The organism is Rhodoferax sp., from assembly GCF_018063565.1.
Classification (GTDB): domain Bacteria; phylum Pseudomonadota; class Gammaproteobacteria; order Burkholderiales; family Burkholderiaceae_C; genus Rhodoferax.
Genome location: NZ_JAGPBB010000004.1, coordinates 1 through 54,775 on the forward strand (window position 1 = coordinate 1; position 54,775 = coordinate 54,775).

General features: G+C 60.2%; 58 protein-coding genes (1 of these 58 cut by a window edge). 44 read left to right on the forward strand and 14 right to left on the reverse strand.

What is annotated here, in order from left to right:
• Window positions 1-1,044, reverse strand: a 1,044-nt coding sequence (locus KBF66_RS01715) for an Ig-like domain-containing protein (protein ID WP_296651183.1), incomplete at its 3' end; no start/stop codon positions are given.
• Between the two features lie 90 nt (window positions 1,045-1,134).
• Between KBF66_RS01715 and KBF66_RS01720 the strand changes: the two genes are divergently transcribed.
• Together KBF66_RS01720 and KBF66_RS01725 are read left to right on the forward strand one after the other, a co-directional pair.
• Entirely contained in the window at window positions 1,135-2,007 is an 873-nt protein-coding gene (locus tag KBF66_RS01720; protein WP_296651186.1) for a fumarylacetoacetate hydrolase, read from the forward strand.
• 73 nt (window positions 2,008-2,080) lie between these two features.
• Window positions 2,081-2,761, forward strand: coding sequence for an SDR family oxidoreductase (locus tag KBF66_RS01725; RefSeq protein WP_296651190.1), 681 nt, complete (start codon window positions 2,081-2,083; stop codon window positions 2,759-2,761).
• Between the two features lie 71 nt (window positions 2,762-2,832).
• Here the strand turns inward: KBF66_RS01725 and KBF66_RS01730 are convergent, their stop codons facing one another.
• Both KBF66_RS01730 and argH read right to left on the reverse strand, forming a co-directional pair.
• Window positions 2,833-3,354 (reverse strand): anti-sigma factor, encoded by a 522-nt coding sequence (locus KBF66_RS01730; RefSeq protein ID WP_296651194.1) that lies wholly within the window; start codon window positions 3,352-3,354, stop codon window positions 2,833-2,835.
• 62 nt (window positions 3,355-3,416) lie between these two features.
• Entirely contained in the window at window positions 3,417-4,868 is a 1,452-nt protein-coding gene (argH, locus tag KBF66_RS01735; RefSeq protein WP_296651196.1) for an argininosuccinate lyase, read from the reverse strand.
• A gap of 114 nt (window positions 4,869-4,982) precedes the next feature.
• Here argH and KBF66_RS01740 point away from each other — a divergent pair, with 114 nt between their 5' ends.
• Window positions 4,983-6,023 carry a sensor histidine kinase gene (locus tag KBF66_RS01740; protein ID WP_296651198.1) on the forward strand — a complete coding sequence of 347 codons (1,041 nt, stop codon included), beginning with the start codon at window positions 4,983-4,985 and terminating at the stop codon, window positions 6,021-6,023.
• A gap of 16 nt (window positions 6,024-6,039) precedes the next feature.
• Complete coding sequence (locus tag KBF66_RS01745) at window positions 6,040-6,795, forward strand: LytTR family DNA-binding domain-containing protein (protein ID WP_296651201.1); 756 nt, start codon at window positions 6,040-6,042, stop codon at window positions 6,793-6,795.
• A gap of 20 nt (window positions 6,796-6,815) precedes the next feature.
• Here the strand turns inward: KBF66_RS01745 and ppc are convergent, their stop codons facing one another.
• Complete coding sequence (ppc, locus tag KBF66_RS01750) at window positions 6,816-9,686, reverse strand: phosphoenolpyruvate carboxylase (protein ID WP_296651203.1); 2,871 nt, start codon at window positions 9,684-9,686, stop codon at window positions 6,816-6,818.
• A 112-nt stretch (window positions 9,687-9,798) separates the two neighbouring features.
• Here ppc and hemC point away from each other — a divergent pair, with 112 nt between their 5' ends.
• The 5 genes from hemC (at window position 9,799) to KBF66_RS01775 (ending at window position 15,040) form a co-directional block, all read left to right on the forward strand.
• Window positions 9,799-10,728 (forward strand): hydroxymethylbilane synthase, encoded by a 930-nt coding sequence (gene hemC, locus KBF66_RS01755; RefSeq protein WP_296651206.1) that lies wholly within the window; start codon window positions 9,799-9,801, stop codon window positions 10,726-10,728.
• A 12-nt stretch (window positions 10,729-10,740) separates the two neighbouring features.
• Complete coding sequence (locus KBF66_RS01760) at window positions 10,741-11,538, forward strand: uroporphyrinogen-III synthase (RefSeq protein ID WP_296651207.1); 798 nt, start codon at window positions 10,741-10,743, stop codon at window positions 11,536-11,538.
• Window positions 11,535-12,593, forward strand: coding sequence for a uroporphyrinogen-III C-methyltransferase (locus KBF66_RS01765; protein ID WP_296651211.1), 1,059 nt, complete (start codon window positions 11,535-11,537; stop codon window positions 12,591-12,593). The genes KBF66_RS01760 and KBF66_RS01765 overlap by 4 nt, the downstream gene beginning before the upstream one ends.
• A gap of 2 nt (window positions 12,594-12,595) precedes the next feature.
• Window positions 12,596-13,888 (forward strand): heme biosynthesis HemY N-terminal domain-containing protein, encoded by a 1,293-nt coding sequence (locus tag KBF66_RS01770; RefSeq protein ID WP_296651213.1) that lies wholly within the window; start codon window positions 12,596-12,598, stop codon window positions 13,886-13,888.
• An 84-nt stretch (window positions 13,889-13,972) separates the two neighbouring features.
• Window positions 13,973-15,040, forward strand: coding sequence for a diguanylate cyclase (locus KBF66_RS01775; protein ID WP_296651215.1), 1,068 nt, complete (start codon window positions 13,973-13,975; stop codon window positions 15,038-15,040).
• Between the two features lie 53 nt (window positions 15,041-15,093).
• On the opposite strand, the gene KBF66_RS01780 is transcribed toward KBF66_RS01775, so the two are convergent.
• Entirely contained in the window at window positions 15,094-18,006 is a 2,913-nt protein-coding gene (locus tag KBF66_RS01780; protein WP_296651220.1) for an Rne/Rng family ribonuclease, read from the reverse strand.
• Between the two features lie 534 nt (window positions 18,007-18,540).
• Between KBF66_RS01780 and KBF66_RS01785 the strand changes: the two genes are divergently transcribed.
• The 4 genes from KBF66_RS01785 to KBF66_RS01800 are packed head-to-tail and all read left to right on the forward strand — an operon-like array spanning window position 18,541 to window position 21,716.
• The gene (locus tag KBF66_RS01785; protein WP_296651224.1) at window positions 18,541-19,635 is read left to right on the forward strand and encodes an RluA family pseudouridine synthase; all 1,095 of its coding nucleotides are present in this window, start codon (window positions 18,541-18,543) and stop codon (window positions 19,633-19,635) included.
• On the forward strand, window positions 19,632-20,291 hold the full coding sequence (locus KBF66_RS01790) for an HAD-IA family hydrolase (protein ID WP_296651228.1): 660 nt from the start codon (window positions 19,632-19,634) through the stop codon (window positions 20,289-20,291). The genes KBF66_RS01785 and KBF66_RS01790 overlap by 4 nt, the downstream gene beginning before the upstream one ends.
• Entirely contained in the window at window positions 20,284-20,667 is a 384-nt protein-coding gene (locus tag KBF66_RS01795) for a Rieske 2Fe-2S domain-containing protein (protein ID WP_296651233.1), read from the forward strand. The genes KBF66_RS01790 and KBF66_RS01795 overlap by 8 nt, the downstream gene beginning before the upstream one ends.
• A complete protein-coding gene (locus KBF66_RS01800) occupies window positions 20,664-21,716 on the forward strand; it encodes a S49 family peptidase (protein WP_296651237.1) in 1,053 nt (350 codons plus the stop codon). Before KBF66_RS01795 ends, KBF66_RS01800 begins: the two co-directional genes overlap by 4 nt.
• A gap of 55 nt (window positions 21,717-21,771) precedes the next feature.
• On the opposite strand, the gene KBF66_RS01805 is transcribed toward KBF66_RS01800, so the two are convergent.
• Entirely contained in the window at window positions 21,772-22,551 is a 780-nt protein-coding gene (locus tag KBF66_RS01805; RefSeq protein ID WP_296651241.1) for an SAM-dependent methyltransferase, read from the reverse strand.
• A gap of 2 nt (window positions 22,552-22,553) precedes the next feature.
• The gene (locus tag KBF66_RS01810) at window positions 22,554-23,147 is read right to left on the reverse strand and encodes a Maf family nucleotide pyrophosphatase (RefSeq protein WP_296651244.1); all 594 of its coding nucleotides are present in this window, start codon (window positions 23,145-23,147) and stop codon (window positions 22,554-22,556) included.
• 26 nt (window positions 23,148-23,173) lie between these two features.
• Between KBF66_RS01810 and KBF66_RS01815 the strand changes: the two genes are divergently transcribed.
• The 24 genes from KBF66_RS01815 to nagZ all read left to right on the forward strand — a co-directional run bounded on the left by KBF66_RS01815 (window position 23,174) and on the right by nagZ (window position 43,369).
• The gene (locus KBF66_RS01815) at window positions 23,174-23,719 is read left to right on the forward strand and encodes a YceD family protein (RefSeq protein ID WP_296651247.1); all 546 of its coding nucleotides are present in this window, start codon (window positions 23,174-23,176) and stop codon (window positions 23,717-23,719) included.
• A 164-nt stretch (window positions 23,720-23,883) separates the two neighbouring features.
• Window positions 23,884-24,066: a 50S ribosomal protein L32 gene (gene rpmF / locus KBF66_RS01820; RefSeq protein WP_294768470.1), complete on the forward strand. Its 183-nt coding sequence runs from the start codon at window positions 23,884-23,886 to the stop codon at window positions 24,064-24,066.
• Between the two features lie 131 nt (window positions 24,067-24,197).
• On the forward strand, window positions 24,198-25,223 hold the full coding sequence (gene plsX / locus KBF66_RS01825; RefSeq protein WP_296651252.1) for a phosphate acyltransferase PlsX: 1,026 nt from the start codon (window positions 24,198-24,200) through the stop codon (window positions 25,221-25,223).
• 23 nt (window positions 25,224-25,246) lie between these two features.
• Window positions 25,247-26,224 (forward strand): beta-ketoacyl-ACP synthase III, encoded by a 978-nt coding sequence (locus tag KBF66_RS01830; protein ID WP_296651255.1) that lies wholly within the window; start codon window positions 25,247-25,249, stop codon window positions 26,222-26,224.
• A 56-nt stretch (window positions 26,225-26,280) separates the two neighbouring features.
• Entirely contained in the window at window positions 26,281-27,234 is a 954-nt protein-coding gene (fabD, locus tag KBF66_RS01835) for an ACP S-malonyltransferase (RefSeq protein ID WP_296651258.1), read from the forward strand.
• Between the two features lie 3 nt (window positions 27,235-27,237).
• Window positions 27,238-27,987, forward strand: a complete 750-nt coding sequence (gene fabG / locus KBF66_RS01840; RefSeq protein WP_296651261.1) for a 3-oxoacyl-ACP reductase FabG — start codon at window positions 27,238-27,240, stop codon at window positions 27,985-27,987.
• A 132-nt stretch (window positions 27,988-28,119) separates the two neighbouring features.
• The gene (gene acpP, locus KBF66_RS01845; protein WP_003058049.1) at window positions 28,120-28,359 is read left to right on the forward strand and encodes an acyl carrier protein; all 240 of its coding nucleotides are present in this window, start codon (window positions 28,120-28,122) and stop codon (window positions 28,357-28,359) included.
• A gap of 153 nt (window positions 28,360-28,512) precedes the next feature.
• The gene (gene fabF, locus KBF66_RS01850; RefSeq protein WP_296651265.1) at window positions 28,513-29,760 is read left to right on the forward strand and encodes a beta-ketoacyl-ACP synthase II; all 1,248 of its coding nucleotides are present in this window, start codon (window positions 28,513-28,515) and stop codon (window positions 29,758-29,760) included.
• Window positions 29,761-29,777: 17 nt separating this feature from the next.
• A complete protein-coding gene (locus KBF66_RS01855; protein ID WP_296651268.1) occupies window positions 29,778-30,263 on the forward strand; it encodes a hypothetical protein in 486 nt (161 codons plus the stop codon).
• The gene (gene rpoE / locus KBF66_RS01860; protein ID WP_296651271.1) at window positions 30,260-30,910 is read left to right on the forward strand and encodes an RNA polymerase sigma factor RpoE; all 651 of its coding nucleotides are present in this window, start codon (window positions 30,260-30,262) and stop codon (window positions 30,908-30,910) included. Before KBF66_RS01855 ends, rpoE begins: the two co-directional genes overlap by 4 nt.
• Window positions 30,911-30,948: 38 nt before the next feature.
• A complete protein-coding gene (locus KBF66_RS01865; RefSeq protein ID WP_296651274.1) occupies window positions 30,949-31,575 on the forward strand; it encodes a sigma-E factor negative regulatory protein in 627 nt (208 codons plus the stop codon).
• Window positions 31,575-32,594 (forward strand): MucB/RseB C-terminal domain-containing protein, encoded by a 1,020-nt coding sequence (locus tag KBF66_RS01870; RefSeq protein ID WP_296651277.1) that lies wholly within the window; start codon window positions 31,575-31,577, stop codon window positions 32,592-32,594. Before KBF66_RS01865 ends, KBF66_RS01870 begins: the two co-directional genes overlap by 1 nt.
• Window positions 32,595-32,634: 40 nt before the next feature.
• Window positions 32,635-34,095, forward strand: a complete 1,461-nt coding sequence (locus KBF66_RS01875; RefSeq protein WP_296651280.1) for a DegQ family serine endoprotease — start codon at window positions 32,635-32,637, stop codon at window positions 34,093-34,095.
• A 172-nt stretch (window positions 34,096-34,267) separates the two neighbouring features.
• A complete protein-coding gene (lepA, locus tag KBF66_RS01880) occupies window positions 34,268-36,079 on the forward strand; it encodes a translation elongation factor 4 (protein ID WP_296651283.1) in 1,812 nt (603 codons plus the stop codon).
• Window positions 36,079-37,044: a signal peptidase I gene (gene lepB / locus KBF66_RS01885; protein WP_296651285.1), complete on the forward strand. Its 966-nt coding sequence runs from the start codon at window positions 36,079-36,081 to the stop codon at window positions 37,042-37,044. The genes lepA and lepB overlap by 1 nt, the downstream gene beginning before the upstream one ends.
• 13 nt (window positions 37,045-37,057) lie before the next feature.
• Window positions 37,058-37,417 carry a DUF4845 domain-containing protein gene (locus KBF66_RS01890; protein WP_296651288.1) on the forward strand — a complete coding sequence of 120 codons (360 nt, stop codon included), beginning with the start codon at window positions 37,058-37,060 and terminating at the stop codon, window positions 37,415-37,417.
• 19 nt (window positions 37,418-37,436) lie between these two features.
• On the forward strand, window positions 37,437-38,114 hold the full coding sequence (rnc, locus tag KBF66_RS01895) for a ribonuclease III (protein WP_296651291.1): 678 nt from the start codon (window positions 37,437-37,439) through the stop codon (window positions 38,112-38,114).
• 100 nt (window positions 38,115-38,214) lie between these two features.
• Window positions 38,215-39,147: a GTPase Era gene (era, locus tag KBF66_RS01900; protein WP_296651478.1), complete on the forward strand. Its 933-nt coding sequence runs from the start codon at window positions 38,215-38,217 to the stop codon at window positions 39,145-39,147.
• A gap of 65 nt (window positions 39,148-39,212) precedes the next feature.
• Entirely contained in the window at window positions 39,213-39,911 is a 699-nt protein-coding gene (locus tag KBF66_RS01905; RefSeq protein ID WP_296651295.1) for a DUF3334 family protein, read from the forward strand.
• 13 nt (window positions 39,912-39,924) lie between these two features.
• Window positions 39,925-40,209: a DUF3297 family protein gene (locus KBF66_RS01910; protein ID WP_296651298.1), complete on the forward strand. Its 285-nt coding sequence runs from the start codon at window positions 39,925-39,927 to the stop codon at window positions 40,207-40,209.
• Window positions 40,210-40,212: 3 nt separating this feature from the next.
• Entirely contained in the window at window positions 40,213-40,962 is a 750-nt protein-coding gene (gene recO / locus KBF66_RS01915) for a DNA repair protein RecO (RefSeq protein WP_296651301.1), read from the forward strand.
• A gap of 64 nt (window positions 40,963-41,026) precedes the next feature.
• Window positions 41,027-41,812: a pyridoxine 5'-phosphate synthase gene (locus tag KBF66_RS01920; protein WP_296651303.1), complete on the forward strand. Its 786-nt coding sequence runs from the start codon at window positions 41,027-41,029 to the stop codon at window positions 41,810-41,812.
• A gap of 21 nt (window positions 41,813-41,833) precedes the next feature.
• The gene (gene acpS, locus KBF66_RS01925) at window positions 41,834-42,223 is read left to right on the forward strand and encodes a holo-ACP synthase (protein ID WP_296651305.1); all 390 of its coding nucleotides are present in this window, start codon (window positions 41,834-41,836) and stop codon (window positions 42,221-42,223) included.
• Between the two features lie 63 nt (window positions 42,224-42,286).
• Window positions 42,287-43,369, forward strand: a complete 1,083-nt coding sequence (gene nagZ / locus KBF66_RS01930) for a beta-N-acetylhexosaminidase (RefSeq protein WP_296651308.1) — start codon at window positions 42,287-42,289, stop codon at window positions 43,367-43,369.
• Between the two features lie 9 nt (window positions 43,370-43,378).
• On the opposite strand, the gene KBF66_RS01935 is transcribed toward nagZ, so the two are convergent.
• The 3 genes from KBF66_RS01935 to KBF66_RS01945 form a co-directional block, all read right to left on the reverse strand.
• Window positions 43,379-44,974: a methyl-accepting chemotaxis protein gene (locus KBF66_RS01935; protein WP_296651311.1), complete on the reverse strand. Its 1,596-nt coding sequence runs from the start codon at window positions 44,972-44,974 to the stop codon at window positions 43,379-43,381.
• Window positions 44,975-45,020: 46 nt separating this feature from the next.
• Entirely contained in the window at window positions 45,021-45,590 is a 570-nt protein-coding gene (locus KBF66_RS01940; protein ID WP_296651314.1) for a hypothetical protein, read from the reverse strand.
• Window positions 45,591-45,748: 158 nt separating this feature from the next.
• Window positions 45,749-45,976 (reverse strand): hypothetical protein, encoded by a 228-nt coding sequence (locus KBF66_RS01945; protein ID WP_296651317.1) that lies wholly within the window; start codon window positions 45,974-45,976, stop codon window positions 45,749-45,751.
• A gap of 67 nt (window positions 45,977-46,043) precedes the next feature.
• Here KBF66_RS01945 and KBF66_RS01950 point away from each other — a divergent pair, with 67 nt between their 5' ends.
• The 3 genes from KBF66_RS01950 (at window position 46,044) to KBF66_RS01960 (ending at window position 47,700) form a co-directional block, all read left to right on the forward strand.
• Window positions 46,044-46,409 (forward strand): translation initiation factor Sui1, encoded by a 366-nt coding sequence (locus tag KBF66_RS01950; protein WP_296651320.1) that lies wholly within the window; start codon window positions 46,044-46,046, stop codon window positions 46,407-46,409.
• On the forward strand, window positions 46,406-46,618 hold the full coding sequence (locus KBF66_RS01955; RefSeq protein ID WP_296651323.1) for a DUF3820 family protein: 213 nt from the start codon (window positions 46,406-46,408) through the stop codon (window positions 46,616-46,618). Before KBF66_RS01950 ends, KBF66_RS01955 begins: the two co-directional genes overlap by 4 nt.
• An 86-nt stretch (window positions 46,619-46,704) precedes the next feature.
• Window positions 46,705-47,700, forward strand: coding sequence for a quinone oxidoreductase (locus KBF66_RS01960; protein ID WP_296651326.1), 996 nt, complete (start codon window positions 46,705-46,707; stop codon window positions 47,698-47,700).
• A 461-nt stretch (window positions 47,701-48,161) separates the two neighbouring features.
• On the opposite strand, the gene KBF66_RS01965 is transcribed toward KBF66_RS01960, so the two are convergent.
• The 3 genes from KBF66_RS01965 to lysS form a co-directional block, all read right to left on the reverse strand.
• Window positions 48,162-48,509 carry a DUF2845 domain-containing protein gene (locus KBF66_RS01965; protein WP_296651329.1) on the reverse strand — a complete coding sequence of 116 codons (348 nt, stop codon included), beginning with the start codon at window positions 48,507-48,509 and terminating at the stop codon, window positions 48,162-48,164.
• Window positions 48,510-48,849: 340 nt separating this feature from the next.
• The gene (locus KBF66_RS01970; protein WP_296651332.1) at window positions 48,850-49,416 is read right to left on the reverse strand and encodes a YgjP-like metallopeptidase domain-containing protein; all 567 of its coding nucleotides are present in this window, start codon (window positions 49,414-49,416) and stop codon (window positions 48,850-48,852) included.
• Between the two features lie 36 nt (window positions 49,417-49,452).
• Complete coding sequence (lysS, locus tag KBF66_RS01975) at window positions 49,453-51,006, reverse strand: lysine--tRNA ligase (protein WP_296651336.1); 1,554 nt, start codon at window positions 51,004-51,006, stop codon at window positions 49,453-49,455.
• A 167-nt stretch (window positions 51,007-51,173) separates the two neighbouring features.
• On the opposite strand from lysS, the gene KBF66_RS01980 reads away from it, so the two are divergent.
• The 4 genes from KBF66_RS01980 to KBF66_RS01995 all read left to right on the forward strand — a co-directional run bounded on the left by KBF66_RS01980 (window position 51,174) and on the right by KBF66_RS01995 (window position 54,363).
• Window positions 51,174-51,740, forward strand: coding sequence for a YggT family protein (locus tag KBF66_RS01980; RefSeq protein WP_296651340.1), 567 nt, complete (start codon window positions 51,174-51,176; stop codon window positions 51,738-51,740).
• Between the two features lie 266 nt (window positions 51,741-52,006).
• On the forward strand, window positions 52,007-52,234 hold the full coding sequence (locus KBF66_RS01985) for a hypothetical protein (RefSeq protein ID WP_296651343.1): 228 nt from the start codon (window positions 52,007-52,009) through the stop codon (window positions 52,232-52,234).
• 153 nt (window positions 52,235-52,387) lie between these two features.
• A complete protein-coding gene (locus KBF66_RS01990) occupies window positions 52,388-53,065 on the forward strand; it encodes a response regulator transcription factor (RefSeq protein ID WP_296651345.1) in 678 nt (225 codons plus the stop codon).
• Complete coding sequence (locus tag KBF66_RS01995; protein WP_296651349.1) at window positions 53,053-54,363, forward strand: HAMP domain-containing sensor histidine kinase; 1,311 nt, start codon at window positions 53,053-53,055, stop codon at window positions 54,361-54,363. Before KBF66_RS01990 ends, KBF66_RS01995 begins: the two co-directional genes overlap by 13 nt.
• Before the next feature lie 28 nt (window positions 54,364-54,391).
• On the opposite strand, the gene accD is transcribed toward KBF66_RS01995, so the two are convergent.
• Window positions 54,392-54,775, reverse strand: the end of a protein-coding gene (gene accD, locus KBF66_RS02000; protein ID WP_296651352.1) for an acetyl-CoA carboxylase, carboxyltransferase subunit beta. Its footprint extends 489 nt past the window's final position; 384 of the gene's 873 nt are visible here — the last part of the coding sequence; its start codon lies off the right edge, out of view; it ends in the stop codon at window positions 54,392-54,394.

Consider the following 54,775-nt stretch of genomic DNA (forward strand, 5'->3'; position numbering starts at 1 on the left):
CGGCAAAGGGGCTTTGAAGTGAACGGCGTCAAAAACCGCCTGTGGATCGTTGTTGTCGTGGTCAAAAACGGGCTTGAAGCTGGTTTTGTCGGAGTTGAGGCGAATGCCTTCAAGTTGCTGGCGTGTCACGGGTGCGGAAAACTGCAGTCGCACCGGACGAATCGGCAAGCAGGCCGACTGGGCATTTTCGCGCTCGCAGGACATGCTGGCGGAAAACGGCTCGCGCACTTTGAACTCAAAGCGTTTGTCGATCTTGTTGCTGACTCCGCCCGGCAAAGTTGCCGTCGCTGGGGTGGCCACCCCCTTGCCGAAAACCAGCACCACCTTGGCACCGGCGCTAAAACGCCGATTGCAGGCCAGCGTCACCCAACGCTGGGGTTCACGGGTAGCGTCGTCCATTTCGCCAATCGATTGCAGCATACTGGTGCGTTCTTTGCCATCGATCAACCGCACGGGAACACGCTCACCAAGTCCGTCGATGGCGCACCAGGTGTGGGCCAGCAAACTGCTTTGGCTGGCTGCACCGCTGAGTTTCAGGGTGAAAAACTGTTCCTCGTCGATGGCGTCGTCGGTGCCCGGCCAAAGGGTTTGCACAAACGGCCCGCCACTATTGAATTTAAAGCTTGAAGGCCCCGTCAGTATTGATCCAGAGGCGGATTTGATGCCTGATTTGAGGCGCGCCGTACAACTTACGCCGGGGGGCAATTCGGACTCAAAATCAAACACCCACTGTTTGGCGTTCAGCCAGCGGCCGGTACCCTGGGTTGCCTTTGGGTCAGAGCATTGCAGGTCCAGCGGTGCCGCCGCCTGGGCGTTACCAAAGTCGATTGCCGCCTCGTCAAACCTGGCCACCACCTGGCTGATACGGGCCACCTCACCCTGGGGAGACAGGCTGCTGACCTGAAATGCCCAGCCCGATATCGCCCAGCCCAGGCAAATACTCCATCCCAGTACATCGCGCAGCGTCACATTGATCCCCTTGAGTTTGAGGCATGACTTTAGCGTGTCTGATGGCCAGTCGGTCGTAATGATGTCCGGTGCCACGCTGGATGTTGATCGCCAAACTTGTTGATGTGTCGATGTGGGCCGCCTGCTGATAGCATAGAAAGAAGATCTTCACCAACTCTCAAGCCCATGAAACTGTCTTTGTCCATACGCCACAGCTTGACCATTGCCACGCTGTTGGTTGCCAGCGCTCACGCCGCCTGCCTGAGCGACAGCCAGGTGGAGGCGCTTGCCGGTCATTACGCCGCCAGGACCCTGGCCGACGGTGTCGAGGCCCTGACCGAAGGTGATGGTGCATGCAGCCGATCCAAATTTCATGGCCATTTGACCCGGCAGTTTGGCAAGGTGATTGGCTACAAGGCGGGCTTGACCAACCCCATGGTGCAAAAACGGTTCAGCACCGACAAGCCGGTGTGGGGCCGGCTCTACGAGGGAATGCTGCTGCCTGGTGGTTCGGTTGTGGATGCCAGGTTTGGTGCCCGTCCGCTGTTGGAGGCCGATTTGTTGGTGCGCGTGAAAAGCGCTGAAATCCATCGGTCCAGCACGCCACTGCAGGTGCTGGCCGGGCTGGACCAGATTATTCCGTTCATCGAACTGCCTGATCTCGTGGTGCAGGACCCGACAAAACTGAATGGCCCGGCAATCAGTGCCATCAATGTTGGTGCGCGTTTGGGCGTGACCGGTGAGCCGATGGCAGTGCCGGAGTCAAGCGCAGAGCGCAGCGCGCTGGTCGACGCGCTTCGTGATATGGCGGTGGTGGTCAGCAGTGGTGATGGTGCAACCCTGGCGCAGGGTAAGGGTGCCGATCTGCTGGAGCATCCGCTCAACGCGGTGATCTGGCTGAGCGCTGCACTGGCAATGGAGGGCATCGCCATGCAGCCTGGTGACCTGATCAGTCTTGGATCTTTTTCCGCCTTGCTGCCGCCTCGCGCGGGTCAAACCGTGACGGTGCGCTACAGTGGTGTGGCTGCACTCAAGCCGGTAAGCGTCGGTTTCAGGTAGCCGGGGGCACGGCGGCAATCCCTGGCCTGGGGGTTAAGCAAGCTTGCCCTTTTCTGATTGGAGTTGAATCCACATGCAAAACACACTGCTTGGCAAGACTGTTCTCATCACCCAGTCGACCGAATTTATGGGGCCGGTACTCTGTGACGTGTTTGCCGAGCAGGGTGCCCGGGTGATTCAAAGCAATGCCCCTTTGACCGCACCGGATGCTGCTCGCGAGGTGATCGAGCGGGCTGGGCCGCTGGATGTGTTGGTCGCGAATTTGTCGATCGCGGCACCCGCCACGCCGGTGACCGAGGTCAATGATGCTGAATGGCGTGAGGTGTTCGCGGCCCTGGTTGACCCCTTGCCCCGGCTGGTCCGTGCGGTGGTTCCGGGCATGATCGGCCAGGGCTCAGGCAAGATTTTGCTGGTGGGCAGCGCCGCCGCACTGCGCGGGATGAAACGTGCTTCAAGTTACAGTGCCGCCCGCGGTGCGCAACTGGCCTACGTACAAGCGGTGGGTGTCGAATTGGCAGCACAAGGGATTCAAGTCAATGCCATAGCGCAAAATTTCGTCGACAACCCGACTTACTTTCCGCCCGAGGTGCAGGCCAATGTGCGATTCCAGGAGCGACTCAGGCGCGAAGTTCCGCTGGGTCGCTTGGTGGGTGCGCGTGAGGACGCACTTTTTGCTGCCTATCTTTGCAGCAGCGCGGCCGACTGTTTTGTCGGGCAGGTTTTTCCTGTGTGTGGTGGGTGGGTCACGCGCTGAACCGCACAAGGGCTTGAGCCATGACGGACTGCCGTTCGGTCAGGCCCGTTGATACAAGGCTTGTATCAGCGCTAAAGCGTCTTTTGAATCAAAGCACCGCTGAACAGGTAGGGCAGCCGGGGCAATTTGCCAGCCTCCACGCCACCTTTGTTTTCCACACTGATGGCCAGTTTTTTGGCTTGTGACAAAACTTTGTCCGAGGCGGGGATTTGGGCCGTGCGGATTTTGGTGGCCAAAACGCCGAGGGACAGCGGACGGTCCTGGTCGTCGAGCGCCCAGAGTTGCATGCTGTCTTCCTGGCCTTCCTTCACATCATTGAGGCGCTGGATCAGCAGGTAGCCGTCCTGCGGGTCAAAGGTGATGAGTTGAGCGGGCTGATGCTTCTCATCCAGCAGCACGGCAACATACTTGACCTGCGGCACCGCCTTGAGCTTTTTCTGCAGATGTTCCAGTTGCGCCTTGAATTGCTCCATCATGCTCATGCCGGTCGCTGCAGCAACGGACAGCAGGATCAGGCAGATGATGGTGGCGATGCGCCAGCGGGTGGCGTGACAGGGTGGGGTGGCGGATGAAGTTTGAACGGTTTCGGTCATGAGGAAAGACTCAAGTGGATGAATTGCGTTGGCTGGTGGTGTTGAACTTTGTCTGGCCGAGCTTAGACCAGCCGCGCCCGGTGCCGCTCAATCTGCAGCCGCACTTGCCTGGGCGCGGTGCCGCCCAGCACGTCACGGGCGTTGAGCGAGCCGCGCAGGCTCAAGACATCAAACACGTCTTTCTCAATGCTGGGGTGAAAACCCTTTAGCACCGCCAGCGGCAGTTCTGACAAATCCACCTGATGCGACACCGCGGCTTTGACAGCGTGCGCCACGGTTTCGTGGGCATCGCGAAACGGCAGGCCTTTTTTGACCAGATAGTCTGCCAGGTCAGTGGCGGTGGCGTAGCCGCGAAGGGCCGCGCGTTCCATCGCCTCGGCGTTGACGTTGATGCCGCCTTCTTTTTGGCCGGTGGCCGGGTTGAGCTGGCCGCCCATCATCTCAACAAAGATCCGCAGCGTGTCTTTGAGCGTATCGACAGTGTCAAACAGCGGCTCCTTGTCTTCCTGGTTGTCCTTGTTGTAGGCCAGTGGCTGGCCTTTCATCAGGGTGATGAGGCCCATCAGGTGGCCGACCACCCGGCCCGTCTTGCCGCGCGCCAGTTCGGGCACGTCGGGGTTTTTCTTCTGCGGCATGATGGAGCTGCCGGTGGTAAAGCGGTCGGCAATCTTGATAAAGCCGAAGTTCTGGCTCATCCAAAGCACCAGTTCCTCGCTGAGGCGGCTGATGTGCACCATGCACAGGCTGGCCGCCGCCGTGAACTCGATGGCGAAGTCGCGGTCGCTCACCGCATCCAGGCTGTTCTGGCAGACCTGTGGCTGGCCCAGCGCATTGACCATGCCCAAACTGCTGGCCACCTGTTCGCGCTGCAGCGGGTAGCTGGTGCCTGCCAGCGCCGCTGCGCCCAAGGGCAGCCGGTTGACGCGGGCCCGCACCTCGGACATGCGCTCGGCGTCACGGCTGAACATCTCGACATAGGCCAGCATGTGGTGGCCAAAGCTCACCGGTTGCGCCACCTGCAGGTGGGTGAAGCCGGGCAGGATGACCTCGACGTTCTGCTCGGCCACGTCGAGCAGGGATTTTTGTAGCTCGGTCAGTAGTTCGCTGATCAGGTCAATCTCTCCACGTAGCCACAGCCGCACATCGGTGGCCACCTGGTCGTTGCGACTGCGCCCGGTGTGCAGACGTTTGCCGGCGTCGCCCACCAGTTGGGTCAGGCGCGCCTCGATGTTGAGGTGCACATCTTCGAGGTCGAGTTGCCACTCAAACTGCCCCGACTCGATTTCTTCGATGATTCGCACCATGCCGCGGTCGATGTCAGCCTTGTCCTGGGCGCTGATGATGCCCTGCGCGGCCAGCATCTCGGCGTGGGCCAGGCTGCCGGCAATGTCGGCCTGCCACAGGCGCTTGTCAAAAAAAACGCTGGAGGTGTAGCGCTTGACCAGGTCGCTCATGGGTTCAGAAAACAAGGCCGACCAGGCCTGGGATTTTTTGTCGAATTGGTTTTGGTTCATGCTGTGCGGGTCGTGGTCTGGTGGCGGTGTGATCGGATCGGCGCTGGGCAACCGGCCCGGTAATCAACAATAATGTGCGTGATCGCCCTGTTGCACGCACAATCAAGTTGGTCGATGGAAGATACACAAATTTTATCGGTGTTCCAGGAGCCTGCCGCAGCGTCGTCAAAGCCGCCACCCGATGTGTTGGTGTTTGACGCCTGCCACGTGGGGGTGGTGCTGCGCGCGGTGCTTTTTGTCGAAACTGTGGTGGGGGTGCTGGCCATGTTCGGCAGCGACTCGCCGCTGCAATGGCTGACACAGATGTCACTGATCACCGGCGCCGCTTTCCCGGCAACGCTGGTGTGGCTGATTGCCGCGTGCAGCCTCAAGAAGCTGCTGGCACGGCTGAATCCGGGTGTGCAAAAGCTGGCAGGTGTGCTGCTGGGAGCTCTGGCCGGTGTGTATGGCTGTGGCATGCTGGTGCTGATGGGTTTGCTCGAAACACCACCCTGGTGGGCCAGTGCCTTTGCTGGTGCCCTGCTTTCGGCGATGTTGGTGGCTGCATTGGTGATGCGCGCCAAGGGTCGCACGCCGTCTGCCACCACCGCGCGGCTGGCCGAACTGCAAGCCCGCATTCGCCCGCATTTTCTGTTCAACACACTCAACAGCGCGATTGCCCTGGTGCAGGCAGAGCCACGCAAGGCCGAGCGCCTGCTGGAGGACTTGAGTGATTTGTTTCGCTATGCGCTGGCCGAGCAGGCTAGCAGCGTCAGCCTGGCCGATGAAATCACCTTGGCACAACGATACCTGGCGATTGAACAGGTGCGCTTTGGCGAGCGTCTGCTGCTCGAATGGTCGCTGGATGACAGCGCCAACGCGGCACGCTTGCCGCCACTGCTGCTGCAACCGCTAGTGGAAAACGCAGTCAAACATGGGGTTGAACCCAGCGGCGAGGCCACCCAGGTTCGTGTCAGCACACAGCGACGTGGCAGCACCGTGGTGATCAAGGTCAGCAACACCGTTGCCAAGCCCGCTGAGCAACCTGGCCCCGGACACGGGCTGGCGCTGGTCAACGTGCGTGAGCGTCTGAGCCTGCTGCACGACGTGCAGGGACGCTTTCAGTACGGCCTGAAAAACGGCGTCTTTCAGGTGCGCATCGAGGTGCCCCTGTGAACCATCAGGGTTTGTCATGACGCTGCGGGTCTTGCTGGTGGATGACGAGGCCCTGGCGCGCGCCCGTCTGAAACGGCTGTTGGCGGATTGCACGTCCCCCGGTGCCCGGGTGGTGGCTGAGGCGGCCGACGCAGCGCAAGCCTTGCAGTGTGTGCTGCAGCACGAAGTGGATGCCGTGCTGGCCGACATCCACATGCCCGGGGTGGATGGTCTGTCGCTGGCAGCAAGCCTGCGCCACTTGCCGCAGGCCCCGGTGCTGGTATTCGTCACCGCCTATGCCGAACACGCGCTGCAGGCGTTTGATCTGGACGCGGTGGACTATCTGACCAAGCCGGTACGTTTGGAACGTTTGCAAACAATGCTTCAAAAAATTCAGCGAACAATATCCATCAATAAAGGGCTGAACGACTATTCTGACGATGAAGTGCTGGTGATTCAGGAGCGTGCCCGGACCGAGCGGGTGCCGTTGGCCAGTGTGCTTTATCTCAAGGCCGAACTCAAGTACATCACCGTCCGAACGGCTGCCCACAGCTACCTGCTCGAGGGCGCATTGAGTGAACTGGAGGCACGCTATGCCAGTCGTTTTGTTCGCATCCACCGCAACGCGCTGGTTGCCAGGCGCGCCGTGCGCTCGCTGGAAAAGCATTTTGACGCACTCGAGGGTGACGGCTGGGCGGTGCGGCTGGATGGCATTGACGAGGCGTTGTGGGTGTCAAGGCGCCAATTGACCGCTGTGCGGGCGCTGCTGGCCGGCACCGCTCACCCCACCTGAAGACGCCTCTCGACCCCGCCTTAGCCGGTGTTGCGCAGTCCCGCTGCGATGCCATTGATCGAGATGTGAATGCCGCGCTTCACCTGTTCGTCGCCGTTGCCGGCGCGGTGGCGACGCACCAGTTCAACCTGGAGGTGGTGCAAGGGGTCGATATAAGGAAAGCGGTGGGCCATGGAGCGCTGCAACGAGGCGTTGTTGGCCAGACGTTTCTCCTGGCCGGTGATCAGCACCAAGGCCAGCGCGGTACGGTGCCACTCCTGCTCGATGGTGGTGAAGATTTTCTTGCGCAGGCGGGTGTCGGTCACCAGTTCGGCGTATCTGGAGGCCAGCGCGAGGTCACTCTTGGCCAGCACCATGTCGATGTTGGACAACAGGGTCTTGAAGAACGGCCACTGCTTTTCCATCTGTTGCAGCAAGGCCAGGCGCCCCGTGTTGGTGTCAGCGGGTGTCTCATCACCTTGTGGATTGAGAAACTGCTCCACCGCAGAGCCAAATCCCAGCCAGCCCGGTAGTGTCAGGCGACACTGACCCCAGCTGAAGCCCCACGGAATGGCGCGCAGGTCTTCAATCTTTTGCGTGGCCTTGCGCGAGGCCGGACGCGAGCCGATATTGAGTTCGGCAATTTCACGGATCGGTGTGGCCTGGAAAAAGTACTCGGTAAAGCCCGGCGTTTCGTAGACCAGCTTGCGGTAGGCGGCCATGCTGGCCTGCGACAGTTCGCCCGCTGCTTGCAGAAAGGCAGGTTTCGCCGGTTTGGTGCGCTGCAGCAAAGTGGCCTCCAGGGTGGCGGCGACCAGGGTTTCGAGGTTGCGTCGGCCAATCTCCGGATTGGCGTACTTGGAGCCAATGACTTCACCCTGTTCGGTCAGACGGATTTGCCCGCGCACGGTGCCGGGCGGCTGCGCCAGAATGGCCTGATAACTCGGACCACCGCCACGTCCGACGGTGCCTCCGCGTCCATGGAACATGCGCAACTGGATAAAGTGGCTGTTGCCAGGTGTCGGGTGCTGCCGGTTGATGTCGTCAAACAGTTGCGCCAGTGCGATTTCGGCGCGGTAAAGCTCCCAGTTGCTGGTGAAGATGCCACCGTCCTTGTTGCTGTCAGAGTAACCCAGCATGATGTCCTGTTCGCCGTATTGGCCGGCGTTGCCACGCTCAACCAGTGCCTTGATGCCAGGCAAGGCGTAGAACGCCTGCATGATCGGGGCCGCCTGGCGCAGGTCTTCGATGGTCTCAAACAGCGGCACCACAATCAGGTCCGCGCTGCTGTCGGGGGCGTCCAGGGTGCCGTGCATCAGTGCCACCTCCTTTTGCAGCAGCAGTACTTCGAGCAGATCGCTTACTGTCTCGGTGTGGCTGATGATGTAGTGGCGGATGGCTTGCGCGCCAAATTGCGCACGCATCGCCTTGGCCGCCTCAAACACACCGAGCTCACTCACGGTTTGTTCGCTGTACTGCGCCCCCATGACCCGCAGTGGCCGTGCGTCGTTGAGCAGTCCGAGCAGCAGGCTGACTTTGGCCGCCTCGTCGAGTGCGGCGTATGCCGGTGTGATGCGGGCGCAGGCCAGCAATTCGGCCAGCACCTGTTCGTGCTGGTCTGAACTCTGCCGCAGGTCGACCGTGGCCAGATGAAAGCCAAACACGTCGACCGCGCGCATCAAGGGTTGCAGGCGCTGCGCTGCCAGCGCATGGGCCCGATGCGCCAGCAATGCCGCTTCGATGACGCGCAGATCGGCCAGCAGGCTCGGCGCGTCCGGGTAGGGGTTTTGTGGCGGCACCGCATGGCGCGCGGCGTCACCACCGGTCAGCAGTTTGAGTGTGGCCGCCAGGCGCGCGTACATACCAATCAGTGCACGTCGGTACAACTCATCCTTGCGGTGGGCATTGCTGTCGGGCGAACGCTCAGCCAGGGCCAGCATGTCGGCCGGGAAGTCAACCAGCATACTGGAGAGCGACAGCTCACTGCCCAGGTAATGCACTTCGGTCAGATAGTGCCGCAGCACCACTTCAGCCTGACGGCGCAGGGCGTGGCTGAGTGTCTGCGCATTGACGAACGGGTTACCGTCGCGGTCGCCGCCGATCCACTGGCCCATGCGCAGAAAGCTCGGGATCGGGTGCTCACCGAGGGCGGCTTCCAGATTGGCGTACAGGCGCGGGATTTCGCGCAGAAACGTCGATTCGTAGTAACTCAGCGAGTTCTCCACTTCGTCGGCCACGGTCAGTTTGGTGAAACGCAGCAAGCGGGTTTGCCATAGCTGCAAGACCCGTGCCCGCAGCTGTTGTTCGTTGGCAGCGAGCTCCCGCGGCGCGAGGGCATCGGCACTCAGGCGGTAAGCCGCCGCTTGCGCCAGAACATCGTCGCGGGCGGTCAACAGATGGGCGATGTCGCGCTCGGCATCGAGGATACTTTTACGCTGTACTTCGGTCGGGTGCGCGGTGAGCACGGGTGAGACAAAGCTGTTGGCCAGCATCTTGCTGATGGCGTCGGGACCAAGTCCGGCGTCTGCCATGCGTTGCAGGCTGAGCTCGATACTGCCCTCGCGCAGGCTGCCAGCGCGGTCATATACGGCACGCCGACGGATGTGGTGCCGGTCTTCGGCCAGATTGGCCAGATGGCTGAAATAGGTGAAGGCGCGCACCACACTCACCGTCTGGTCGTTGCTCAGGGACTTGAGCAACTTCTTGAGCGCTCTGTCCGCCTCATGGTCGGCGTCCCGTCGAAACGCGACCGACAGTTGGCGCACCTGCTCGATCAGGGCATACGCGGCTTCCCCTTCCTGCTCGCGAATGACGTCGCCCAGGATCCGCCCCAGCAGACGGATGTCGTCAACCACCGGTTGCTCGCTGTTGTCGGGTCGGTGTTTGGACGGGGATCGAGGTGTTTTGGTCATGACTGAAGGGCGGAGGAAGGTCAATGGATGCGCTTGGTGCAAGCAAGAGTCATGCTAGCATTCCCGGCTGTTTCAGGATTACCAAAAGGTTACGGCGCAAGCGCCATTGTTTATGAGCAAATTGATCATTGCGACCCGTGAAAGCCGACTGGCCCTGTGGCAGGCCGAGCACATTCAGGCGCGCCTGCGCCAGTTGGGACATCAGGTCGAGATATTGGGCATGACCACACTGGGCGATCAGATTCTCGATCGTGCGCTGAGTCAGATTGGCGGCAAGGGCCTGTTTGTCAAAGAACTTGAAGTGGCACTGGAGCAGGGCCGTGCCGATCTGGCGGTGCATTCGCTCAAGGATGTCCCGATGGAGCTGCCCCACGGTTTTAGTCTGGCCGCTGTGATGGAACGAGAAGACCCCCGGGACGCATTTGTGTCAAACCGGTACCCCGAGCTGCACGCTTTGCCGACCGGTGCGGTGGTGGGTACCTCGAGTCTGCGGCGCATGGTGCTGTTGCGCGCGCTGCGCCCGGACCTGAAGATCGAGCCATTGCGGGGCAATTTGGACACCCGCCTGCGCAAGCTCGATGACGGCCAGTACGACGCCATTGTGCTGGCGGCGGCCGGGCTCAAGCGCCTGGGGCTGCTGTCACGCATCCGCGACATCTTTGAGCCCACCACCATGCTGCCAGCGGCCGGACAGGGCGCCTTGGGCATCGAGGTGCGCAGTGACCGCCCTGATATGGCGCTGGCCTTGGCCCCCTTGGTGCATCAACCCACCTGGCTGCGGATTGCGGCAGAGCGGGCGGTGAGCCGGGCCATGGGTGGCAGCTGCTCCATGCCGCTCGCGGCCTTTGCCACACTGGAGCCGGATGCACTGGTGCTGGAGGCGGCTTGGGGTGATGTGGACGGGCGGCTTGACCTGGTGCGGGTGCGGGCACAGGCTCCGGTCAGCGACCTGGCCGCGGCGGCGGCACTGGGATCCCAGGTGGCAGAACTATTGCAGGCCAAGGTGTTGGCGCAGGGTGGCAGTTTGCCGCATCTGGCCTGACGCCCAAGCGCCATGCGTCTGGTCGTCACCCGGGTTCAGCCGCAGGCACAGCAATGGGTGCAGGCTCTGTGCGACCATGGCCACGATGCCCTGGCCTTGCCACTGATCGAAACACGGGGGCTGCCCGATGCCAGTCGCTTGCGTCGTGCCTGGTCGCAGTTGGCGAGTTACCACGCGGTGATGTACGTCAGCGCCCATGCGGTACAGCATTTTTTTCAAGAAAAACCTGCTCTAGCGCCTATATCTAAAGGGTTTGAAGCAACTAAAACAAGAGCATGGGGTACTGGTCCGGGCACCCGCAATGCGTTGTTGGCACAGGGATTTCCGTTACAGCTGCTCGACACTCCGGCGCTTGAGGCCGGTCAGTTTGACTCAGAAACGCTGTGGCAACTGGTGAAAACACAAATACAAACCGGCACACGCGTGTTGATCGTGCGTGGCGACACGCCGGGCAGCGACGAGGCAGCACCGCAAGGTGTCGGGCGGGACTGGTTGGCGCAACGGCTGGCGGCGGCAGGTGCGCAGGTCGATTTTGTGGTGGCCTACCAGCGGGGCGCCCCAAAGTGGGATGCCCAACAGTTGGCGCTGGCCAGTGCCGCGGCTCAGGATGGTTCGGTTTGGGTGTTGAGCAGTGCCGAGGCGCTGACCAACCTGCGCGGCCTGTTGCCCGATCAGGGCTGGTCAACAGCCCGGGCCGTGGCGACCCATATGCGTATCGCGGACGCGGCACGCTTGCTGGGTTTTGGCCAGGTGGCGCTGGCCAGCCCGACCCTGCCCAGTGTGTTGGCCTCGCTAGAATCCCTGGCATGAGTGTGCCTTCTTCTGACATCAGCCAAGCAGACGCGGCGGCAGTCACCGCCCCGGCCATGACGGCACCTGTCACTGTCCGACCAGGTGGTCCGTTGACCTGGTGGATTGCTGCCTTGGCCCTGGCGGGCTTGCTGCTGGGTGTGATGTTGTGGCAAAAAGTCAGCAACATGCAGGAACAGCTGGCGCGGCAGAGTGCCGATGCGCAAGCCCAGTCGCTGGAGGCACGCGCGCTGGCCAAGCAGGCGGTGGCATTGGCGCAGGAGACGTCGGCGCGTGCGGCGGTGATGGATGCCCGGCTGAGCGAGGTGGCACTGCATCGCAGCCAGCTCGACGAGCTGATGCGCAGCCTGTCACGTTCGCGTGACGAGAACCTGGTGGTGGATATTGAGGCTGCCTTGCGTCTGTCGCAGCAGCAGGCTCAGCTGACCGGCAGTGTGGAGCCCTTGCTGGCGGCACTCAAGAGTGCCGATCAGCGGCTCCTGCGTGCGGCCCAGCCCAACCTGGCGCTGTTGCAGCGCGCTATTGCACGCGACATTGACCGTGTCAAGTCGGCGGCCGTCAGTGACACACCGAACATGCTGGTCAAACTGGATGAACTGGTGCACCTGGCGGATGAATTGAGCCTGGCCAACGCCGTGGTACCTGCACCCAGAAGCAAAGGCGCCGAAAAACCACCGCCGGCGGTGCCTCAGACCTGGTGGGAGCGGCTGCCGCTGTTGCTGCTCATTGAGGCACAAAACCTGGTGCGGGTCAGTCGCGTTGAGTCACCCGAGGCGATGCTGCTGTCGCCCGAGCAATCGTTTTTTGTGCGCGAAAACCTGAAACTCAAGTTGCTGAATGCGCGCCTGGGCTTGTTGTCCCGGCAGATCGACTCGGCCAGTGCCGACTTGCGGGTGGCTGAGACCGCCTTGAAAAAGTACTTTGACCAGGAGGCACGTAAAACCAAGGCCGCCAGTGCCCTCCTGCAGCAGGTGCAGTTGCAGATGCGCTACTTGCAGATCCCCCGGATCGACGAAACACTTGCTGTGCTGGCCACGGCGGCAGCCGGGCGCTGACGATGCGTGCTGCCATCTGGCTGCTGGGTTTGTTCGGTGTGGCGGTGGCGCTGGCCCTGTTCGCCAGCGGTAACGGTGCCACCATCACCGTGTACTGGCCGCCGCACCGGGTCGATCTGTCGCTGAATTTTGTGCTGCTGTTGCTGTTGCTGCTGTTTTTGCTGCTGCACCTGGCTTTGAGGGCCTTGGCGGCACTTTTGGCAATGCCGCAGCAGGCGCAGACCTGGCGGCTGCGGCATCAGGAGCGGGTCATCCACTCGGCCTTGCTGGACGCCTTGTCGCATTTGATTGCCGGTCGTTTCATCCGGGCCCGCAAGGCCGCCGAGCTGGTGCTGGCGCGGGACTCGGCCATGGCACGCCACGGCGACAGCAGCACCGATGCGGCCCGATTGCGGGTGCTGGCACATCTGCTGGCAGCCGAGAGCGCGCAGGCGCTACAAGACAAATCCGCCCGTGAGAAGCATTTTCAGGCGGCATTGGAACAGGCGTCGTCGCACGATGCCAGTGGCACCCGCGAGGGGGTGTTGCTGCGCGCGGTGCGCTGGGCTTTGGAGGACCGCAGTGCCGGCGTGGCGCTGGAGTGGCTGGAACAACTGCCCTCGGGCGTGGCCAGACGCACGGTGGCGCTGCGGTTGCGTTTGAAGGTGGCGCGTTTGGCTGGTCGCATCGAAACGGCACTGGAGACAGCGCGGCTGTTGATCAAACACCGGGCGTTCCCGCCGACGGCAGCGCAGAGCCTGGTGCGGGCACTGGCAGTGGAGTGGCTGCAGACTGCCAATGAGCCGCAGCGCCTTGGCGCCATCTGGTCGCGGCTTGAAACAGCCGAACAGGTCATGCCCGAGGTGGCCACGGTGGCCGCCGGGCGTTTGCTGCGATTGGGTGGCGACGTGCACACGGCGTTTGGCTGGTTGCTGCCGGTCTGGGAGCATATGGTGAACGGTGACGGCTTGAGTCAGGAGCAGGCGGTGGTGCTGATACGCGTCATGGAAAACGGGCTCTCAGGCTCACGCAACACCATGGACACCCCATGGCTGTCGCGCATCGAACACGCACAGCGTCAGCGGCCGGGTGATGCCAATCTTCAGTATCTGGCCGGGGTGGCGTGCCTGCATCTGGAGTTGTGGGGCAAAGCGCAGCAACTCATCCGCCAGGCACTGCCACGTTTGAGCGACGCCGGTCTGCTGTCGCGCGGCTGGCAGATGCTGGCGGAGCTCGCGCAGCGGCAGGGCGACGAGGTGCAAGCCGCACAGGCCTGGCGAAACGCCTCACAGGCAACCTTGCTGCGCAAGTCCTGATGCGGATCAACAAAGACGCAGGAAGCCCGCGTTGGCGCGAGTTCTTTGCGTGACGCGGGGCGCTTTCAAGTCTATGATTTGTGCATGACCACATTCATCGAACACATCGTCAAACTGACCGACCATCGCGATCGCGATCTGTTGGAGCTTACCTTGTCCAAGGCGTTGATCGACTTGTTGCCGGTCAGCCGGATTGTGATTGCGCGCGTCATGCGCGAGGAGGGCGTGCAACGCTGGCTTGAAGTGGCCCGTCTGGATGCTAAAGGCGGCGGGCGGGTGATCGACCCGCTGCGTGTGGATTTTCAGTCGCTGGTCAAACTCGAGGACGCCAGTGACCGTCTGCAGTGCCTGCAGACCCGTGAACGGGTTGAAATTGCCTGGGCCGGCCCGGACGGTCCCCGTGTCAATATGTTGCCATTGTTTTCAGCTTCGCGCAGCGATGATCAGGGGGTGCTGGAGTTGCATTCAGACGCCGCGCTGCAGCCTGACGACCTGCGGCTGGTGGACGACCTGCGCCGAATTTACCGCAATATGTACACGCTGCTGGAGTACAGCGACCGGGATCCACTGACCGGACTGTTGAATCGCAAATCGCTTGACGACGCGTTTTACAGTGCCGTGCTGGAAGACCTGGACGGCGCCACCGCGGCTCCACTGTCGCCGGACGTGACCGGGCAGGAGCGACGCCATCGGGTGCCCGTCAATTATTGGCTGGGCTCGGCCTGTGTTGACAACTACGCGCTGATCGATGACAGACATGGTCGGGCGGTGGTGGAAGACGTGCTGCAACTGGTGGCACGCATCATGAGCAATACCTTTCGCACTTACGACCGCCTGTACCACTTTGGCGGACAGGACTTTGGCGTTTTGATGCACTGCCCGGACGAAGCGCTGGTACTGTCGGCGTTTGACCGCTTCCGTGCCAATGTTGAAAAATTCAACTTTGCACGGGTGGGCCGGGTTACTGTCAGCTGCGGCTTTACCAGTGTGATGGCCGACGATTCACCGGCAAGCGCTCTTGAGAAAACCCAGATGGCGGTGAACTTTGCCCGGCGTGGCGGGGGCAACAAGGCCAGCAGTCACCTGGGGTTGGTGCGCAGAGGCTTTTTTGGCGCACCGGCAGCCGCCGCTGTCCGCCCATCCGGTGTTTAACGGATGGCAAAAAAAAGGGGCACTCAGTGCCCCTTTGATACTGAAACGCCTGCTTATTCGACCTTGTCAGTGCGTTCAAAGGGCAATTCGATGTGGCGCAGATCCCGTTTGGTCTCCACCAGAATCAAGGGGCGCTCATCCTGTGGGGTTGCTGCAGGCCGTTCACGCGGCACATGAACCGGTTGCGGCTCGGCGGCAATGGCCGCTTGCACCTGGGCCACTTTGGCGCTGTCCGAGTTGACCCACATCAATCCAGAATTTTGTGCAATCTGCATCAGCGCGTCCAGCGGCAGCGCGTAGGGCTGCACCTTGGGCATGGCAGGGGCAATTTCCACGGGCGCGGCGTTGGTGCCGGTGGTGACGACTGCCTCTGGCATGGGTGATGGCGTCGAGGATGCCTCAGCAGGCCGGGTCAAGAAGCGCAGTGGCGGGGCCAGGTTGGCCGGTGCAATCACAGTGACCGGCAAGTCGTCTGCATTGGAGACATCGGCACCGGGTGGCACGGGTTGTGCCTCAGCTGGCGCTACCGCCAGAGCGTCGGTTTCGGCGGCAACGGTTGGCACGCTGAAGTAGGACTTGCGTGGCACATCCTGCGCCTCCTCCTGCGTTGACACCAGGGTGGCGGACTCCAAGGGCAGGGTGGATTGACCATCGTCCGGCAGACTGCCGCGATCGCTGCGCGATTTGCGGTCTCGCCCGTAACGGTCACGCGAGCGCTTTTCACGCGGAGCGGCCTCGTTGCGACTGCTGCCATCGGATTCGGCCACGGGTGCTTCAGCAGGTGCAGTGGCACCTTCTTCAGCCATGTCGTTGCCCTCGGGGCGCGAATCTTCTGTCGGGCGGCTGTTGCGTGGCGGGCGGCGCTCACCACGACTGCCATTGCGATTGCTGCGGTCGGCCTTGTTCTCGGTTCGCACTGTTTCGGTGTTTGCGATCGAAGGACCGCCCTCGTTGATGACTGCTTCCGGGCTGCTGGCGTTGGCTTGCAACTCCTGCCGTTCGCGTGCCGGTGCTGGGCGATCGGTTCGGTTGTTGCGATCGCCACGGTTGCCGCGCTCGCTACGCTCATTGCGACCACCGCGCGAGTCAGGGCGAGGGCCTCGGCTGTCCGGGCGGTCCGACCGGGGTTCATTGCGGCGGCTGTTGTCCCGCGGTGGTCGCCCCTCACGCGGGGCACGAGTTTCGGTGGGAACAGCTTGCACCGGAGCCTGGGGTGCAGGTGCCGGGGTTGGGGCAACTGAAAACAGATTCTTGATCCAGCCGAAGAAGCCCTTTTCGATCACAGGTGGCGTGGCTGCCAAGGGCGGTGCGACAGGCGCGGGTGCTGCCACTGGCTCGGGCTTGGCAGGTACGACGGGCGCCGGCGCGTCGGGCAATACACCCTTGATCACCGGCGTCTGGCGGTTGGTTGGCTCTTGTGAGCGGCGCGTGACGGCGGTGGCGTCCTCGACTTCTTCGGCCATCTTGTAGCTGGCGGTAATGTTGTCTAAGCGCGGGTCGTCGTGTTTCAGGCGCTCGAGCTTGTAGTTGGGCGTTTCCAGCGACTTGTTGGGCACCATCAGCACGTTGATACGCTGCTTGAGCTCGATCTTGGCAATCTCGGTGCGCTTTTCGTTCAAGAGGAACGATGCCACTTCGACCGGCACCTGGCACAGCACCGAAGCGGTGTTGTCCTTGAGCGACTCTTCCTGAATGATGCGCAGGATTTGCAGCGCGCTCGATTCGGTGTCGCGGATGTGACCTGAGCCACCACAACGCGGGCAGGGGATGGAGGCCCCTTCACTCAAAGCCGGGCGTAGGCGCTGACGGCTCATTTCCATCAGGCCAAATTTGCTGATGGTGCCAAACTGCACGCGGGCGCGGTCCTGGCGCAGCGCGTCGCGCAGGCGGTTTTCCACGTCACGGCGGTTGCGGCTTTCTTCCATGTCGATGAAGTCGATGACGATCAGGCCACCCAGGTCACGCAGGCGCGCCTGGCGTGCTACTTCTTCTGCGGCTTCGAGGTTGGTGCGGGTGGCGGTTTCTTCGATGTCGCCGCCTTTGATGGCGCGCGCCGAGTTGACGTCGATCGACACCAGCGCTTCGGTGTGGTCGATGACGATGGCGCCGCCACTGGGCAATGTGACGGTGCGGGCGTAGGCCGATTCGATCTGGTGCTCGATCTGGAAGCGGCTGAACAGCGGCGCGTCGTCGCGGTAGCGCTTGACGCGCGCGGCGTGCTCGGGCATCACATGCGCCATGAACTGCTGCGCCTGGTCGTACACGTCGTCGGTGTCGATCAGGATGTCGCCGATGTCGTGGTTGAAGTAATCGCGAATGGCGCGAATTACCAAGCTCGACTCTTGATAAATCAGGAACGCGCCCTTGCCACCCTTGGCTGCGCCGTCGATGGCCGCCCAGAGTTTAAGCAGGTAGTTCAGGTCCCATTGCAATTCAGGGGCGCTGCGGCCAATGCCGGCGGTGCGCGCGATGATGCTCATGCCGTTGGGGTATTCGAGCTGATCCAGCGCTTCTTTCAGCTCGGCGCGGTCTTCGCCTTCAATGCGGCGGCTCACCCCACCGCCACGCGGGTTGTTGGGCATCAGCACCACATAGCGTCCGGCCAATGACACAAAGGTCGTCAGCGCCGCTCCCTTGTTGCCACGCTCCTCTTTTTCGACCTGAACCAGCAACTCCTGGCCTTCCTTGATGGCGTCCTGGATGCGCGCCTGGCTCACCGCCACACCCGCCTGGAAATACTGGCGCGAGATTTCCTTGAACGGCAAAAAGCCGTGACGGTCTTCGCCGTAGTCAACAAAACAGGCTTCTAACGAGGGTTCGACGCGTGTCACCACGGCCTTGTAGATGTTGCCCTTGCGCTGTTCGCGCCCCTCGATTTCGATTTCGTAGTCGAGCAATTTTTGCCCGTCCACCACCGCCAGGCGGCGTTCTTCCGCTTGTGTGGCGTTAATTAGCATGCGCTTCATGATTCGCGTTCCTTCAATTCAAATATCAAACCATTGCTCACTGGGAGCTTTTGATACACAAACGCACGCTATGAAATGACGAGGAAACAGCCGGAGAACCCGGACTCACACAATGAGTCTGGGTGTTGGCGCGTGGAGGGGAGCGATCGGGTCTGGGGTTGGATTTGCTATCTTATAAATAGCTATTGGCGCCCGTTTGACGGGCGCAGATGCCAGATGTGAGCCCGTAAACAACGCGGGTTTGCGCTGCAGGCAAGTACACACCAGGGACATCAACACAAACATAAACGCTTCATTCCATTCACAGCAGGCTGCTGTGAATTTTGGGTATTCCGATTCAGGGTTTCAAGGCGTCGTCTTGACCGGTCACCTGTGTTGCCATTCTGGGCCGATGGGCCAAAAATCTGCAAACCAGGTGTCAGGTGGTACCGACTTTTCTGCCGAGGTGGGTAGCGGGTTGTCAACCGGTGAACTAAACTTCACCGCAACACTGAAGACTTTTCAGTTAAATCAACCACTTACATCACCGCGCCAGTGAAAGTCATTATAGGGGGCAATCCTGCTCCTGATCCCCCTGCTGTGAAAACCGTGTGTATCGACGAGGATACTGCCGGGCAGCGCGTGGACAACTATTTGTTACGGGTGCTCAAAGGGGTGCCCAAAACGCACATTTATCGCATGATTCGTGGCGGCGAGGTGCGGCTCAACAAGGGTCGTGTGGCGGTGGATGCGCGGCTAGCCGTAGGCGACCTGCTGCGCATTCCACCGGTGCGCATTTCCGGGCGGGTGGCTGACAAGCAGCAAGCCATGCAGGCTCAGGTGGCGCGTGGTGCGCCGCTGCGCGACTTCACGCTGCTGCTCGAGGATGATCATCTGCTGGCCATCGACAAACCCGCTGGCGTGGCGGTGCACGGTGGCTCCGGGGTCAGTTTCGGCGTGATCGAGCAGTTGCGTATGGCACGCCCGCAGGCCAGGTTTCTGGAACTGGTGCACCGGCTCGACCGTGAAACCAGTGGCATCCTCCTGGTGGCCAAAAAGCGCAGCGCGCTGAAGCATCTGCAGGACCAGTTCCGGGAACGGGAAACTGGCAAAACTTACCTGGCTCTGGTGAGCGGAGCCTGGCCAGCCCGGCTGAAAGTGCTGGACAAGCCCTTGCACAAGTACCTGTTGGCCGGTGACGACGAGCGACAGGCGGGGGAGCGGCGGGTCAAGGTGGTGTCGCGCGACGACCCGGACGGCATGCCCGCTGTCACTTTGGTGAAGGTGCGGGCTTCGGGACCGACTTGCTCGCTCCTCGAAGTCACCATCAAGACCGGCCGCACACACCAGATTCGCGTCCATTTGGCCAGCGCAGGTCACCCCATTCTGGGAGATGACAAATATGGCGACTTTGAGCGCAACAAAACCCTGGCGCGGCCGGGCACCGGGCAAGCTGGCCTGAAGCGCATGTTTTTGCACGCCTGGCGGCTTCAGTTCAATCATCCGGTCACGGGCGAGCGTCTGGAACTGCTGGCTGAGTTGCCGGCGGAATTGGCCCAGTTTGCCAGCGCCGCGCTCGGTTCGTCTGCCAGTGGCGACGAGCCAGGCCATGCCGCCGATCCATTGCTACTGCCTGCGGAAACCTCATGATCACACGACACTTCGACCTGATTGCCTTTGATTGGGATGGCACGCTGTTTGACTCAACCGCCATCATCACCCGCTGCATTCAGGCCGCCGTGCGTGATGTAGGGGGGACGGTGCCGACCGATCAGGAGGCCTCGTATGTGATTGGCATGGGTTTGATGCAGGCGCTGGCGCACGCAGCGCCCGATGTGCCCAAGGACCGTTACCCGGAACTGGCAGACCGTTACCGACACCATTACTTTGCCATTCAACATGAAATCTGCCTGTTTGACGGCATCCTGTCGATGCTCGACAAACTCAAGGCCCGTGGCCATTGGCTCGCCGTCGCCACTGGCAAGAGTCGCCGGGGGCTGGATGAGGCGCTTGGAACGGTGGCGTTGGCGGGACGCTTTGATGCTTCGCGGACCGCAGACCAAACCGCTGGCAAGCCCGATCCCTTGATGCTGAAGGAACTGATGGCCGAGTTTGACGTACCGCCTGGGCGCACCCTGATGGTGGGCGACACCACACACGACTTGCAGATGGCGCGAAATGCAGGTTGTGCCAGTGTGGCGGTCAGTTATGGGGCGCACGATCCGTTGGCTTTTGCCGAACTCGGGCCCATGTATGTGGCGCATACGGTGTCGCAACTCGACGATTGGTTGCAACGCCATGGCTGAGCCGGTGCCGCACCGGTGCATTCGCCTGTGTCCTTCCGGTGCGCTTGAAGACAGCGGCCTTGCCGTTGCTTTTGAGGTGGAGTATCACACACAGGCGTGCTCGGCTTTCGCGGTGCGCTACGCCGGTGTGGTGTACGCGTACCTGAACCGCTGCAGTCATGTGCCGATGGAGATGGACTATCTGCCCAACCAGTTTTTCGACAGTACCGGGCACTGGCTGATGTGCGCCACCCATGGGGCCATGTACGCGCCACAAACGGGCCACTGCAGTCTGGGGCCGTGTCGCGGTGGCTTGATCAAAATTGAAACCAGTGAAGCCGATGGTGTGGTGTACTGGCATACTTCCGATAAATTTCAACCCGGCTTCAGCCCATGACAGACCCTCTTGATCCAAACGGTGGCACCCTGCCAGACGCTGGCGACTTCACCCAAAACCCGGTGCCGCGATCAACGGCTGACAAGCCTGCAAAGTCTGAGGTCGGCGACGGCATCAGTTCAACCCCCGGCTGGGAGCGTGCCACTCTGGAGAAACTGGCGTTTGCCACCCTGCACGAGCAGCGATTGGCGCGGCGTTGGCGCACCTTTGTGCGACTGGCCTGGCTGGGTTTTTTTATTGCGCTGGTGTGGCTCGGTCTTAACCAGGGGGGGGCCAGTCAGAATGTCACTACGCCGCACACGGCCGTGGTGGCCATTCACGGGGAGATTTCATCCGACACCGAAGCCAGTGCAGAACTGGTGGTGTCGGCGGTGCGGTCAGCCTTCGAGGATGCCGGGGCGCAGGGCGTGGTATTGCTGATCAACTCGCCGGGTGGCAGTCCGGTGCAGGCCGGCATCATCAATGACGAGGTTATCCGGCTGAAGGCCTTGCATCAAAAGCCGGTGTACGCGGTGGTGGAGGAGTCGTGTGCCTCGGCGGCCTATTACATTGCCGTGTCAGCCGACAAGATATTCGTCGACAAAGCCAGCATTGTGGGCAGCATCGGGGTGCTAATGGACGGATTCGGCTTTACCGGCCTGATGGAAAAGCTCGGCGTCGAGCGCCGCCTGATGACAGCCGGTGAAAACAAGGGGTTTCTCGATCCATTCAGCCCACAAACCGAGACGCAGCGAGCCTTTGCCCAGTCCATGCTCAACCAGATTCACCGGCAGTTCATCGACGTGGTCAAAGCCGGTCGCGGTGATCGGTTGAAGGAAACACCCGAGACTTTCAGTGGCCTGTTCTGGAGTGGTCAGCAGGCGATCGAACTGGGTCTCGCGGATCAACTGGGTAGCCTGGACTATGTGGCACGTGAGGTGGTCAAGGCGGAGGAACTGATCGACTACACACGCCGCGAGAACGTGGCCGAACGTCTGGTCAAGCGCTTTGGTGCCGCCATGGGGGCCGGTGCCGTGCAAGCCCTGCGGGCCTCCGCAATATTGCGATAAATATTTGCCTCCAGCGCATGCTGGATAATTAGTGGTAGCTATTTAATTAAGAGCATCAGGGGCCAATGGCAAAGACCACCGGTGTATCCGTGTCCAGTGGCGTGGTCCTTTGTTTCCACTCCCGCACACTCAGGCTGATGTTTTGCGCACGGGTCAAGGTCAGCCCGCTGCTCACGGCCAGCCGGGTGTTGGGCTGCAGACCGTGAATCAGTGCCTGTAGCAGCGCCTGGTTGCGGTAAGGGGTTTCGATGAACAATTGGGTCTGACCGGTACGCACAGCAAGGTTTTCGAGCTCGCAAATGCGCTTGCTCCGAAGGCCTGGGTCTTGTGGGAGATAACCGACAAAAGCGAAGTTTTGACCATTGAGTCCGCTCGCAGCCAGCGCCAAAAGCAGCGATACCGGTCCTGCCAGCGGGTAGACCGCAATGCCCAAGTCATGGGCGGCGCGCACCACCGAGGCCCCCGGGTCGGCCACGGCGGGCATGCCAGCTTCGCTGAGCAGACCCATCGAATGTCCTTGCAGGGCCGGCTCAAGCAGGGGGCGGGCGTCAAAGTTGCCTCGGTGGTCGCCCTTTTTGTGCACGGCGTGGGGCAACTCGACCAGCGACATGAGCTGAATCGGCTGACACAAAGGCACGATGGCGTTGATGCGTTTGAGGTAGGCGCGTGCCGACTTGGCGTTTTCGCAGATCCAGTGTGACAGTGCGGCGGCGTGCTGCAAACTGCCCAGCGGCAGCGTGGCTTGCAGCTCAGGGGCTTCGGTACAGCTAAAATCCAGCGGGGAAGGCACCAGGTACAGGCGGCCCTTCGACGGATCAGTGGACGGGGCAGACATATTCAGAGCACCCGGATGCCGGCAGCCTCGACCAGGCGGCAGGTGCGAATCAGCGGCAGGCCGATCAGCGCTGTTGGGTCATCGTTGTCGATCTGCTCCAGCAGGGCAATACCCAGTCCCTCACTTTTGGCACTGCCGGCGCAGTCGTACGGCATTTCGGCCAGCAAGTACGCCTCGATCTGGGCGTCACTGAACTGGCGGAACCTCACTTTGACCTGGGCCAGCTCGGTTTGGGCAAAACCGCTGGTCTGGCACACCACCGAAAGAGCGGTCTGGAACACCACCAACTGGCCGCGCATGGCCTGCAGTTGGGACACAGCGCGCGCGTGATTGCCTGGTTTGCCCAGCGCCTGACCGTTCAGATCGGCGACCTGGTCGGATCCGATGACCACCGCCTGCGGATGTTGCCGGGCCACCGCCCGGGCTTTGGCCAGCGCCAGGCGCATGGCCATCTGTGCGGGGGTTTCGTCGGGCAGCGGTGTCTCGTCCACCTGGGATGCAACAACGGTGAATGGCAAGCGCAGGCGTTCCAGCAAATGGCGGCGGTACACCGAGGTGGACGCCAGGATCAGAGGGCGAGGGTCAGGGTTTGGCATACCCGGATTCTCTTACACTGCCGACCATGAACGACAACACGCTTCCCCCGCGCCTGGATATCCGGCACGCCGCGCAGGCCAACACCCGCCTTGAAGGACAGACGCTGCTGCGTCATTCGGAGCGTCTCAGCCTTGAATCCCATGGGATCGGGCTTGACAACCCGCTTCGCTGGTCGGTCCATCTGTCGCAACACCAGGATCAGGCTGGGCAGGTATCGCGTGGCTTGCATTTGCAGGTGAATACGGCGTTGGCGCAGATCTGCCAGCGTTGTCTGGAGCCGGTTGAGGTGCCAGTCTGCATCGACCGTCATTTCCGTTTTGTGGACAGTGAAGCCGATGCCGAGGCGCAGGATGATCAGTCTGAAGAAGACTTGTTGGTGATCAGCCGCGAGTTTGACCTGTCTGCTTTGATCGAAGACGAGGTGCTGTTGGCGTTGCCCTTGATCGCGCGCCACGAGGTCTGCCCGGTGCCGGTCAAATTGGCCGCGATGGATCCGGACTTTGTTCAGGCCAATGAGAAGCCCAACCCGTTTGCACCATTGGCGCAATTGAAGCGAAAAACTACCGATTGAAGTCAAGCCCGGTTTGACTTGCGATGCATGCATCGATCTATGGCTCGACTATCGGCTATACTCAGCAGCTTTCGCGCAAGTCCAGCCTGCGCTGTTTACCAACCTCAAGCTGCCTGTGATCTGATCGATCGGAAAGGTGGCACCTAGCCTTCCAGGAGCCGATCATGGCCGTTCAACAAAACAAGAAATCCCCTTCCAAGCGCGGTATGCACCGTTCGCACAACGCCTTGACCGTGCCCGGTATTGCCGTCGAACCGACCACCGGTGAAACCCATTTGCGCCACCACATCAGCCCGACCGGGTTTTACCGTGGTCGCAAAGTGCTCAAGACCAAGTCTGAAGCCTGAATCCGGTTCGGGTGCCCCTGGCCCGAGGCTGCCTTTTGCGTGGCCCCGGGCTTTTGTGTTTCTGCGACTTTCCTTCAACAGCCTGAACCGTCGGGCTTGTTACTGATGATTCCTGTCTCCTTGAGTCTTGCATGATCACCATCTCTGTCGACTGCATGGGGGGCGATCATGGTCCCCATGTCACCTTGCCGGCCTGTACGGCGTTTTTGGACCAGCACCCCGATGCCCAGCTGATTGTGGTGGGCCTGCCTGAAAGCCTCAAGGGCTACGCCCATGCGCGCGCGCGACTGGTGCCGGCCAGTGAAGTGGTGTTGATGGATGACCCGCTGGAGGTGGCACTGCGCCGCAAGAAGGATTCGTCCATGCGCGTGGCGATCAGCCAGATCAAGGACGGTGCCGCCCAGGCAGCCGTGTCAGCCGGCAATACGGCGGCGCTGATGGCCATTTCGCGCTACCTGCTCAAAACGCTGGATGGCATTGACCGTCCGGCCATTGCCGGTCAGATACCCAACGCCAAAGGCTCGGGCACCACGGTACTTGACATGGGGGCCAACGTTGACTGTGCGGCCGAACATCTGGTGCAGTTTGCCGTGATGGGATCGGCCCTGGTGTCCGTGCTCAGTGGCAATGAGAACCCCACGGTGGGCCTGCTCAACATTGGCGAAGAAGCGATCAAGGGTAACGAGGTCATCAAAAAAACCGGTGAACTGCTGCGCGCCGCTTCGGCCGCCGGCGACCTGAACTTCTACGGCAACGTGGAGGGCAATGATATTTTCAGGGGAACTGTGGACATCGTGGTCTGTGACGGCTTTGTCGGTAATGTCGCGCTCAAGGCCAGTGAGGGCCTGGCGGGCATGATTGTTGACTTCTTGCGCAAGGAGTTTTCGCGCAATCTGCTTACCAAAGCCGCCGCCGTCGTGGCGTACCCGATCATTGCGGCGCTCAAGAAGCGCATGGACCATCGTCGTTACAACGGTGGCGCGTTGCTGGGGTTGCGCGGTCTGGTTTTCAAGAGCCACGGCTCTGCCGATGCGCTGGCTTTCAGTTTTGCCTTGGCGCGCGCGTATGATGCGGCCCGCAACAATTTGCTCGAACGCGTTCAGCTGCGGATTGCCCATGCCGCCCCCTTGCTGGTGTCGGCCGACGTGCCGACCTGACGTGTGAGCCCAGTCTTACAAACATGAATATGTATTCACGCATCACCGGTACCGGCAGTTGTCTGCCGCCCAGGCGGCTGACCAATGCTGACCTTGTGGCAGAACTGGCCGCTCAGGGTGTCGAGTCGAGCGACGACTGGATCGTCGAGCGCACCGGTATTCGGGCGCGGCATTTTGTCGACGCCGGCACACAAAGTAGCGATCTGGCCCTGCTGGCGGCGCGCCAGGCGTTGGCCGCAGCCAGCGTGGACGTCAGCCAGATTGACCTGATCATTGTGGCGACCTCCACCCCCGACATGGTGTTTCCGTCCACCGCATGCATCCTGCAGGGCAAGCTCGGTGTGCGCGGCGGCGCGGCATTTGACGTGCAGGCGGTGTGCTCGGGGTTTATCTATGCACTGACCGTGGCCGACGCGATGATCAAGACCGGTACCGCGCACAAGGCTTTGGTCATCGGTGCCGAAGTGTTTTCGCGCATCCTTGATTTCAAGGACCGCACCACTTGTGTGTTATTTGGTGATGGTGCTGGCGCAGTGGTGCTGGAGGCTTCTGATGTGCCCGGTATCCTGGCCACTGACATCCATGCCGATGGCAAGTACACCGACATCCTGTGTGTGCCGGGTCATGTTGCCGGTGGGCAGGTGTCGGGGGTGCCGTTGTTGCACATGGATGGGCAAGCGGTGTTCAAGCTGGCTGTGGGTGTGCTTGATGAGGCGGCTCGTGCGGTGTTGGCCAAGGCAGGCAAAACCGAGGCTGACATCGACTGGCTGATTCCACATCAGGCCAATATCCGCATCATGCAAAGCACGGCGCGCAAGCTCAAACTGCCCATGGACAAGGTGGTGGTCACGGTGGATCAACACGGCAATACCTCGGCGGCGTCGATCCCGTTGGCACTGGATAGCGCCGTGCGCAAGGGACAGGTGAAGCGGGGTCAAACCTTGCTGCTTGAAGGTGTTGGTGGTGGCTTTACCTGGGGCGCTGTGCTACTTGAGTTGTAACTAAAAATACATACTGAATAAGCGCTAGAGGCTAATTTCTTTATCAAATGATGACCATGAAACCATTTGCTTTTATTTTTCCGGGGCAGGGCTCTCAGTCGGTCGGTATGCTCGATGCGTGGGGTGAGCACCCGGTGGTGCAGGCGACTCTGGGCGAGGCGTCCGACGCGCTGGGCGAGGACATCGGCGCGCTGATCAAGAATGGCCCCAAAGAGGCGCTGGCACTGACCACCAACACCCAGCCGGTGATGCTGGTGGCTGGTGTGGCCGCTTACCGGGTCTGGATGGCCGAAGTGGGTGTGGCACCGCAGGCGGTTGCAGGCCACTCGCTGGGTGAGTATTCAGCGCTGGTCGCAGCCGGTGTGCTGACGCTGGCGGCGGCGGCCCCCTTGGTGCGGTTTCGGGCGCAGGCCATGCAGGACGCCGTGCCGGTGGGCGTGGGTGCTATGGCCGCTATTTTGGGGATGGAAGCAGCAAAGGTCATCGCCATCTGTGCCGAGGTGACAAGCGGCATGGGTCAGCCTGGTGCGGAGGTGGTCGAGGCGGTGAACTTCAACGACCCGAGCCAGACGGTGATTGCCGGGTCCAAAACTGCGGTAGAGCAAGCCTGCGTGGCTCTCAAGGCACAGGGTGCCAAACGCGCCCTGCCGCTGCCGGTGTCGGCACCGTTTCATTCCAGCCTGATGCATCCAGCCGCGCTCAAACTGAAGGAACGCCTGGTCGCCACTGAGTTCGCCATGCCGCAGATTCCCGTGCTCAACAACATCGATGTGTCCGTTGAGCATGATGCATCGCGCATTCGCGATGCCTTGTTTCGCCAGGCTTTTGGGCCAGTGCGCTGGGTTGAATGTGTGCAGGCGCTGGGCGCTCGTGGTCTGTCCACTCTGGTTGAGTGTGGGCCGGGCAAGGTGCTGGCGGGCATGACCAAACGCATTTCCGCCGACATGCAGGGGCTGGCGCTATTTGATCCGGCCAGCCTGGCCGAGGCGAAATCCCAATTGGAGGCGTGAACCATGAGTGAGATCAGATTTGAAGGGCAAGTGGCACTGGTGAGTGGTGCCTCACGTGGCATCGGTGCGGCCATTGCGCTGGAATTGGCGCGCCGTGGCCTCAAGGTCATCGGTACCGCCACCTCGGAGGACGGTGCTGTCAAACTCAACCAGACCCTGTCGGCGTTTGCCGGTTGCAGCGGGCGTCTGCTCAACGTCAACGATGCTGCCGGGGTGGATGCACTGATCGATGCCATCGTCAAAGAACACGGCGGGTTGCAGATCCTGGTCAACAACGCAGGCATCACGCGCGATAACCTGGCCATGCGCATGAAGGACGACGAATGGGACGCAGTGCTCGACACCAACCTCAAGGCGGTGTTTCGTATGAGCCGCGCCGTCATGCGCACGATGATGAAGCAACGCTACGGACGCATTGTCAACATCACCTCGGTCGTCGGTGCCTCCGGCAACCCGGGCCAAGCCAACTATGCGGCGGCCAAAGCGGGTGTGGCAGGCATGACGCGTGCGTTGGCACGGGAACTGGGCTCGCGCAACATCACCGTCAACTGCATTGCGCCGGGCTTTATCGAAACCGACATGACCGCTGCGCTGGGCGACGAACAGCAAAAGGCGCTGCTGGGGCAAATCCCGCTGGGGCATTTGGGCAAGCCGGCTGACATTGCACACGCGGTGGCCTATCTGGCATCGCCGCAGGCGGCCTACGTGACTGGCCAGGAACTCCATGTCAATGGCGGGATGTTCATGGTCTGAAACGATGTGGCCCGGGATGGTGTGTGGTAGTGTCATACTTCGGGCTGAACCAAGCGTTCTTTGGCCACTTGAGAGGCAACTCCCGGGCCCGGCTAAAATCTCCAATCTTTTTACAACCCTTTGAGGGAACTCATGAGCGATATTGAAGCACGCGTTAAAAAAATCATTGCCGAACAACTCGGTGTGGAAGAATCCCAGGTCACCAATGAAAAAGCCTTTGTGGCCGATCTGGGTGCCGATTCGCTGGACACGGTTGAACTGGTGATGGCGCTTGAAGACGAGTTCGGCATTGAAATTCCGGACGAGGATGCCGAAAAGATCACGACCGTGCAAAACGCAATCGACTACGCGAACACGCACCAAAAAGCCTAAGCGAGCGAGCGGCTGCGGTGCTTGCTGCACTGCGCGTTCATGGCACCTGACCGAGCTGTCCTGCGGGGCAGTCTGTTTGTGGTAGCTCCGGTTCACGAACCGGGTCCCTGGCGGACCTGGCCTTCTCAGACGAACTCCTGACTTTTCATCACTATGTCCCGTCGTCGCGTCGTTGTTACCGGTTTGGGTTGTGTCAGTCCTGTGGGAAACACGGTTGACGCCACCTGGGCCAACCTGCTCGCCGGGAAATCCGGTATTGGCCCGATCACCAAGTTTGATGCATCGAGCTTCAGCTGCAAAATTGCAGGTGAAGTGAAAGGGTTCAACGTTGAGTCCTATATGAGCGCCAAAGAGGCGCGCACCATGGACACCTTCATTCATTACGGCATCGCAGCGGCGGCACAGGCGGTGGCCGATGCCGGCTTGCCAACCGGAGATGCCCTCAGCGAAGACTTGGCCTGTCGCATTGCCTGCGTGATTGGCTCCGGCATCGGCGGTCTGCCGATGATAGAGAGCATGCACACCGAGTTCGTGCAACGCGGCGCGCGGCGCATCTCGCCGTTTTTTGTGCCCTCGACCATTGTCAACATGATCGCCGGTCATGTGTCGATCCGCTTTGGCTTCAAGGGGCCCAATCTGGCCATCGTCACGGCGTGCACCACCGGGCTGCATTGCATCGGCCAGGGTGGACGCATGATCGAGTACGGGGACGCAGATGTGGTGATTGCGGGCGGTGCCGAGGCCACCGTTTCGGCTCTGGGTGTAGGCGGGTTCGCCGCGATGCGCGCACTGAGCACACGTAACGACGATCCGGGTACGGCCTCGCGCCCCTGGGACAAGGACCGTGATGGTTTTGTACTTGGAGAAGGCGCTGGCGTGGTGGTGCTCGAAGAATACGAGCATGCCAAGGCACGGGGTGCCAGGATTTACGCTGAACTGGCCGGTTTTGGCATGAGTGCCGACGCGGGTCACATGACCGCGCCCAATATGGACGGGCCACGCCGTGCCATGGAAATTGCCATGCGCAACGCGGGTGTCAATGCCGACCAGATTGATTATGTCAATGCGCACGGCACCTCCACGCCGCTGGGCGACCTCAATGAGTCCAACGCCATCAAGGCAGCACTGGGTGAGCATGCCCGCAAGACCGTGGTCAACTCCACCAAGTCGATGACCGGGCATCTGCTCGGTGGTGCGGGTGGCCTGGAATCTGTGGTCACGGTGCTGGCGCTGCATCACCAGAAGTGCCCGCCGACGACCAATATTTTTAATCTCGACCCCGAGTGCGATCTGGACTACTGCGCCAACACCGCACGTGACCTGAAGATCGAGATGGCGTTGAAAAACAACTTCGGCTTTGGTGGCACCAACGGCTCGCTGGTGTTCAAGCGGATGGCCTGATCCATCCCGGTTTGCCGATGCACAGCGCCCCAGCGGTCAGCTACCCGATGGGGCGTTCGCGTTTTCACGGCTTGTTGCTGTTGCTGATCGCTGGCTCAGGCGCACTTTCTTTGTCGGCCTGGGTCCTCCAGTCGGACCCCTTGCGATGGCAACATGGTGTTGCGGCGCTGATCTGGTCGCTCGGTGTCGTGGTGGCAGGGTGGCGCTGGTACAGCGCACCCACCGCGACTCTGATCTGGGACGGCGAGGCCTGGTGCTGGGTGTTGGGGGCGCGCTCGCGGCCGGTCAAACCAGAGGTGGCGTTGGATTTTCAGTGGCTGCTGTTGCTTCGTTTGTCTGGTAGTGCCGACCGGGCGGACTGGTGGGTGTGGCCTGAGCATGCTGCTGACCCTTTGCGTTGGCTGGCTTTGCGACGTGCCCTTTTCGCCCGTTCTCCTGCGAACAGCGCGCACGCCGATGCACTGGCGCGGCGACCGGGCCGCCATGACGGGGCGCCGGGATGAGCGACGATTCCGCCACTTCAACCTCGGCCCTGCCGGGCGAGCGTCCGTCAGATAGCGATCACATGCTGGTTGAACGCACCGTGGCCGGTGACCAGGCGGCGTTCGAGTTGCTGGTCATCAAGTACCAGCGCCGCGTCGAGCGTCTGATTGGCCGTATGGTGCGTGATGTCGATCTGGTCGAGGACATTGCTCAGGAGACCTTCATACGTGCCTACCGTGCCTTGCCCAAGTTTCGCGGTGAATCCCAGTTTTACACCTGGCTTTATCGGATTGCGGTCAATACTGCCAAAAAGTTTCTGCTGGAGCTCAAGCACGATCCGACGGTTTCGCAAACCAGCTTGCAAGGCAATGCAGAAGAAGATGAAACTTTCCAGCCAAAAAGTGAACCAAGCTCAGACGAAACCCCCGAGTCGGTGTTGGCGGCCAAAGAGATAGGTCGTGCGGTTAATGCGGCGCTGGATGCACTGCCGGACGATTTGCGACAAGCCATCACGCTGCGGGAAATGGATGGCTTGAGTTATGAGGATATTGCTGAAGTGATGAACTGCCCCATCGGTACCGTGCGTTCCCGTATTTTTCGAGCCCGTGAGGCGATCTCGGCACGGATCAAACCGATGCTCGACAAACAAACCGGCAAGCGCTGGTAGTGCCGATTGGGCAAATGTAGATGGAAGGCTTTGCAGACATGTCAAAACCGTTGGAACCCAATGCTGAGATGGTTTCTCTTCTGATGGACGGTCAACTCACGGGTGACGCTTTCAGCCGTGCGATGGCGCAACTGCATAATTCTGACGATGCGCGCCAGACCTGGGATCACTACCATCTGGTGGGTGAAGTGATGCGCTCCGGTCACGATCATGCCAGGGCACATGATGCCGCGTTTGTACAGCGATTGCGCCGCAATCTGGCCCAGAACGATGAAAAGTTAATAGCAGTCAAGGCATTACCAATAAGCGCTGGAAGCAAAATTCACCCTGAATTGCCAGCCACAAACGACAGTTGGTGGCGCCGTGTTGCCGGGCTGGCGTCGATCGCCGTGGTGGGCGTTCTGAGTTGGCAGGCTTATCTGCTGGTCGGGCCAGCCGCCGGGACTTCAGCTGTGGCTCAGTTGGCAAAGTCAAAGTCCGTTTTGAGTGCGCCGCCACCCGCTGACCTGGTGCTTCAGGCCAGTGCCGACGGTTCTGCGACCATGATTCGTGACCCCCGGCTGGATGCCTTATTGCAGGCGCACCGGCAGTTTGGTGGAACCTCGGCCCTGCAAATGCCCTCGGGTTTCTTGCGCAATGCCACTTTTGAAGAGGGCAAGCGTTGATGCGCTGGCCGTTGGCGCTGGGGTTGGCTCTTCTCCTTGGCGCGTGCTCCCTGACCTGGGCTCAAGCGCCATTGCCGCAAGGCCAGGTGGCTGCCAGAGTGCAAAGCCCGGCGCTGGAACAATGGTTGATGCGTTTGCATGCCGCGTCGAGGGGCCGTGCCTACAGCGGCACCTTTGTGGTGAGTACCGGCCAGTTCATGTCTTCCTCGCGGATCTGGCATGTCTGTGACGGTCAGCAGCAGATTGAGCGTGTTGAAGCCTTGACAGGCGAGCCGCGTTCCACTTACCGGCGCAATGATCAGGTGGTGACCTTCTGGCCTGGCAGTCGGCAGGCCATCCAGGAGCGACGTGAGTCACTGGGTCTGTTTCCTGATTTGTTGAGCCGCGCGGATTCCTCAGTGGCGCAGTTTTACCAGCTCAAGGTGATTGGTCGCGAACGCGTGGCGGGACTGGTGTCCGAGGTGGCGCAATTGACACCGGTGGATGACATGCGTTTTGGTTTTCGGATCTGGACTGAATTGCAGACCGGGCTGGTGGTCAAGCTGCAAACCCTGGATCACCGTCAGGTGGTGCTAGAGCAGGCGGCGTTTTCCGAATTGCAGCTGAATGCACCAGTGCAGATGGCCAAGCTGGTTGCCCAAATGGAAAACACCCAGGGTTACCAGGTGCATCGTGCGCCCCTACTGGGTACCACGGCGGAGCAGGAGGGCTGGTGGTTGAACGCGACGGCGCCAGGTTTCAAGGCGATGAGTTGCAACCGGCGCTCGGCGCAGAACCTGCCCGGAGCAGGGGTCAGTACCTTGCAGTGTGTGTTTTCAGATGGCCTGGCCTCGGTGTCGTTGTTCATCGAGCCGTTTGATGCGGCCCGTCATCGGCCCGAGCAGCAAAACGCAGCAATGGCCATGGGCGCCACCCATGTGCTGATGCGACAACTGGGTGAGTGGTGGCTCACTGCGGTGGGTGAGGTGCCTGTGCCGACCCTCAAGGTGTTTGTTCAGGGGCTTGAGAGAAAAAAGTAAGCCCCTATTTAGCGGTTTGTTGTTTAAGGAAAGGTTGAACATGCTTCAATTGAACTGGAAGAAATTTCGCGCCATGACACTGGTGGGGACACTGGCGAGTACGCTGTCGGTGGCAGTGTTGCCTGTGGGTTCGGCGTTGGCGCAAGTCCGTGGGTTGCCGGATTTCACCGATCTGGTGGAACAGGTAGGGCCGTCGGTGGTGAACATCCGGACGCTCGAGAAAGTCAGTGCGGACTCCCCCCATGGCAACCCGGGTGAGCAGGAGATGCAGGAGTTTTTCCGCCGGTTTGGTCTGCCCATGCCCAACATTCCGCGCGCCAATCCGCGTCGTGGACAACCGCAGGACGAGGAGCAGCCACGCGGCGTAGGTTCGGGTTTTGTCCTGACTGCGGACGGCATGATCATGACCAACGCGCACGTGGTGGAGGGTGCCGACGAGGTGGTGGTGACGCTGACCGACAAACGTGAGTTCAAGGCCAAGATCATCGGTGCCGACAAACGCAGCGATGTCGCCGTGGTCAAGATCGAGGCCACCGGTTTGCCGGCTGTGAAGGTGGGCGACGTGAGCCGTCTCAAGGTGGGTGAGTGGGTGATGGCCATCGGTTCGCCTTTTGGTCTGGAAAACACCGTGACGGCTGGCATTGTGAGTGCCAAGCAGCGCGACACAGGTGAGTACCTGCCGTTCATTCAGACCGATGTGGCGATCAATCCTGGCAACTCGGGTGGCCCGCTGATCAACATGCGCGGTGAAGTGGTGGGCATCAACAGCCAGATTTATTCACGCTCGGGTGGGTCCATGGGCATTTCGTTCTCGATCCCGATGGATGAGGCGGTGCGGGTGAGTGAACAGCTGCGTGCCAGCGGCCGCGTGACGCGGGGTCGCATTGGTGTGCAGATCGGGCAGGTCAGCAAGGATGTGGCGGAATCCATCGGTCTGGGCAAACCCCAGGGTGCCCTGGTCAGCAGTGTCGAGCCCGGCGCTCCGGCCGACAAGGCGGGGGTGGAGGCGGGTGACATCATCATCAAGTTTGACGGCAAGCCGGTTGAAAAGTCCAGTGACCTGCCGCGAATTGTGGGTGGCACCAAGCCCGGCACCAAGAGTACCCTGACGGTGTTTCGCCGTGGCAGCACCAAGGAACTGACGGTGACGGTGGCCGAAATCGAAGCCGAAAAAACCGCCAAAAAAACCGGCAACAAGGAAGAAACGCCCAAAACCTCCAAGATTGGCCAGGCCATTGGCCTGGCAGTGAGCGACTTGACCAAGGAGCAAAAGACCGAACTGTCCATTCAGGGTGGGGTGCGTGTCGACTCTGCTGTGGATAATGCGGCCCGGGCAGGCATCCGGGAGGGTGATGTGGTGATGCAAGTGGGCAACTTCCTGGTGACCGATATCAAATCTTTTGAGACCGCGCTGGCCAAGGTGGACAAGTCCAAACCGATCGGCTTGTTGGTGCGACGTGGTGAATTGGCGCAAATTGTGGTGATTCGCCCCGGAAAATAGCGTTGCGGCTGCGTTGATCCCGGGGCAATGCGGTCTGGCTGGACAGCCTGCCGCATGTTTTTGCCTACAATGCGGTACCAGCTTTTGAGTTGCCAATGGCGGTTGGTGCAGGGCGCGTCCAGTCTGATCGCGCCCTTTTTTCTGCTTTCTTATTCTTTTTTCGGCCCCCTGGATGAACCACATCAGAAATTTTTCGATCATTGCCCATATCGATCACGGCAAGTCGACCCTGGCCGATCGGCTGATCCAGCGCTGTGGTGGTTTGCAGGAGCGCGAAATGGAGGCGCAAGTGCTCGATTCGATGGACATCGAAAAAGAGCGCGGCATCACCATCAAGGCGCAAACCGCTGCCCTCAAATACACCGCGCGCGATGGCCAGACCTACAACCTGAACCTGATCGACACGCCCGGCCATGTCGACTTCTCGTATGAGGTGAGCCGTTCTTTGTCGGCCTGCGAGGGTGCCCTGCTGGTAGTCGACGCCAGTCAGGGTGTCGAGGCACAAACTGTGGCCAACTGCTACACCGCGCTCGACCTGGGTGTGGAAGTGGTGCCCGTACTCAACAAGATGGATCTGCCCAACGCAGATCCTGACAACGCGCGCTCAGAGATTGAGGACGTGATCGGCATCGACGCTTCTCATGCGATTGCGTGTTCAGCCAAAAGCGGCATGGGCATTGATGACATTCTGGAGGCAGTGATTGCGCGTATTCCAGCGCCAAAAGGTCAACCCACAGCGGCCTTGCGCGCCATGATCATCGACAGCTGGTTCGATTCGTACGTGGGTGTGGTGATGCTGGTTCGCGTCGTCGATGGCCGGCTGGCCAAAGGTGAGCGCATCAAACTCATGGCCACCGGTGCCACCTATAACGCCGATGGCCTGGGCGTGTTCACCCCGACGAATCAGCCGCGCGAGGCGCTTGAAGCCGGCGAGGTGGGTTATGTCATTGCTGGCATTCGTGAGCTGCAAGCGGCCAAGGTGGGCGACACCATCACGCTGATCCGCCCGGGCACGGGCGGAGCTGCCGCCACCGCCAGCGAGCCACTGCCGGGCTTCAAGGAAATCCAGCCACAGGTGTTTGCCGGCCTGTACCCGACCGAGGCCAACCAGTACGAAGGCCTGCGCGACAGCCTGGAAAAACTTAAATTAAACGATGCCTCGTTGCACTACGAGCCCGAGGTGAGTCAGGCACTGGGTTTTGGTTTTCGCTGCGGCTTCTTGGGCCTTTTGCACATGGAGATTGTGCAGGAGCGATTGGAGCGCGAGTTTGACCAGGACCTGATCACCACGGCGCCCAGCGTGGTCTACCAGGTGCTCAAGGCCGATGGCGAGGTGCAGATGGTGGAAAATCCCAGCAAGATGCCCGACCAGGGGCGCCTGGACGAAATCCGCGAACCGATCGTCACGGTGCATCTGTACATGCCGCAGGAGTACGTGGGGCCAGTGATGACGCTGTGCAACCAGAAGCGTGGCGTGCAGCTCAACATGGCCTACAAGGGTCGCCAGGTTGTGCTGAGCTACGACATGCCGCTGGGCGAGATCGTGATGGACTTCTTTGACAAGCTCAAGAGCGTGAGCCGGGGCTACGCGTCAATGGACTACGAGTTCAAGGAGTACCGCACTGCGGACGTGGTGAAGGTGGACATTTTGCTCAACGGCGAAAAGGTGGACGCGCTGTCCATCATCGTGCACCGCAGCCAGTCGCAGTACCGCGGCCGGCAGGTGGTGGCCAAGATGCGTGAAGTGATCTCGCGTCAGATGTACGACGTGGCCATTCAGGCCGCCATCGGTGCCAATGTGATTGCCCGTGAAACCATCAAGGCGCTGCGCAAGAACGTGATTGCCAAATGCTACGGTGGTGACATTTCACGCAAACGCAAACTGCTAGAGAAACAAAAGGAAGGCAAGAAGCGCATGAAACAGATCGGCTCGGTCGAGGTGCCACAAGAAGCGTTCCTGGCCATTTTGAAGGTAGATGCGTGATGCAAATTTTGACTTCGGCGGTTCTGGCGGCTTTTGTGGGCTATGTGGGTGCCTGGTACTTTGGCATCCTTGAGGGCAATTTCGCGCTGTTGTTGTTTTTGGCAACGGTGGTCACCGGTTTGTATTGGCTGGCTGAGCGCTTCTACTTTTTGCCGCAACGCCAACAGGCCGCTGCAGCCCTGCAGGCGCAGGACATTGCGCGCCGGGCCGAACTCTCCAAACTCGGCATTGCCAAGGTCGATGGTGACGTGACTGAAGCCAGAAACAAGCTGTTGGCTCAACCCTGGTGGCTGGACTGGACGGCGGGTTTGTTCCCGGTGATCATTGCCGTGTTTTTATTGCGTTCGTTCCTGTTTGAACCGTTCAAAATCCCATCCGGCTCGATGATCCCGACGCTGCAAATTGGCGACCTGATTTTGGTCAACAAGTTTCACTACGGTATCCGGCTGCCTGTGATCAATAGCAAAATCACCGAAGGCAACGCGCCGCAGCGGGGTGATGTGATGGTGTTTCGCTACCCCCCCAAGCCCAGTCTGGACTACATCAAGCGGGTGGTGGGTGTACCGGGCGATGAGGTGGCTTACCTCAACAAACGGCTGACCATCAATGGCAAACCGGTGGAAACCAGCACCCTGCCAGAGTTCTTTGACGAAGACAGCATGCGTTACTTCAAGCAATTTGAGGAGACCGTGGGCGACAAGAAGCATGGTGTGCTCAATGACGACAACCGCCCGGCTTTTGTACCCGGTGCTGACGAGTTTGAGTTCAAGGGCAATTGCCGCTACAGTGTCGAGGGTGTGATTTGCAAAGTGCCATCCGGGCATTACTTCATGATGGGCGACAACCGTGACAATTCACTGGATTCGCGCTATTGGGGTTTTGTGCCCGACAAAAATATTGTCGGCCGGGCTTTTTTTGTCTGGATGAACTTTGGTAACCCAAAACGAATTGGTTCGTTCAACTGAACCGGAGAACAGCATGACCTTACATCGCAAATCCCGCCAGCGCGGCTTGTCATTTATCGGACTGGTTTTTGTGGCGGTGGTACTGGCCGCAACCGGTGTGGTCATCGCTCAGGTGGTGCCCACTGCGATTGAGTACCAGGCGATTCTCAAGGCCACCCGCAAATCAGCCATCGACGGCGCAACGCCACCGGAGGCGCGCAATGTGTTTGACCGTGCTGCTGCCATCGACAACATCAGCTCCATCAGCGGCAAGGACCTGATCATCGGCAAGGAAGCCGACAAAATGGTGGTGTCTTTCTCTTATCAGCGCGAGATCCATCTGGCAGGTCCGGCCTTTCTGACACTCAAGTACGTGGGTAGCTCCAAGCCGTGATGATGTTGCAGGTGAAGGTTTGAAGGCCGCCTTGCAGGCGTTGCAGGCGCGCCTGGACTACCTGTTTAATGATCCCCGATTGTTGTCACGTGCGCTCACCCACCGCAGTTTTTCAACAGATCATAACGAACGCCTGGAGTTTCTGGGTGATTCGGTGCTCGGCTGCTGTGTCGCTGAGCTGTTGTTTGAGCGCCTGAGCAATCTGCCCGAAGGTGATTTGTCACGGGTTCGGGCCAACCTGGTACGTCAGGACACCCTGCACCAGTTGGCGGTACAAATCGGTCTGCCGTCGGTGATTTTGCTGGGGGAGGGCGAATTGCGCTCTGGTGGCCAAAAACGACCTTCCATATTGGCCGATGCACTGGAAGCGGTGATTGGTGCGGTTTATCTGGACGGTGGCTTCACCCAGGCCCGCGCACTGGTGCAGCGACTCTACCAGGGTGTAGAAATCAATCCGGCAATGGCGGCCATCGGCAAGGACCCCAAGACCGAGCTGCAGGAGTGGCTGCAAGGTCGGCGCATGGCGCTGCCGTCCTACCGGGTTGTGGCTACGCTGGGGGTGTCCCACCAGCAAACTTTTGATATCGAATGTGCGATCGCCGAACTCAAGCTGACCCAGCGGGGTATTGGTGGCTCGCGACGTGCTGGAGAGCAAGCCGCTGCGGCGGCGATGTTGCAAACCCTGAAAGCGCCATGACCCCATGAACACCACCAAAACCATCGCTGTTGCCACCGATGCACCAGGCACGGACGACCCGCAGGGTCTTGAATCCATGCTTGCCGGTTTGCGCCGGGACATGCGCCCGCCGGGTACGGTACAAGCCGCTGTTGCCGGACATCGTTGCGGCCTGATTGCCATCGTGGGTAAACCCAATGTAGGCAAATCCACTTTGCTGAATGCGCTGGTCGGGCAAAAGATCAGCATCACCTCGCGCAAGGCACAAACCACGCGGCACCGCATCACCGGTATCCATACTCTGGGGGCGACCCAGTTTGTTTTTGTGGATACCCCTGGTTTTCAGACCCTGCATGGCAACGCGCTGAACAAGTCGCTCAACAAAACCGTGGTCGGCGCGGTGGCAGATGTCGACCTGATTCTGTTTGTCGTTGAGGCGGGCAGTTTCACCCCGGCTGACGCTCGGGTGTTGGCACTTCTGGGCAAGAGTATCCCCACGCTTCTGGTTGCCAACAAACTTGACCATGTGCACCGGCGAGGGGATATCGCGCCCTGGTTGCAGGACATGGCGGGCCAACACAGCTTTGCAGAGTACGTGCCGATGTCTGCCAAAAATGCCAGGGACGTTGAGCGTCTGCTGGGTATTTGTGAAAAATACCTGCCCGAGCAGGCCTGGTGGTATGCCGACGACGAGTTGACCGACCGCAGCGAACGATTCATGGCCGCCGAGATGGTGCGTGAGAAGCTGTTTCGCCTCACTGGTGATGAGTTGCCTTACACCTCGACGGTGGTGATCGACAAATTTGAAGAAGAAGCCGGTCGTGGCAAACAAAAGCGCCTGCTGAAAATTGCGGCCACCATTGTGGTGGAGCGCGATGGCCACAAGGCCATGGTGATTGGTGACAAGGGTGAGCGCATCAAGCGCATCGGCATGGAAACCCGGGTCGAGCTTGAAAAGCTGATGGATGCCAAGGTGTTCATTGAAATGTGGGTCAAGGTGCGCTCGGGCTGGGCTGATGATGAGGCGCGGGTGCGTTCTTTCGGGTACGAGTAACCAGTGGATGGGGGCCGCGTTCGCACGGTGTTGTACAGTTCTCTTTTTATCCAGAAGGCATTGAAATGGTTCAAACAAGGCAGGATGAGGCGGTGGTGTACGGGACAGAAGATCTGCTGAGCAGCCTCTGTCAATCGGTTACCCGCGTGCTCAATGTGGCCACACAATGCCAGATCAGCTACTCCGGCATGGTGCAACGCATCACAAAAACCTGCCTTAAACCCGATATTGGTTGTTTTGTGCTGTTTGATGGCGGGTTTTCCGGCTTGGTGGTGATCAATTTCTCGGCGCAAACGGCCATGGAGCTTTACGAGAGTTACATGCTCAACATGGGGATGCCTAAAAGTGAACTGGCCAGTTCGCACACTTCCGACGAAGTCAGTGACATCATGGGTGAGCTGATGAACCAGATTGTGGGTGACTTCACGGGCAAGGTGCGCCGCGAGTTGCAAACCCATATCACGCAGAATCAGCCCAAGATGCTGGTGCTCAACAAACAGGTGGTCCTGAGTGTGGACACCCATCTGGACCAACCCGAGTCGCGTCGGGTCACTTTTTACACCGGCAAGAACAACATTTTTTATCTTGAGCTGGCGATTGATCACACCGAATTCATCAAGTTGCATGACTTTGAAGCCAACGAAGTGCCTGACCCGGATGCACTGATTGCCCAGGCCAGCACCGGTCTTGCGGCCGCCGCTGCCCCCGCCGAGGTGGAGCCCGCAGCCGATCATGAAGCGTTGCTCAAGTCTTTGGGCATGTAGAAAGAAATCCACCATGAATGAAACCAATCCGCAGCCAATTGCACCGGACGTGCCGCCGCTGCTTGCATCGGAAGAGCTGCCAGACCGTTTGTCGGCTGATCCCCGCAGCCGCTATCACCAAGCCAGTGTGTTCGAGCGCGACGTGGGCATTCGCCTCAATGGGAGGGAACTGACCAATGTGGAGGAATACTGCCTCAGTGAGGGTTGGGTCAAGGTGCCGGCAGGCAAGACCCGTGACCGCAAGGGCAATCTGCTGCTGATCAAACTGAAAGGCAAGGTGGAGGCGTTTTATCGCTAGCCAATGGCCAGCAGACGTTTCTCTGAGGAGCCGGCCTATGTGCTGCACCGTTATGACTGGAGCGAGTCCAGCCTGATCCTGGAGGTGTTCACCCGCCACCACGGCCGCATGGCACTGGTGGCCAAGGGGGTGAAGCGCCCAAGTTCGAGCTTTCGGCCAATTTTGCTGCCGCTGCAGCCGCTGCACTTGGCCTTTGGGGGTGAGGGGGAAATCAGGACCCTGAAGGCCGCCGAATGGCAGGGAGGGCATGTTATGCCGACCGGCGATGCCCTGATGTCGGGGTATTACCTGAACGAACTGCTGCTCAAGCTGCTGGCGCGCGAGGATGCCCATCCGGTGTTGTTTGATGTCTATGCCAATGTCGTCGAGGTGATTGCCAGCGAACATGGTGAGGTGCTGGAGTCCGCGCTGCGGGCGTTTGAATTGCTGCTGTTGCGTGAAATCGGTCTGCTGCCCCTGCTTGATGCTCAAACCATGACCTTGCTGGCTTTGCACCCTGAAGAACACTACAGCCTGGTGCCAGAAGGGGGCTTGCGGCAGACCCATGACAACGACCGTGCCAGTCTGAGTGGCGCGCAATGGGGTGCGCTGCAACAGGTTTTGGGTGAGCGTGTGCCCTTTACCGCCACCTTGCGGGCCTGCGCTGAGGTGGCTGGCGGACTCAAGCCGCAATTGCGCACGCTGCTGAATTACCATTGCGGGGTGGCAAACCTGCAAACCAGACAAGTCATGCTTGACCTGCAGTCGCTGTGACCTCTGCGCCCGCAGCCCGTGTCTGCTCGTTTTGATCACGGCGCCCGTCCAAGGTACGACATTTATGACCATATCAACCACAGCCCTCTCTGTCAATCTCAATAAAGTTGCGACCGTGCGCAACACGCGGCACCTCGGCATTCCCAGTCTGACACGGGCGGCCACCCTGTGCTTGCAGGCCGGGGCCAACGGCATCACGGTGCACCCACGCCCGGATGAGCGGCACATTCGGTCCACCGATGTGACCGAACTGGCCCAGCTCATGCGCGCCTGGCCGGATCGGGAGTACAACATCGAAGGCAATCCGCTGCACAACCTGATGGATGTCGCCGGGCACCTGGTGGCGCAGGGGCTGCCATTGCACCAACTGACTTTTGTGCCCGACGGACACGGTCAGTTCACCAGCGACCACGGGTGGCTGTTTCCGGATGATGCGCCACGTCTGCGTCCACTGATCGAGCAGGCGCATGCCTGGGGGTTACGTGTCAGCCTTTTCATGGATGCCGAAGTCATGCCCATGGCTGCAGCCCGGTCAGTCGGGGCTGACCGTGTCGAGCTCTATACCGAACCTTACGCAGCCGCCTGGGGCACGCCGCAACAGACGCCGCAACTGGTGCGTTTTGCCGCCGCCGCACAGGCCGCGCTCGATGCCGGATTGGGCGTCAACGCCGGGCATGATCTCAATCGTGACAATTTGGCGGCTTTTCTGGCGCGTGTGCCAGGCATCAGTGAGGTCTCTATCGGCCACGCGCTGATCGCCGACGCATTGGAGTTGGGCTATGAGGCCACGGTCAAGGACTATCTGCGCTGCATCGGACGCGCGCAGCAGTTGCCCTATGTGGTTGGCTAAGCCCCGCCGGCAGCGTGCGACATGATTTACGGTGTAGGCACTGATATTTGTGATGTGCGGCGCATCCAGGCAAGCCTGGAGCGCCATGGCGAACGCTTTGCCAAAAAGATATTGTCCGACGCCGAGCTGGCAACCTGGCAGCGCCGAAGCGCACGCCGGGGCGAACGTGGGGTGCGTTACCTGGCGACCCGGTTCAGCGCCAAAGAGGCGTTCAGCAAGGCCATCGGATTGGGCATGACCCTGCCCATGACCTGGCGGCGCTGCGAAATTGCCAGTCTGCCCACTGGCCAGCCCGTGATTGTGCTGCACGGTGAATTGAAAAGCTGGTTTGAAGCGCAGGGACTGAGCGCCCACCTTAGCGTCACGGACGAGACGGATTACGCAGCCAGTTTTTGTGTCGTTGAAAAATGAACATAATTGTGCTTTAGCGCATATCCATAAACACTTTTATGCTATAAAAATTAGTTAATCATCATGCCGATTCACGCTCCTTTGATCATTGATATCGCCGGACTGACACTGACCAAGGTTGATCGCCAGCGCCTCAAACACCCCCTGGTCGGCGGCATGATCCTGTTCGCCCGCAATTGGCACAGCCGGGAGCAACTGTCAGAGCTGTGCCACAGCATCAAAAAAGTGCGATCTGACTTGCTGATTTGTGTGGACCACGAGGGCGGGCGGGTGCAGCGCTTTAAAGCAGACGGGTTTACCCATGTGCCACCGATGCGTGCCTTGGGTGAGTTGTGGCGAGACGACGGCAAGGATGCGGTGGGCTCCGGGGCGATGCGCGCCACCGCCGCAGCCAGCGCGTGTGGCTATGTGCTGGGCGCGGAACTGCGCGCCTGTGGTGTCGATCTGAGTTTTGCCCCGGTGCTTGACCTGGACTGGGCCAACAGCGGGGTGATTGGTGACCGCGCCTTTGACGCGGACGCCCGCGTGGTCAGCCTGCTGGCCAAGAGCCTGATGCACGGCCTGTTGCAGGCGGGGATGGCCAATTGTGGCAAACACTTTCCGGGACACGGATACGTGCGGGCCGACTCACACACCGATATTCCAGTGGACCCACGTGGCCTCCAAGCGATCCTGAAAGATGACGCTGCGCCCTACCGCTGGCTGAGTGGCAGCCTGAACAGCGTGATGCCCGCGCATGTGGTCTACCCCAAGGTGGACGGCAAACCGGCGGGTTTTTCAGCACGCTGGCTGCAAGATGTACTGCGTGGCCAATTGGGCTTTGCCGGTGCAGTCTTTAGTGACGACCTTTCCATGGCCGGTGCGCGGGTGATTGACGGGCAACCGGTCAGCACTACCGAGGCGGCCGTGGTGGCGCTGAATGCTGGGTGTGATCTGGTGCTGTTGTGCAACCAGTCTGTCGGGCTAGGCGAGGAGTTGGATGGGCTGATCAATGGTCTGACCGAAGCGCAGCTCAAGGGGCGGTGGTTGCCCGATGAACGCAGCGAAGAGCGTCGTCTGACCCTGCTGCCAGGCACCCGAGCCACGGCCTGGGATGACCTGATGGTGCAACCCGCCTACATGCAGGCGCTGGACTTGCTTCCCTGAGCTTGGAAGTTACCGACCTGCCGTCACCTGCGCCCCAGACGAGAGCCGCAGCGTGCGTGTACCGGCCGTGTCAAGTTTAAAGACATTGACGATCTGCGCCAGGCGTTCTGCCTGGGTCTTGAGGTTCTCGGCCGATGCAGCACTTTGTTCCACCAGTGCAGCGTTCTGTTGTGTCATTTGATCCAACGCTTGAATCGAGCTGTTGATCTCGGCAATTTCATGGTTTTGCTCGGCTGACGCTGCGGTGATCTGCGCGATGACTTGCGTTACCCGTTGTACGCTGTCGACGATGTCGTGCATGGAAGCGCCGGCCCGGTCTGCCAGCTCGGAGCCGGCCGACACCTTGTTGACACTGGACTCAATCAGCGCCTTGATCTCGCGGGCGGCCTGAGCACTGCGCTGGGCCAACTGGCGTACTTCCGTGGCCACTACGGCAAAACCACGACCTTGTTCACCGGCTCTTGCCGCCTCGACAGCTGCGTTGAGCGCCAGAATATTGGTCTGGAAGGCAATACCATCAATGACGGCAATGATGTCGCTGATCTTGCTGGAGCTGCGGTGAATGTCCTGCATGGTGCTGACCACCTCGGCGACCACCTCGCCTCCACGTTGGGCCAGTCCGGAGGCGTCATTGGCCATGGTGTTGGCGCTCAATGCTGCCTCACCACTGTGGCGTACGACCTCGGTCAGGTTGCTGACACTTTGTGCTGTTTTGACCAGGTTGCTGGCCGCCTCTTCGGTGCGCATCGACAGGTCCATGGTGCCGCTGGCGATTTCAGCGCTGGCCATGCGCACACTTGCCGCAGTTTCATGCACGTCAGTCATCGAACTGGACAACTCCTGTGCCATGCGGGTCATGGCGTTCATCAATTGTCCAAGCTCGTCGCCGGTGTCCTTGAGGTGCTGATTGGTCAGATCACTGGCTGCGATCCGCTGCGCCGCGACCACCGCGGCGCGCAGTGGCGGAATCACGGTACGGTAGGTCAGCAGCCCAATCACGGCACCCACCACCACTGCCAGGCCGCCCAGGCTCCAGAGCGTGATCAAGGCATTTCGGTACGTCGCCGAGGCGAATGCTGCCGAGCGGGCGGAGTCCGCCTCGATGGCAGTCACCAGCTTGTCCAACGTCGCCAGCAGCAACAACTGGGCCGGCCTGAACTGGCTGCGTATGGCTTCACTGGCGGCCGGAATGTCCTGGTTCAGTGATTGTTCAATCACCGCGTCTAACCCGGTCTTGAGCGCCGCCTCTTGCGACTGGAGATTTTCGAGCGCCAGTCGCGTCACCGAGTCGTCAAACCGGTTCTGCAGCTCTTCACGCAATTGCGCATACTGCTTGGCAACGTCTTTCATGCGTTTGAGTTCAGACTTCTTGAACGACATGTCGTCTTGCAGAACCACGTCGCGAATCGCCAGGGACTGGTCACGAACCAGATCACGCAGCCCGATGGCAAGGTGCAACTTGCGCGCATCGGTTTGGACGATTTGTTTCAGATTTCTGTCCACCACCCCCATCCGATTGGCAGAAACCGCTGTCAGCGCAAGCAATAGGAGCAGTAACACACTGAACCCGGCCAACAAACGGGGGCCAATCTTGAGCTTGAGCATACGGATTCTCCCGTGACTGAAGGAGGGGGTGACGGGGGCTGCAACCCTACTCGGCCGTCACACTGCCGTGCAGGATGCCAATGGCCTTGCCACCGTCCAGAATGGGTGCTGATATCTGCACGCTCTTGATCTGGGTTGTGGGATCAGGCTTGATTTCATTGTCCATCCAGGCCTGGCCTTTGAGTGCTTGTACGGCGGCGGGGCGACTGCCGTTATTGAACAGCAGCGTTTTGCTGCTGCCGGCGATGACATTGGCTTTCTGGTCACGCAAAAACAGTTTATTGAGGTTTTTGTCGGCTTCCCACTTCTGGATTTGCTGTCCGGCGGGGCTGTTCAGGGTGGACAATACCACCGGATCCTTGTCGTCCAGATCATTCCATTTGGCATTGGTCATGCCTGGCAGAAAACCACCCTTGGCGTTGGCCTCGCGTGTGGCGGAGAGCATCAGTGGATGAGCGGCCCATTCCACCAGTTGCTTCTGGTACTTGCTGACTTTGGCCTGCAAGTCGGCAGTTAACTCAGCGGTATGGACAAGGCCTACCGATAGAGCTAGGCCCAGACCGAGCGCGGTCTTGCGAATGAGTGACGAGAGACGGGTTTCGGTGCTGATAAACATATGAGGTCTCCGTGGCATGGCTGAGGTTGACGTGCAAGCAGCCAGCGACGGGCCAGAATCCAGGCAACGCTGGTTGCACAGACCATTCTAGGCAGACCGCCGGATTTGGTATTGATCCTGGTCATGTTTCGGATCGGTGCCTGGCGAAATGGTTTTGCTCAGGGTGAGCGGTGCAGCCGGGGTGCCGACAAGGCGGCCATCATGTCGTCCAGCGCCACGTCAATGTTCGGTTCGGAGACCAGCATCCGGGCGCCGATCAGCAGTTTTCGCAACTCTTGCAAGTCTTTGACGGTAGGTGCCACCTTGATCTGGGCCAGGGCAGCGCTGCGGTTGCCTGCCTTGATCAGGGCCAGCACCTTGGGTGCCCATACGCTTGGTCGTGCCATCCGGTTTGCTCCTGGTTGTGGCGCTGAAGGGTAACACCCTGCGCCTGAAACGTGGACAATTCCGCTCATGAAAAGTAAATTCTCCACGGGTGGTCTGGTCTACAGCACTGAGAGCGGCCGCACCTGCCCGGGTTGCAGCCAGGCGCTGGCCCAGTGTCGATGCCAGATGGCCAGCCCACGCGCCAAGGGTGATGGGGTGGTGCGTGTCTCGCGTGAAACCAAAGGCCGCGCCGGCAAAGGCGTGACCCTGGTCAAAGGGCTCGATCTGGATGATGCGGCCTTGCAGACTTTGGGCAAACAGCTGCGCGTGGCCTGTGGCTGCGGCGGGACCGTCAAAGACGGCGTGATCGAAGTGCAGGGCGAGCAGTGTGAGCGCATCATCGAACTGATGAAGGCCAAAGGGTTCAACGTCAAACGCGCGGGTGGCGGATGAACCCGGATGACCTGCAACTGTTGGTGACCCGAGTCATGCCTTTTGGCAAATACAAAGGGCGGCTGATCGCGGACCTGCCAGGGTATTACCTGACCTGGTTTGTCCGCGCCGGTGTTCCCAAAGGGGAAATTGGCCGACTCGTGGCGCTGATGCACGAGATCGACCACAACGGCTTGTCGGATCTGCTCACACCGCTGCGAAGTGCCTGAATCGGGTTAAGCACGAAGCCGTCATGTGCACCGGGTTTTCGTGGCAACATCAGCGCCTCTTACTGTCAACTGCAAGGAATCAAGTCATGACTCAGCAAGCATCGCGCGCCATCGTTATCAGCCAGCACGGTGGGCCAGAGCAACTTCAAGTGATGAATGTCATGGTGGGCCAGCCTGGCCCGGGCCAAGTGCGCATACGTCACCATGCGGTGGGCCTGAATTTCATCGACATCTACCAGCGCAGTGGCCTGTATCCGATGCCGATGCCACTGCAGCTAGGCATGGAGGCGGCCGGCGTGGTTGAGGCCGTGGGTGAGGGGGTCAGTCACCTGCAGGTGGGCGACCGTGCCGCCTATGCCAGCCAGCCTCCCGGCAGTTATTGCGAATTGCGGGTCATGCCCGCTCAATGTGTTTGCAAATTGCCAGACGCCATCAGTTTTGAGACGGGTGCGGCGATGATGCTCAAAGGTCTGACCGCCCAGTACCTGCTCAAACGCACACTGCCACAAGGCGGCCTGCAAACCGGTGACTTTGTACTGTTTCATGCAGCCGCGGGCGGTGTCGGCCTGATTGCCTGCCAGTGGGCTGCGGCGATGGGCCTGCAATTGATTGGTACGGCCGGGTCGGACGCCAAATGCGCGCTGGCCAAGGCCAACGGTGCTGCCTATGTCATCAATTACGCCACCGAAGACTTTGCCGCCCGAGTCAAGGACATCACCGCTGGCAGAGGTGTCAAAGTGGTGTACGACTCGGTGGGTAAAGACACCTGGGACAAATCACTGGATTGCCTGCAACCCTTTGGTTTGATGGCGAGCTTTGGCAATGCCTCAGGGCCGGTACCGCCGTTTGCTCCGGGGATGTTGGGCGCCAAGGGATCACTCTATGTGACGCGTCAGACGCTGTTTACCCATATCGCCAACCGCGAAAGCACACAGGCGATGGCTGATGATCTGTTTGCGGTGGTGACCAGCGGCCAGGTCAAGATTCATATTGATCAACGTTATGCGCTGGCCGATGTGCAGCAAGCGCACCGCGATCTGGAGGCCCGCAAAACCACGGGTTGCACCGTGCTGACGCTATAGCTTGGCTGAACCCATATTCCGCGTCCGTCCACCGACTCGCCGTCAATCTGGTCGTTGCCAGGCAAGATGCGCTTGAAGCGAACGCCTGCCTTTTGCAACACCCGCACCGACGCCGCGTTTCCCACGATCGCGGTGGCCACCAACGGGTGCACACTCTGTTCCATCATTTGCCGGGTGGCGGTGGCCAGCACCCCTCGGTGGCACAACCTTGCTCCCAAAACGAGTTGAAAAAGTACTATTCAGAATTGCTTGCCTCAACGGAATCGCTGATCTCCGCGTCGAGTTCATCCAGGTAAAGGCTATCCGATTGGCGCCGAACGGCCCGGGTGGGCCAGACCCATGCCAGGTCGGGTGACCAGCGGCATTCAAGATTCAAAGTAACCGTTACACCAACGAGCGCTAGGCCTGCCCGCCAGGCTGGCGTGTAAGGTGCCTTCACCCATCACAAGGGTGAGAGCGGGCTATTTCACTCGGTCACCGTACTTGATGGAGATCACTTTGCCGCCGTCAATTTGCAGCGTCGTCATAAATTGGCCAAAACCTGGGTTGTAGGTCCACTCATCCACATTTCTGCAGGATGGAACCGTGACAACGGTACCAGTGCCCGTCGTTGCGCCTTGTGTTGGTTCAACGGGTTTGCAGAAAGTGTCTTTGACAGCTGGTTCACCACAGCGCTGGAGAAGCGACGATCGCGTGTCACCCACATTGACCGATTCGTTCTTGCAGCGCAAGTACTCAGCCGACGCTGAAATCGGCAGCAGCAGTAGAAGAGCTGCGGCAACAGGCAGTAGACTGAAATGTTTTTTCATGACGTGGTCACCTCACACCGCTGGTTAATTGGGCTGTCTCATGCTGGTAGGCCTCGGAGTCCGTTGACAATTGCCCTAGACCGTCGTCGCGTTGCAATGGACGCCATACTCGCAGACACGGGTCGTGTTGAAGAGCTTGACCCCTTGCAAAACTCTGCTGCGCAGAGCATTTCGCCTGAAAGAGCATTGCCAGTATTGCATAAAGAGGTTCTTGATTGTTCGCCGTCGTCAAAATTCTTCTGAGCTGATAAGGGTGGCTGCTATCTTGAATCAGAAGGGCAGCTCAGACTGGCCGTGCCTATCACGCCACCTGCCCATCCCCTGCCACCCAGACCCCTACTCAAGCCGCATCTGCCCCCGTCGTTCCCCACAAGCGCGTGCCCGAAACCTCCAGGTGTGTCAAATACAGCCGAACCTCAAACTCAAGCTGGTGGTAACGTGGCTCCATGTAGTTGCACAGCTGGTAGAATGCCTTGTCGTGCTGGCGTTCTTTCAAATGGGCCAACTCGTGTACGCAGATCATCTTCAAAAAGTCTTCAGGCACCTGCTTGAACAGGCTGGCCACACGGATTTCACGCTTGGCCTTGAGCTTGTTGCCTTGCACCCGCGCGATGGTGGTGTGGGTACCCAAGGCGTGCTGCATCACCTGTAGCTTGGCATCAAACGCGACTTTGTTCAAGGTTTCAGCGCCGCGCAGGTGTTCGGACTTGAGCGCCTGCACGTAGTCAAACAGCGCACGGTCGGTGCGCACGGCGTGCCCTTGCGGGTACTTTTTCAGCAGCCAGTCGGCCACGCGGTCTTCGGCCAGCAGCTTTTCCACCTGAGCCAGCGTGCCTGACGGGTAGCCCAGCAGGTAGCGCAGGGCACTGCCAGTGGGTGCAATCGCTGTGCTCTTAATAGCTAACAACCCATTCAAATCAAGCGAGCAAGGCCATTTTTGTGCTTAAACTTCGCGACGCAGCGCTGGGAACAAAATCACGTCGCGAATGCTGCTGCTGTCGGTCAGCAACATCATCAGGCGGTCCAGCCCCACACCACAGCCACCGGTGGGGGGCATGCCGTATTCCAGTGCGCGGATGAAGTCGTGGTCGTAATACATGGCCTCGTCGTCGCCACTGTCCTTGGCTGTGACTTGAGCCTGGAAGCGGGCGGCCTGCTCTTCGGCGTCATTCAGTTCGCTGAACCCGTTGCCAAATTCGCGCCCGGTGATGTACAGCTCAAAACGTTCTGTCACCTCGGGGCGGCTGTCATTGGCACGTGCCAGCGGCGAAATCTCGGTGGGGTGCTCCATGATGAAGGTGGGCTGCCAGAGCTTTTCTTCCACGGTTTCTTCAAAGTACAGCACCTGCAGGCTGGGCAGACTGCGGGTCGAGATGTGGTGCTTGGCCTCGGTGATGCCGAGTTTGGGCAGTACCGAGCGCAGCCAGGTGGCGCTGTCCACCTTCAGGCCCGAGCCGTCGTCCAGCATCTGGCCGGCTTCGGTGTATTTGCAGATGGCTTCATGGATGGTCAGGCGCTCAAAGGGTTGTGCCAAGTCCACGGGTTTGCCCGCGTAGCTGAGCTGCAGCGTGCCCAGGGCGCGCTGCGCGGCGTCGCGGATCAGCGCTTCGGTGAAGGCCATCAAATCCTGGTAGTCCCAATACGCCGCGTAGAACTCCATCATGGTGAACTCGGGGTTGTGGCGCACGCTGATGCCTTCGTTGCGGAAGCTTCGGTTGATCTCGAACACGCGCTCAAAGCCGCCGACGATCAGGCGCTTGAGGTACAGCTCGGGTGCAATGCGCAAGAACATCTGCTGGTCCAACGCATTGTGGTGCGTGGTGAAGGGTTTGGCGTTGGCACCACCGGGGATCGGGTGCAGCATCGGGGTCTCGACTTCGAGGAAGTCGTGCGCCACCATGAACTCGCGGATGCCGCTCACCGCCTTGCTGCGCGCCACAAAACGCTTTCGGGTCTCTTCGTCGGTCATCAGGTCAACATAGCGCTGGCGGTATTTGACCTCCTGATCCGCCATACCGTGGAACTTGTCGGGCATCGGGCGCAGGCTTTTGGTCAGCAGGCGGATGCTGCTGGCATGAATCGACAACTCGCCGGTTTTGGTTTTGAACACCAGGCCTTCGGCGGCCACGATGTCGCCCAGATCCCAGTGTTTGAAGGCGTTGTAGATATCTTCACCGATTTCATCACGCTTGATGTAGACCTGGATGCGCCCGGTGCTGTCTTGCAGCGTGGCAAAACTGGCCTTGCCCATCACGCGCTTGAGCATCATGCGTCCGGCAATCTTTGCCATCGTGCCCTGTGCCTGCAAGTCCTCTGGCGTTTTGCCGTCATGTGCGGCCAGCAGAATGGCCGCATGGTCGGCGGGTTTGAAGTCGTTGGGAAAGGCTACCGCTTGGCCTGCGGCCTGCGCCTGACGCAGCAGCTTGAGTTTTTCGCGCCGTTCAGCCATCAACTGGTTTTCGTCTTGGGGAGCGGGGGCGGTGGTGGATTCAGACATGTGAGGTAATCAGGAAAAGGTCGACTAGTGCAGCATCCATGTTGATCGACAGAGCAAAAGCAAAATCGTCAACGGTCGCAAGGGCTGCCAGGGGCACGTGCAAAACAGCGGATTTTAAGCGGCGGCAGTATCGCTATGATCCATCGCCATCAACACTTGTGTTCACCATGCTGTATCAGATTTTTTCGTTGTTACTTGAAATTGTGGCTGGCTTGCTGGCAGGTGCCTGCCTGCTGCGCTTGTATATGCAGAGTCTGCGTATCCCCATGTCGGCACGTTCGGGCAACCCGCTGGGGCGTTTCGTATTTGCGCTGACGGACTGGATCGTTGTACCGCTGCGACGGGTGTTGCCATCCATTGGCCCACTCGACACGGCCAGCTTGGTCGCTGCTTACCTGCTACAACTGACGGAGTTCGGTTTGTTGTGGTTGTTGGCGGGTGGCGCGGGAGGACTGTTTGCGGTGCCCATTCTGGCCGGCTTTGGTTTGCTGCGCATGGCCATTGCCGGCATGACCGGGGCGGTGATTGTGTACGCCGTGTTTTCCTGGGTGCCAACCCGTTCGGTCATCGCCGATGTGATGGAGCGGCTGGTCAGTCCGCTTCTGGCTCCGATTCGTCGCATCGTGCCGCTGGTCGGTGGCGTTGACCTGTCGTCACTGGTGCTGTTGATACTGCTGCAAATTGCCGCTATCGTCCTGGGTAACCTGCAGGCATCGGCATTGATGGCATTCTGAAGCCTTGCGGGACAGATCATGCCTTATACGCCGTGCAGCTTGCTCTGTCCCCAACTGATCAATGGCTGTTGGCGGTCTGCCTTGCGGGACCGACCAAGCCTTATACGCCGTGAAACTTGGCCTATTATCAGCAACCGCTTCCAGGCTAGACCTCGCCTAAGGCAAGCCTAAGCCTCGCCTAAGTTTGACTGCTTACAGTTGCTATCAGTTGGTTGATTGCCAACCACCTCTTCGTCTCAAGAATGTCAACTCTGAAAGGAACTCTCATGAAATCAGTCATTACCGCTTTGTGTGTCGCCGCTGGCCTGTTTGGTGCCAGCCTGTCTATCGCCGCTACTGGGGCTGCGTCCGCTCCTGCAGCGGCCAAATCGGCTTCGGCACCTGAAGCTGTCAGCAAGCCTGCCAAGAAGGAAGTCAAGAAGCACGCTGCAGAAAAGCCTGCCAAGAAGACCTCTGCAGACGCACCTGCCAAGAAAGCCTCGGCCGCGTCTTGATCGCTGATGGCAGGCATTGAGCCTCTCCTTTAAAAGGCCGCGCTGATTGCGCGGCCTTTTTTTTCGGGTGTACCCAGCATGGGAGCACATGGCCGCTGCGATGACGATTGGGTTGGCGTATGCTTGATGTCCATTCACAGGTACTGATTCGAGATGCGTGTACTTCTGGTTGAAGATGACCCCCAGGTGGGCGAAGCAGTGCGCGTCGGGTTGATGCGGCTGGGATTCAAGATTGACTGGGTTCGCAACGGTGAGTTGGCCTTGCAATGTGCCAGAACTGAGCCGTTTGATGCCATGTTGTTGGACCTGGGCTTGCCTCAGCGTGACGGAATGGACGTGCTGCGTGAACTGCGAACGGGCGGCAGCGCGCTGGCGATCCTGGTGGTCACAGCCCGTGATGCCTTGGCAGACCGGGTGGCTGGGCTGGATGCTGGTGCCGATGACTACATACTGAAACCCTTTGAAATGGACGAGTTGGCGGCCCGGCTGCGTTCGGCGATACGCAGTCGGACCGGTCGCGCCGATCCGGTGTTGCGCTGTGGCGGGATCGCGCTGCAGCCTGACGCCAAGGTGGTGACCCGTGACGGTGTGATGGTCAATTTGTCAGCGCGAGAATTTGCGTTGCTGGAGTTGCTGATGCGCAGGCCCGGGGTGCCGGTGTCTCGCGCACAGCTGGAAGAGCGTTTGCTGGGCTGGGGTGAAGAGGTGCTCAGCAATGCGCTGGAGGTGAATGTTCACAACATTCGCCGCAAGCTGGGGTCAGACAGTATTCTGAATATCCGCGGCGTCGGGTATTTTGTGCCACGGCACGATCAGCAATGGTCTCGTTAGAAAGCCGCCTCAAGCGCCGTCTGCTGCTCGGCGTGCTGCTGGTCAGCGTCGTGCTGGGTGTCACCGTGCGCAATCAGGTTCACCAGCAGCAGACTGAGCTGCTGAACTATCAACTCGAACAGGTCGCGCGTGCGCTGATCCTCAGCGACCTGCCGGGCACTGTGCAAACCTGGGACGACGACCCGGCGCTGCACCTGGATGTGCAGATATGGGATGCTGACGATCAGCTGTTGTACCGATCCAGCGACAAAATCTCGGTCAAGCGGCAGACGCCACCGGGGCTGTCGTCGGTGCGCAGTGGTCCGCAGTTTGACGCGGTGCAGGTGAAGGTGTTCACGCTGAGCAATCAGCAGCGGACGGTTCAGGTGATGCATGCGCAGGCGCTACGCGACGCGCTGCACCTGGACACGGAACTGGAGGTGCTGATACCTGCCTTGTTGGTTATGCTGGTCGGCGCAACCCTGGTTGGTATTACCATTCGCAAAGCTCTCAAGCCGATCCGGCAGCTTGATGAAGAACTGGGACGCCGCGATGCAAGCTCGCTGCAGGCGGTGGTCTTGCACGATGCGCCGAGCGAACTGTTGCGAGTGGTCAACACGCTCAACCGGTTGCTGGCGCAACTGGACGACAGCATGCAGGCGCACAAGCGCTTTATCTCCAATGCGGCGCACGAGTTGCGTACACCCATCACTGCCATCCGTCTGGACGTCGACAATTTGCTGCAAGGGCAGGACCCGGCCCAGGCCCAGGCGACCACCACCCGGCTCAAGACCAGCGTCGGGCGGGCGCAGCATCTGTTGTTGCAGATGCTGACGCTGGCACGGCTCGAAACCCACACCAGGGCCAGGCCGCTGGCACCGGTTGACCTGCAGCTGCTTGCGCAGGAGTCCATGATGGGGCTGTCGGCTCTGGCCAGCCATCGGGGCATCGAATTTGCGCTACAGGCAAGAGGTGATACCGTTGTGCGGGCTGATGCGGACGATATGCGGCTGCTGATGGACAACCTGCTGGGCAATTCCCTGAAATTTTCGCCCACCAACAGTGTGGTGGAGATGCAGTTGGCAGGGGATGATCAAACCGTCAGCTTGTTGTTGCGTGACCATGGCCCAGGCATTGCACCGGAATTGCGAAGTCGCGTCATGCTCCCGTTCGAGCGCGCCAACAAAACGGTGGATGGTGCCGGCCTCGGTCTGGCCATTGTTCAGGAGATCGTGTCGAACCAGGGGGCGACCCTGACACTTGAGGCCCCTGCGGAAGGAAACGGGCTGCTGGTGCGGGTGATTTTCCCAGTGAAGTAGCCTCGTTCAGCTACGGCCCTGTGTCGACTCAGCCGACTGCATCCGCGCTTTGGCGTGTCAGCATCGCCAGCGTATTGGCGATGGTCTGGCGCAGTTCACGGCGGTCGCAAATCAGGTCAACGGCACCTTTGGTCTGTAAAAACTCGGCGCGCTGAAAACCCTCTGGCAAGGTAACTCGCACGGTCGACTCGATCACCCGTGGTCCTGCAAAACCAATCAGTGCCTTGGGCTCGGCAATCACCACGTCACCCAAAAAGGCAAAACCGGCACTCACCCCGCCCATGGTCGGGTCGGTCAGCACGCTGACAAAGGGCAGGCCTTTCTTGGCAAGCTGAGTGAGTGATGCATTGGTTTTAGCCATCTGCATCAGGCTAAGCAAACCTTCCTGCATACGCGCGCCGCCGGTGGCGGT

What these genes read in the sequence shown, in the direction of transcription:
- KBF66_RS01720 (WP_296651186.1), top strand. Translation starts at nt 1,135, where the DNA reads ATGAAACTGTCTTTGTCCATACGCCACAGCTTGACCATTGCCACGCTG.
- KBF66_RS01725 (WP_296651190.1), top strand. Translation starts at nt 2,081, where the DNA reads ATGCAAAACACACTGCTTGGCAAGACTGTTCTCATCACCCAGTCGACC.
- KBF66_RS01730 (WP_296651194.1), bottom strand. Translation starts at nt 3,354, where the DNA reads ATGACCGAAACCGTTCAAACTTCATCCGCCACCCCACCCTGTCACGCC.
- argH (WP_296651196.1), bottom strand. Translation starts at nt 4,868, where the DNA reads ATGAACCAAAACCAATTCGACAAAAAATCCCAGGCCTGGTCGGCCTTG.
- KBF66_RS01740 (WP_296651198.1), top strand. Translation starts at nt 4,983, where the DNA reads ATGGAAGATACACAAATTTTATCGGTGTTCCAGGAGCCTGCCGCAGCG.
- KBF66_RS01745 (WP_296651201.1), top strand. Translation starts at nt 6,040, where the DNA reads ATGACGCTGCGGGTCTTGCTGGTGGATGACGAGGCCCTGGCGCGCGCC.
- ppc (WP_296651203.1), bottom strand. Translation starts at nt 9,686, where the DNA reads ATGACCAAAACACCTCGATCCCCGTCCAAACACCGACCCGACAACAGC.
- hemC (WP_296651206.1), top strand. Translation starts at nt 9,799, where the DNA reads ATGAGCAAATTGATCATTGCGACCCGTGAAAGCCGACTGGCCCTGTGG.
- KBF66_RS01760 (WP_296651207.1), top strand. Translation starts at nt 10,741, where the DNA reads ATGCGTCTGGTCGTCACCCGGGTTCAGCCGCAGGCACAGCAATGGGTG.
- KBF66_RS01765 (WP_296651211.1), top strand. Translation starts at nt 11,535, where the DNA reads ATGAGTGTGCCTTCTTCTGACATCAGCCAAGCAGACGCGGCGGCAGTC.
- KBF66_RS01770 (WP_296651213.1), top strand. Translation starts at nt 12,596, where the DNA reads ATGCGTGCTGCCATCTGGCTGCTGGGTTTGTTCGGTGTGGCGGTGGCG.
- KBF66_RS01775 (WP_296651215.1), top strand. Translation starts at nt 13,973, where the DNA reads ATGACCACATTCATCGAACACATCGTCAAACTGACCGACCATCGCGAT.
- KBF66_RS01780 (WP_296651220.1), bottom strand. Translation starts at nt 18,006, where the DNA reads ATGAAGCGCATGCTAATTAACGCCACACAAGCGGAAGAACGCCGCCTG.
- KBF66_RS01790 (WP_296651228.1), top strand. Translation starts at nt 19,632, where the DNA reads ATGATCACACGACACTTCGACCTGATTGCCTTTGATTGGGATGGCACG.
- KBF66_RS01795 (WP_296651233.1), top strand. Translation starts at nt 20,284, where the DNA reads ATGGCTGAGCCGGTGCCGCACCGGTGCATTCGCCTGTGTCCTTCCGGT.
- KBF66_RS01800 (WP_296651237.1), top strand. Translation starts at nt 20,664, where the DNA reads ATGACAGACCCTCTTGATCCAAACGGTGGCACCCTGCCAGACGCTGGC.
- KBF66_RS01805 (WP_296651241.1), bottom strand. Translation starts at nt 22,551, where the DNA reads ATGTCTGCCCCGTCCACTGATCCGTCGAAGGGCCGCCTGTACCTGGTG.
- KBF66_RS01810 (WP_296651244.1), bottom strand. Translation starts at nt 23,147, where the DNA reads ATGCCAAACCCTGACCCTCGCCCTCTGATCCTGGCGTCCACCTCGGTG.
- KBF66_RS01815 (WP_296651247.1), top strand. Translation starts at nt 23,174, where the DNA reads ATGAACGACAACACGCTTCCCCCGCGCCTGGATATCCGGCACGCCGCG.
- rpmF (WP_294768470.1), top strand. Translation starts at nt 23,884, where the DNA reads ATGGCCGTTCAACAAAACAAGAAATCCCCTTCCAAGCGCGGTATGCAC.
- plsX (WP_296651252.1), top strand. Translation starts at nt 24,198, where the DNA reads ATGATCACCATCTCTGTCGACTGCATGGGGGGCGATCATGGTCCCCAT.
- KBF66_RS01830 (WP_296651255.1), top strand. Translation starts at nt 25,247, where the DNA reads ATGAATATGTATTCACGCATCACCGGTACCGGCAGTTGTCTGCCGCCC.
- fabD (WP_296651258.1), top strand. Translation starts at nt 26,281, where the DNA reads ATGAAACCATTTGCTTTTATTTTTCCGGGGCAGGGCTCTCAGTCGGTC.
- fabG (WP_296651261.1), top strand. Translation starts at nt 27,238, where the DNA reads ATGAGTGAGATCAGATTTGAAGGGCAAGTGGCACTGGTGAGTGGTGCC.
- acpP (WP_003058049.1), top strand. Translation starts at nt 28,120, where the DNA reads ATGAGCGATATTGAAGCACGCGTTAAAAAAATCATTGCCGAACAACTC.
- fabF (WP_296651265.1), top strand. Translation starts at nt 28,513, where the DNA reads ATGTCCCGTCGTCGCGTCGTTGTTACCGGTTTGGGTTGTGTCAGTCCT.
- KBF66_RS01855 (WP_296651268.1), top strand. Translation starts at nt 29,778, where the DNA reads ATGCACAGCGCCCCAGCGGTCAGCTACCCGATGGGGCGTTCGCGTTTT.
- rpoE (WP_296651271.1), top strand. Translation starts at nt 30,260, where the DNA reads ATGAGCGACGATTCCGCCACTTCAACCTCGGCCCTGCCGGGCGAGCGT.
- KBF66_RS01865 (WP_296651274.1), top strand. Translation starts at nt 30,949, where the DNA reads ATGTCAAAACCGTTGGAACCCAATGCTGAGATGGTTTCTCTTCTGATG.
- KBF66_RS01870 (WP_296651277.1), top strand. Translation starts at nt 31,575, where the DNA reads ATGCGCTGGCCGTTGGCGCTGGGGTTGGCTCTTCTCCTTGGCGCGTGC.
- KBF66_RS01875 (WP_296651280.1), top strand. Translation starts at nt 32,635, where the DNA reads ATGCTTCAATTGAACTGGAAGAAATTTCGCGCCATGACACTGGTGGGG.
- lepA (WP_296651283.1), top strand. Translation starts at nt 34,268, where the DNA reads ATGAACCACATCAGAAATTTTTCGATCATTGCCCATATCGATCACGGC.
- lepB (WP_296651285.1), top strand. Translation starts at nt 36,079, where the DNA reads ATGCAAATTTTGACTTCGGCGGTTCTGGCGGCTTTTGTGGGCTATGTG.
- KBF66_RS01890 (WP_296651288.1), top strand. Translation starts at nt 37,058, where the DNA reads ATGACCTTACATCGCAAATCCCGCCAGCGCGGCTTGTCATTTATCGGA.
- era (WP_296651478.1), top strand. Translation starts at nt 38,215, where the DNA reads ATGCGCCCGCCGGGTACGGTACAAGCCGCTGTTGCCGGACATCGTTGC.
- KBF66_RS01905 (WP_296651295.1), top strand. Translation starts at nt 39,213, where the DNA reads ATGGTTCAAACAAGGCAGGATGAGGCGGTGGTGTACGGGACAGAAGAT.
- KBF66_RS01910 (WP_296651298.1), top strand. Translation starts at nt 39,925, where the DNA reads ATGAATGAAACCAATCCGCAGCCAATTGCACCGGACGTGCCGCCGCTG.
- recO (WP_296651301.1), top strand. Translation starts at nt 40,213, where the DNA reads ATGGCCAGCAGACGTTTCTCTGAGGAGCCGGCCTATGTGCTGCACCGT.
- KBF66_RS01920 (WP_296651303.1), top strand. Translation starts at nt 41,027, where the DNA reads ATGACCATATCAACCACAGCCCTCTCTGTCAATCTCAATAAAGTTGCG.
- acpS (WP_296651305.1), top strand. Translation starts at nt 41,834, where the DNA reads ATGATTTACGGTGTAGGCACTGATATTTGTGATGTGCGGCGCATCCAG.
- nagZ (WP_296651308.1), top strand. Translation starts at nt 42,287, where the DNA reads ATGCCGATTCACGCTCCTTTGATCATTGATATCGCCGGACTGACACTG.
- KBF66_RS01935 (WP_296651311.1), bottom strand. Translation starts at nt 44,974, where the DNA reads ATGCTCAAGCTCAAGATTGGCCCCCGTTTGTTGGCCGGGTTCAGTGTG.
- KBF66_RS01940 (WP_296651314.1), bottom strand. Translation starts at nt 45,590, where the DNA reads ATGTTTATCAGCACCGAAACCCGTCTCTCGTCACTCATTCGCAAGACC.
- KBF66_RS01945 (WP_296651317.1), bottom strand. Translation starts at nt 45,976, where the DNA reads ATGGCACGACCAAGCGTATGGGCACCCAAGGTGCTGGCCCTGATCAAG.
- KBF66_RS01950 (WP_296651320.1), top strand. Translation starts at nt 46,044, where the DNA reads ATGAAAAGTAAATTCTCCACGGGTGGTCTGGTCTACAGCACTGAGAGC.
- KBF66_RS01955 (WP_296651323.1), top strand. Translation starts at nt 46,406, where the DNA reads ATGAACCCGGATGACCTGCAACTGTTGGTGACCCGAGTCATGCCTTTT.
- KBF66_RS01960 (WP_296651326.1), top strand. Translation starts at nt 46,705, where the DNA reads ATGACTCAGCAAGCATCGCGCGCCATCGTTATCAGCCAGCACGGTGGG.
- KBF66_RS01965 (WP_296651329.1), bottom strand. Translation starts at nt 48,509, where the DNA reads ATGAAAAAACATTTCAGTCTACTGCCTGTTGCCGCAGCTCTTCTACTG.
- lysS (WP_296651336.1), bottom strand. Translation starts at nt 51,006, where the DNA reads ATGTCTGAATCCACCACCGCCCCCGCTCCCCAAGACGAAAACCAGTTG.
- KBF66_RS01980 (WP_296651340.1), top strand. Translation starts at nt 51,174, where the DNA reads ATGCTGTATCAGATTTTTTCGTTGTTACTTGAAATTGTGGCTGGCTTG.
- KBF66_RS01985 (WP_296651343.1), top strand. Translation starts at nt 52,007, where the DNA reads ATGAAATCAGTCATTACCGCTTTGTGTGTCGCCGCTGGCCTGTTTGGT.
- KBF66_RS01990 (WP_296651345.1), top strand. Translation starts at nt 52,388, where the DNA reads ATGCGTGTACTTCTGGTTGAAGATGACCCCCAGGTGGGCGAAGCAGTG.
- KBF66_RS01995 (WP_296651349.1), top strand. Translation starts at nt 53,053, where the DNA reads ATGGTCTCGTTAGAAAGCCGCCTCAAGCGCCGTCTGCTGCTCGGCGTG.